Here is a 57,671-nt window from a genome sequence, read left to right as displayed (position 1 = left end):
CAGGTATTTGTCCTTAATTAATTGCTTTGCTTGAGCATCTATTCCAAATTCTTTTAACAACATATTATCTACCGAACCATATTTAGCTTCTACTTCATTCCAGGCAGCGTTTAAATACGAGGCTTTTACTCCCATCAACAATTTCATTTTATCAGTCGGAATTCCGTACCCTGCTAATTTTTGTTCATCGATATACTGAATCGCCTCATTTGATTTTAAATAATCATTAAAAATCTCCTCACGAGGCACATCTAAAATGTGTAAAAACATTGAAGCTGCAAATCCGGTGCGATCCTTTCCTGCCGAACAATGAAACAACACTACCGATTTATCTTCTTTCAAACTCTCAAAAAAAGGTTTGAAATCAGTGATATTTGCCACAAAAGTTTTATTAGCTTCAATCATCAAAGAATCGGCTTGTTTTTCACCAAAATCAGGTTTTGCCATCGCTTTCATAAATCCCTGCATCGATTTTACACCCACATTACCTATTGGCGCATTTTTTACCGTAATATGATTTTCTGCAGGCACATAATCCGGCTCTCTGGCTATTTCATAATCATTTCTAAAATCGACAATGGTATTAATGTGTAAATCTCTAAAGGCTTTTTTTTCTTCTTCATTCAGATTTGAAAAACTTCCTGAACGGTAAATAACCGGCTTGATTTTTTTGCCTTCCGCATTCACAACTCCCGAAAAAGTTCTAAAATTAGGACTGTCCTGAAATAACAACTTTTGTTGTGCATTCATTTGAAAACCTGAGACTAAAGCGAAAAGCGACATGCAAAATAAATTCTTTTTCATTTTTATTTTATTTAAAATTTGACAATGGTTTCCTGAACCGAAACCCAATTTTGATTTCGGCATTCAGGAATAATAATTAGTAGTTATTAGATTAGAAAATTTGATATTTAAGTCCCAATTGACCATTAATAGCCGACCATTCACTGCTGGTGTATCGGTTTTTGTTAGATCCTAAATACTGTTGGAAAGGCTCATTCGTTAAATTACGAACATTCATAAACACTTTTAGTTTATCACTTATCGAATAATCTGCAGAGAAATCTACCGTAAAATTGCTTCTGGCCGAAACATAATAATCAGGTCCTAAATTTTGATTAATAGTTTCAACCGATTTTCCTCGGTAGTTTCCGGCAATTTTGAACATAAAACCATATTTCTCGTAGAAAATAGCCGCATTAAACAACAATCCTGACTGGTTAGGCAAAGTCGTTTTGTCAACAGCAACTACATTTCCATTAGTATCAAATCGGTTTACTTCCAAATTCGATTTGATTAAAGTAGCATTTACATCCACTCCGAAACCTCCAAAGAAATTTTTCCACTCCGTAAAACGTTTGGTAATTCCAAATTCGGCACCATACAAAGTTGCATTTTTCACGTTTTTAGGCTGCGTAGTCAAATAATCAACACCATTCATGTTTTGAACCGATAAATCTTTGAAGATATAATTGGATAAATCTTTGTAAAAAACACCTGCGGTAATCAACCCGATATCATTCAGGAAATACTCTCCCATAAGATCAAAATTATTAGAAAAAGTAGGCAACAAATCCGGATTTCCTTTAGTAACTCTAACCAAACCTGCCGAAGTCGCATCGTAGGTTTCTCCCGGACTCAAATCGCCAAAATTAGGTCGGGTATAAGTTCGGGTATAAGCCGCTCTAATATTCATGTTGTCATTCGCCGCATATTTTACGTGGAACATTGGCAAAAAGGCATTGTAAGTATTTGTATTTTCAACCGGAGTTACCGTTTTTGTTCCTGCATCATACTTAGAACTCTTAACTTTCAAAATGGTATATTCGTTTCTTACGCCACCAATAAGAGTCGTTTTGTCTGTCAACTTATACGTTCCCATCAAATAGCTGCTAAAAACATCTTCGCTGGCATCAAATTGCGTAGTAGGATTTGATTTTGACGAATAATCTCCAAAACCATTATCGGCTAAGAAACTTGGAGAAAAAATGTCAAACAAAGCATTTTTAGTAAGCGGATTAACAATAAGCGGCGAAAGCGAACCTCCAATTTCTTTGAAAAAAGTAGAACGGTTAGGATAAGCTTCTGTTTGAAAATCACTTAAAGTTTTCAAAGCCGGCGAATTTGGAATTCCTAATGATGCTCCAGGCAAATAAGCCAACGGCGTCATCATACCGGAATAATCTTTAAACTTCGCTTTAGCTCCGGTTTTTATCGTAAAATTTGAATCGGAATTATACGTAAAATTAAATTGTCCCATGTTGTCTTTATCATAATTGTTCAACTGATAAATCACCAATTGTGTCAATTGCAAACGACTTGGATCCAAATAATCATTAGAATTAGTCAACTTTGGGTCAATATTAAACAAATCCAATCCGTTAGCATCCGGAGAATCGAATAAATTGTAAACCAAACCATCAGTCGCTCTGTTTCCAAAATCTCCAACTAACTTTTGTGTAAATTGTGCTATTGGCAAACCTCTTTTGTCCGAAGGCATGTTTGGCGGCGTATTTAAAACATACTCCATCTCATTGTGTGAAACCGACCAGTCAAATTTTAATTTGGAATCTATCAAATGACTTCCGCCTATTTCAAAAGCATTTAAACTGGTTTCATAATACGAATAACGGTAACTATACACGTATCTTTTTTTGGCAAAATCATAAAAAGATTCATTTACCGGACGAACATCATCAAATTTGTCGATCAGGAATTTTCCGAAAAATTTATTGCTGGCATTCAATTCGTAATCAATTGTTCCGCTGAAAGCCGTTGTTTTCCTTGAACCAAAATACCTTTTGGCATTCACGCTATTAATCGCATAACGTTGATCCACATTCGTGGCATTGATATTATAATCCACTACCATTTCATCGGTAGAAAAAGCTCTGTCCCAAATAGAAGCCGCCAATACAACGCCCAGTTTTTTATCAAAAAATCTTTTTCCAAAAACAACCGAACCATTATAAGTCGATTTCCCGGCACGTTCATTGTAACCGGCACCTAAACTAACATTCAGCATATCTTTACTTTGCGCTGTACGCGAAATAAAATCGATAGAACCTCCGATGGCATCTCCTTCAATATCCGGCGTAATAGCTTTTGACAATTGAATATATTGAATCATTTCGGTAGGAATAGCATCCAACAAGGTGTTTCGTGTTCCTCCGGCAGAGGCACTTGGCAAACGATTTCCGTTATACAAAACAGAATTCCAACCAAAAGGTGTTCCTCGAACACTCACTGAATTTGCCTCACCATGGTATCTGTTCACACTCGCACCCGGCATTCTTTGAACCGCTTCGGCAGCATTACGATCCGGTAATTTACCTACCGCATCAGCCGCCAAAACATCCATAATAGCAAAGGACTTCTTTTTAATACTTAAGGCTTTAATTTGCGAAGGCGCTGTAAATCCTTTAATAATAACTTCACTCAGCACACCTTCATCTTCGGTCATGGTAATTGTTCCCAAATTATTAATTCCGGGTTCTAATTTCAATTCCTTCGTAATTCCTTTATAACCTAAATAGCTAATAGCCAATTTTATTTTTTCGCTAACCAAATTCGTCAGCTGAAAAGAACCATCTAAATCTGTAGTCACTCCATTATTTCCCTCAAGAATTACCACATTTACTCCGGGCAAATATCCTTTGTCATCCGATATTTTACCTACTATGGAAGAACGACTTTGCGCATAAAAATTAAGCCCAAACAAAATCATCCCAAATAACAATAATTGCTTTTTCATTTTTAATTTTTTAATTTTTTCGGCAAATGTATTTGGGAAGTTCGAACAACTTGTCCTTTTAAATTTAGACGTACCGTATTTAAATTTAGAGACAATAATTTTAGTAAAAAATATTTTTAAACAGTTCAAAATAAACACTTTAACAAAAGTTAACTTTGTATTAACTAATTGTAAAAAAGAGATTTAGATTCTTTTTTAAATGTATTTGAAGGATTTTAAACAACTAAATCATCTCAATCAGAAGCCTTTTTTAAGCAAAATCCAATTGGATATTTTTCTGATATTCTTTTGGAGTGATTCCGTTGAGCAATTTGAAATTTTTATAAAAAGTAGATTTGTTTTTAAAACCACTTTCAAAACTAATATCGGTTAAATTTGATTTTTGGGATATTTCGATAAGTCGTTTGGATTCTTCAATTCGATAGTAATTTAGATAATTGTAAAAATTACTGTCTAATTTGATATTGATTGCCTGAGTGATTTTGATTTTAGGAACATTAATTTCCTTAGCAAGCATCTCCAAACTAAAATCGGGATTGAGAAACACTTTTTGCGATTGAAACAACTGATTAATCTTAGCCACAATGGTATCCATTTCGTCGGCATTCAAATCGTAATTTTTATATTTCTCTTTTGATTTTTCCAAAAGAGGAACTTCTTTTTCAACAACCTGAAATTTATACGCCAGTTTTATTCGATAATTTAAAGTCACAATCATGGTAAGCAACAAAACAGCATAGTACAAATACCTTAAATTCAACGGATTTTGAATATGAACCACTGTAAAAAACAACCCTAAAATGACCAAAGAGCTCGAAAAAAGCAGCAAATAACTCAACAACTGAATCATTTTCTTCCTTAAACAACTACTCGTTTCACGGTTAAAATGAATTAAAAAACCGGTCTTTTTTAAACAAAACAAAGAATAAAAAAGTAAAGACGGAACAAAAAGAACCATCGAAAAAATATCATAATAGCTTACCCATTGATCATTTTCTTCAAAAAACAACAAATGAATCATCATCAGCAAATTAATGATAGAAGAAAACACAAAAGGAATACTGTGAAAAATAATCTTTTTACTGTTTAATGAAATTCCGTTAACCGAAGCATAGAAAAAATACAATATTGGCCCATACAGTAATGAAAAACAGGCATGGACTTTATCAAAAATTAAATCATTAAAAAAGTAGGACAAGCTCATTTTGAAAACAATATGTAAAAAAATAATTCCAAAAAAACTCATTAAATAGTAATCTTCCTTCTTGTCTTTTTTATTCAAAAACAGTAAAGACATCAGGATAAAGGACTGAAAAGCAACTACAAAAAGAATATTAATCATATAAAAAAATTTCTACAAATATATTCCTGGACGATTATTAAATAGTTAAGTCATCATTAAGCTTTGCTGAATACATTATTAACTGTAAAATTTCAATAAAAAAAGCTTATAAGAATGAGTCAAAATCTCATTGCTTATAAGCTTTTTCAGAAATCTGAAGTGTTTATTAATTCAAAATCAATGTCGCTCCGTTACAAGGAATGCTAACTTCTATTTCTTGATTTTTTTTCAGTTTTATTTTGGTTACTTTTCCATTTAATTGTGCATCATCACTGTATTGATTTAATTCAGATCCGGCAGCAATCATCGGTAATTTTACTTTCAATTTTAAGGTTTCTTTTTGAGCATTGATTCCTGCAACATACCATTTATCTCCATGACGACGGGCTAAAACAGCGTATTTTCCCGGATAACCATCTATAAATTTAACTTCATCCCAAGTCGTAGGTACTTCTTTCATAAAATCAATAGCCCATTTTGGAGCATCGGTTAAATTATTTGGTGCCAAAGCAAAATGTTGCACGCCACTTTGAAACAACACAGCCGTTGCTAAAGCATACACATCCGAAGTCATTCGTTTCGAACCTTTGTTTGGCGTATTATTTTCATTATAAAATTTGTTCAAAGCGCTACCTCCAAAATCCATACTTCCCACTGTATTTCTGATAAAAGTGTGTAACGTAGCGTTAAAAGCTTCTGCATCACAATATTTTTGACCAAAATAAAGATTCTCACTCGCTAACACGGCTTCACTGGAAACATAATTAGGAAACATTCTTTCCCAACCACGAGGCAAAGTGGTTCCGTGAAAAATTACCATCAAACCGTAATCATTGGCATCATACAAGATTTCTTCATACAACTTCATGGTCTCCTGCTTGTCACCACCAAAGAAATCAACTTTGATTCCTTTGACACCAATACTTTTCATCCAGGCCATTTCTTTACGGCGGATAATCGTATTATTCATCATTCCTCTTGGCGTTTGTGGCGCATCATTCCAATGTCCATTAGAATTATACCATAAATAGAAACTAACTCCTTTGCCGGCGGCATACTTAGCTAATTCTTCAATTTTATCACGACCTACCTGAGTATCCCAAAGCGCATCAACTAAGAGGGTTTCATAACCTAAATCAGCACTAAAATCAACATATCTCTTTTGCTCATCATAGTTCATACTTTTTTCCATACCAATAATCCAACTCCAGGTTCCCTTAGTATATTCGTATTTTTGAGAAGCTTTATAAAGCGGTTTCACCAAATCAAATGGCACTGTCGTTTCTACAATTGGAGCCAAAGTTTCTCCTAATGTAATGGTTCGCCAAGGCGTTTCTCCCGGTAATTGAATTCCAGGAGCCGAACTTCCGTTTCCGTTATTCTCACCTTCCATTGGAAAACCAATACTGTATAAACCTTTTTCATGCCCTATCAATCTGCTGGCGCAATACTGACTGTCTACCCCGGTTTCTGAAATTAAAACCCAGCCATCATTTTTAACTTTGAAAAGACAAGGAAAAGTATAACCTTCTCCATCACCATTTTTACCTAAAGCAGCATCAACAACATAGGGAATTTCATAACTAGGCATCGTTCTTTTCCAACCTGCCATTGCTTTACTTTGAGCCGATAGAAAACTGGTGGTTCCTTCAGGAAATAAAAACCCGGAAGCTTCCTCTTTTACAACAGTGGTAAGCGCTTCTTTTTGCGGATATACTTTGTATTTAAAAGCAACATCATGGTTACTTACTCTAAAAATAATATCAATTGCTGCATTATTGTCTTTAGTCAATGAAAATACAGCTTCATTAGCCACATAATGCACCTTACTTTGTTTAATATTGGGTAATTCATAGGTTTCATCAATTTTATTTTGGACTACTTTATTGCCTAATACTAATCCTGAACTAAAATCACCCACATTAGTTTTTAATCCTAAAGGTGATGATTCTAAAAAAAGCTTCCCATTATAGCTCACATTATAGGTTGGTTTACCATTATTTTCAGCAATTTTTACCTGTAGTTTTCCATCCGGACTTGTTACAACAGATTGTGCCTTTATGGCAAATGAATAAAGAAAAAAACAGCACAAAGCCGCTTTAGTACTCAGAAAACGAAGTTGTTTTGGATTTTGAAAAATCATTTAATTTTTTATTTTTTTAGTTAGTAGCTCTCAAAAATACCGATTAAATACTAAAAACCTAATTATAAAGTGTTATTTTAACACTAAAAATTACCGCATAAAAAAAAGACAGCTTTCACTGTCTTTTTTTTATTTCGAAATTAATTTAAAACATTCGTATTTGGCGCATATTTTTTTTGCCAAGCCGGATATTTATCCAAGACTTTTTGCGGACTTCCGGTGTACCAGGCATAACCGCTGCGGCGTTCTAAACTCACCTCAGCCAAGGAGTATAAAAACTCACTGTTGCGGTCACAAAACAACGGTCGGTGGGTTCCTAACTCGTAATAACGGGTCCAGATAGGTGCCGCAGCCGAATCGACCACCACGCGAACATCGCGTTTGATTTTTTTATACTTGGACTCTGTTGGTTCAATTGCAAAAGATTCCACTCTGGTGTTGAGAATTTTGGAATCGGCAAACCATTTTACAGCACTTTGAATCGATTGAATAATGCGTTCGTCAGGATTTTTTATTTTCATCAAAAACAAAACAATATCCACACTTTCGCCATTGCAAATACTTGGCGGTTCAAATTTTCGTGCCCAGGCCGGCGCCAGAGTTTCTTCGTCATGTTGCTGACACCAGGCGATCAACTGTCCTTTGTCTTTAATTTGCATATTCAAAATACAATCCAAACCCTTATCATAAGCTGTTTTGACTTTGGCTTTCAAATTTTCATCCAAAAAAGAAAAATTAGTATTTCCGCTAATCATTTTATCCAGCAAATTCATAATTCCCATATAAGCGCCGTCATTAAAAGTAATGTGACGGCTATAACCTTTTTCTAAAGGAAAATACTGTGGCCAGCCGCCATTGGCGTATTGGGCATCCAAAACAAACTGAATTCCTTTGATGCAGGCCTCTTTATATTTCTCAATTTTGGTGGCGGTATAAACCTGAGCCAAATAATAGATATGCGTATAAGTGGTCTCGTTGTCAAAAGTGGTATGCAAAATACTTTTGGTCGAAGCTACTTTTTCCTGCTGCTCCGGAGTCAAAATTGCACGCATATCGTAATTTTTAGGCCAGCCGCCATTGGCACGCTGAAACAGCATCATATTGTCGGCAATTTTAGTATAATCGGATTCTTCATATCGCGGCTGATTAGGAACAGCATTCACCAAATTCGATTCGTCTTTAATACCGTACCAATGTCTTTCGCTGTCGCCAAAAGGCTTAGTTGTAATCATATCTTCTTTCTTATCTGATTGCGCGTTTACAAAAACGCCCGAACAAAGAAGTGCGGTCAGGAAAAGATATTTTTTTTTGTTTTTGAGGGTCATCATTTATAATTTTTCAGGGTTGGTTTTTGGTTTAGAATAGCAAAAAGGAATTTGGTTTAAAACTCGCTTTTGATTTTGAAAAAAAATCTCCGGAATCGCAACTGGAAACCGGAGATTGAACTTATTTAAAATTTCACAGCTTTTTTAGGAACTGTTTCCCCAATGAATGTTTTCTTAGATAAATTGGAAGAAGTTAAATCAATATTTTGGCAGGCTGCACCATTAATCGTTATTGCTTTAGGAGAAGTCGAGTTGATCTCAACATTTTTCAAAGCACTGTTTTTAACATTATAAATCGTAAATACATTACTTTCTTTAATATCAAATTTTGCATCGCTGATTTTGATTCCGTTTCCGTCAATGATTGTAACCCCTTTATCCGCTTTTACCAGTAAATTAGAAATAGAAATGTTTTCAAGATTCATTTCCGGTAATCCCTGTAAAAATACTGCCTGAGCAGCACCATCAATGGTGATGTTTTTCATCACGATATTTTTGAACTGCGGCGTTTCTTCGTTAACCGGCATCGCTTTGCTACTAATTGTATTTCCGCCTTCGGCCAAAGTTTCAGCAATAGATTTTCCTCCGTAATACAAATCGAAAGAAATAGCCTGCGAAGGAATATCGGTCATATTAATATCCGAAATGTAGATATTTTCTACCACACCGCCGCGACCACGCGTACTTTTAAAACGCAATCCCACATCGGTTCCCATAAACGTACAATTAGTAACATACAGGTTTTTCACTCCGCCGGACATTTCGCTACCTACTGTAACTCCTCCGTGACCGTGATAAACCACATTATTTCTCACAATAACATTTTCACAAGGAATACCACGATCGCGACCGTCTTTGTCCTTTCCTGATTTGATACAAATGGCATCATCACCCACGTCAAAACTGGAATTTTCTACCAATACATTTTTACAGGATTCCACGTCCAGTCCGTCGCCATTTTGAGAAAACCAAGGGTTGCGAACCGTAACATTGCGAACAATTAAATTCTCAATCATCAAAGGATGGATATTCCAGGCTGGCGAATTTTGAAACACCGGTCCGTCAAAAAGAACATTTTTAGAATTTTGAATACTTACCAAAACTGGGCGCAGGAAATCATGAATTTTTTCAAAATCTTCTTTCGTTTTCAAATCCGGACGCACATTTTGGTCGGCACCTTCAGAGGCTTTCATAAAAACTTCCGATGGATACCAGCTCGTTTTTGATTCGTTGACCACTCCACCAGAAGCAACAAATTTTTTCCACTGATTTTCGGTCAATTTACTTCTTTTTACCTGTCTCCAAACCTCTCCAGATCCATCCCAAACTCCACTTCCAGTAAAGGCAATATTTTCTAAATTTTTACCATAAATTGGCGAAATACAACGCCAGGTATTCAATCCTTCAAAACTGGTTTCTACCAAAGGATACAAACTTTTGTCTGGCGTAAATTTGATTAACGCCCCTTTTTCGGCATGTAATTCCAGATTACTTTTCAGGATAATAGGTCCCGTTAGCCAAATTCCCGCCGGAATAATTAACTTTCCTCCTCCTTTTTGAGTCAGCGCCTCAATCGCATCGGCAAAGGCTTTGGTATTCAAAACCTGACCGCCGCTCACGGCTCCAAAGTCAGTCAGTTTAACGGAATGATTAGGAATCACCGGTTCTTTAATCTGAAGGTTTTTCAACGTATTAATTTCCGACAAATCTTTCGTTGCCATCGCACTTTGGGCTTCTACAGTAGTTGTGTGACTTGTCATCAAAAAAGTCAGTGCCACAAACAAAGGATAAAATGGTTTCTTTTTCATTTTTATTGTATTGGTTTTTAGGTCATAATTACAAATGTAATCGATTGTCCTGTAAATTTATTTAAAATTTTATTAAAGTCCTTAATTAATTTAAACCATTTATTTCAAACCTCCGAAAGTAAGTATTGTCTTTCTTAATGAAATAATAGTATCTTAGTAGGAAATTAACTTTTTATTTAAAAAAATTCAACATGAATTCGAAATTCGAAATAAAAGGATTATGGTTTTTACCTGAAAAAAAAGAAAATCGTATTCCAGGTACTTTAACATTTGATCCAATTAACGGTGGTAATCTAGAGCTAATTGGTTGTTTGGAAGAAGAATATTTTTTCTTCGAACAGAATTCTTCAGATGAATCACAAATTATTTTAGGAATTTCTACAGAAAGTGATCTTATAACTTTATATGACTGCTTCTGTTTCTCACGGAACAGTAAAACTAAAATTAATCAAGAAAGTGGACCTCCAAGTGTAAAATATTATGCAAATTTCATTTTAAAAGGTCATCATTTTGAGAATGAGAATTCACTAAAATTTAACTCCATTAAAAGTTCATTACAGAATCTTGATGAATGGGTAAATATTACAGGATTTAATCATTCCGAAAAATATGATGGAATAATCCGCCTAGAATATCAAACTCCTCAAAATGTTGAATTTGACCTACATTCTGGATATAAAGGAAAGTTCACTTTTTCTACAACAAGACCAACTTTTAATTCAAATAAACATGAATATATAACACAAATTACTGAAATACAAATTGATTCTAAAAATGAAATAAGTTTAGAAGATATACTAAAAATTTTAAGTCGCTTTAAAAATTTTTTAGTTTTAGGAATATATCGTAGCAGTTCTCCTAATTCGATTATTTTATACAATAACAATATTCAAAATGACTATGGAAAACGAGGAAAGTTTAGAAAACCTATAGAACTGTATCATACAACACAAAATCGATTAAATTTAAAAGAGAAAAGACATTTTGAAATGCTTTTTAACTATACACAAATAAAAGATTTTTTCCCACAAGCTATAAAATTATGGTATCAAAAATACGACAATCTTGATGCTGCTTTTAATTTACTTTTTGATCAATTTTATAAAGGTTCAACATTTTCTGAAAACACCTTTCTAAACTTAGCTCAATCGGCTGAAACTTTACATTCCAGATTGTATAGTCATACAAAGATTCCAAAGGAAGAATATAGCAAAATGAAAAAAACAATTCTCGAAACAACACCCACAGAATATCATTGGTGGATAAAAGAGCAATTAAATTTTGGTAATAATTTAAATCTTCATCAACGCCTAAGTGAATTACTAGAAAAATATGATCATTCAATAATAAGACAATCAATAAAAGACAAGGATAAATTCATTAAACAAGTAAAAGATTTAAGAAATTATTATACACATTATTCAAAGAGTTTAGAAAAAAAGAAAATCACTGAAAGAGAATTAATGATATTATCAGAAAAGTTAAAAATGTTATTAGTTAGTGGTTTTCTATTTGAAATTGGATTTCCAAAGGAGCTGATTGAGTCTTTATTTAAAAAAGCGAAATTTCAATTATTTCAACTCATAACAAGTGAATAAAACCTAACAAAAATCCCCTCTTCCTAACAACCAGAAAGAGGGGATTTCGATTTATTTAAAGAAAAAATTAAGCCGCTTTTTTTACTTTGTGTCCAAACACTCCAAAATAAAGAATGATTAAGAAACATACTAAAGGAATGATATAACCCGACTGAATATCATCGTGATTCATATCAATCAAAGTTCCCATTCCGTAAGGTAAGATCGCTCCTCCAACGATAGACATGACCAGCCAGGAAGAACCGGTTTCGGTATTGTTTTTCAAGCCAACTAATCCCAAAGAGAAAATCGTTGGGAACATAATCGACATAAAAAATCCAATAGCTCCTAAAGCATAAATTACTACAATACCACTACCATAAATAGCCACTGCACAAAGGATCGCACTCAAAACAGCATAAATAGAAAGCAATACATAATCTTTTACATATCTTAAAAAGAAAGTTCCAATAAAACGACCGCCCATAAACAGTACTCCATAAAGTCCTAAATAATAAGCTGCTGTTTTTTCATCCATATTTGCACCCTGTTCTGCCATTCGGATAAAGAAACTGGTCACACAAACCTGCGCTCCTACGTAGAAAAACTGAGCAATAACTGCCCAACTCAAATGACGGTATTTTAAAACCGAAAAAAATCCGGGTTTCACTTCTACCTCTGCATGATCTGGTTTCATAGATGGCAAATGCATAAAATAAAACAACACTGCCACCAAAACTAAAATTGTTCCTAAAACAATATAAGGCATTTTTACAGCAGCAGCTTCACCCGCTAAATAGGATAATCTTTCCGCCTCAGGCATCACCGCCATTTGTTCCGGAGTAAAACTTTTACCGGAAAGAATAAACATTGACCCTATTATTGGAGCAACCATAGCCGCTAAACCGTTAAAAGAAGCCGCCAAATTCAATCGTTTGGAAGAAGATTCAGGAGGTCCTAAAATGGCTGCATAAGGATTGGCACTGGTTTCCAGAATTGTCAGTCCGCAACCAATAATAAATAAGGCTAACAGAAACAATTCATAAGCTCTTGTATTCGCTGCCGGAACAAACAAAAATGCCCCTGATGCAAATACCAAAAGACCAATGATAATACTGTTTTTATAACCTACTTTTTTAATAATCATTCCCGCAGGAATTGCCATTAAAAAATAAGCCAAAAACACTGAAGTATCAATTAATGTTGATTGTCGGTTATTCAGCTGACAGGCTTTTTTAAGATGTGGAATCAAAATTGAATCCAAATTATGAGCCATTCCCCAAAGGAAAAACAAACTCGTAATTAAAATAAAAGGCAACACATAATTAGGGCCTTTTCCTCCCTCAGTCGGCACATTGTGCTGGTCACCCATCTGATTTGTTATTTGCATAATTTAAAATTATAGGTTGGTTAATTTTTCTTTTTTACCAGTAACAAATGATCACATACCATTACCACTTCACCTCTTTGGTTAATGATTTCCACGTGTTCGGTTACCGTTCCCATTTCCGGTCTTTTGGCTTCTCCTTTTTCAGAAATCGTAATTTCCGAGTGGATTGTGTCCCCAATGTGAACCGGTTTTACAAATCGCATGCGGTCATAACCTTTAGAAAAAGCTTCCGGATTAATTTCCGAAGCCGTCAATCCGATTCCAATAGCAAAGACCATCGTTCCATGAGCAATACGCTGCCCAAAAGGCTGGGTTTTACACCACTCTTCGTCCATGTGATGGGGAAAAAAATCGCCTGTGTGTCCGGCGTGAACCACAAAATCCGTTTCGGTAATGGTTCTTCCCAGCGTCACACGCTTTTCATTTAATTGATAATCTTCGAAAAAAGTTGATTTGAAATACATATTTTTAGTTTTTTAGTCTTTAGTTGTTAGTCCTTAGCAATTAGTCTATCCTTAAAAACTAAGGACTAACAACTAAGGACTTTTTTCGTTTTTATAACTCCATTTGTGGAATTCCTCCATTTTTATTACTGATATAGCAGGCTTCCACCACTTTCATAGTTCCCAGTACATTTTCTACACTGGCATGCAATACCGGATCCGAACCTTCTTTAAAACGCATCAAATTGGCCATCGTACCCACAAAAGCTTCCGGAAACCAGGAACCTTCCAATTGCACTTTAGTCCATTCATAATTCCCATTTTCATTTTGCACCGCATATTCGAAAACATCTTCCAATCCCACAGGATAATTCATCAACAAGCCCATTTTGGCTTTGACAGCGCCTTTAGTTCCTTCCCATTTTATGTAACTTTCTTCATGCTGTGGCCCAAAATGATGATCGTGATTCGTATTGATTACGGCACGCATGGTATCGCCATAATCTAAAATAATAGTCGAACGCGATGATGACAAATCCTTCAACGGATGCTTCCAAGTTTTAGCCAAAACTGATTTTGGATCACCCACAAAAGAGCGAATACAATCAATATAATGCACACTATGGAACAAAATCTCCAATCGTGGATGCACTTTCACCACAGGAAACATTTCCCAAGGCGTATTTACCGTTACTTTGAATTCCAAATCATACAATTCACCAATGATTCCTTCGTTGATCAAATGACGTGCAGCGGCTACGAATGGCGCAAAACGCAATTGGAAATTAATCGCACCCACCAAATTTTTTCTTTCGCAAACGGCAAGAATTTCTTTGGCTTCGGCCAAATCATTTCCCATTGGTTTTTGGATTAAAACAGCCGCACCATCAGGCAATTGTTCTAAAATTTCAATGTATTGCTCCGGCATCACCGTAATATCATAAACAGCATTAGCGGGAGCATTTTTAACCGCATCTGCTACGGTTTCAAAAACATGCGGAATTCCAAATTCTTCTGCCATAGCCTGTGCTTTGGCAAAAGTTCGGTTAGTAATTCCAAAAACTTCAAATCCTGCCATTTTATAAGCAGGTAAATGGGCATCTTTTACAATTCCGCTGGCACCAATAATTACTATGGGTTGTTTGGTTTTGGGTAATTCAGGTTTATAGGGAATATGCATCATTATAGTATTTTTTCAATTTCAATTTGTGTATTTTTTAATAAATCCGCTGATGGGATCTCTGTTTTTAAAGCGGTCAAAACCATTTGGTCAATCAAAATGGCGATATCCGGCCAAACCGCTATTTGAGGTAAAGTATGTGCATTTTCATGCAAACTTTCCAATTTATGATAATAAGGAATTGTAGCGTTGATTTCCGGATCTTTCCAGGTCGATTTTCGACAACCAATTCCTCCTTCATTGGTTAATAATTTATCACTTTCGGCAGTGGTTGCAAAGCGTAAAAAATCATAAGCCAGTTGTTTGTACTTACTTCCGGTTCCAATGGTGTACAACCAATACACATTTAGCGAAGCTGTTTTTCCGCCTTCGGCAAAAGGTAAAGTTGTAACATCTACTTTTCCTTTCACCTTAGATTCGGCAATTACCTCCGACATCGAAGCAAATCCAAACCAGTTGATGGTCATCGCAGCTTCTGCATTGGCGAAAGCCATTCCGGCTTCAACAGAACCAAAATCAATAGAACCCGGATGTACCGCATCAGTTTTCTTAACGATGTAACGGTAATAATCCAATGTATCAATAGCAGCCTGAGTGTTAACGTTTACACGATTTTCATTGTTGATCAAAGAACCTCCGCGAGTCCATAAATGCAGGCAAAAATCAAAAACCATATTATGTCCGTCAGGATAATTGGCAAAAACGCAACCGTATAAATTTTCATCTGGGCGATTAAAAAAAGTAGCCATTTGTTCAAATTCCAGCCAGGTTTTAGGTGGCGCTAATTCATAACCATACTCCTTTTTGAAATTTTCTTTTTCAATTGGATTTTCAAATAAATCTTTTCTGTAAATCAAACATTCAGGACCATCATGAAAAGGCAATCCATGAATTCCACCGTCAATTTCCTGTAAATGCAACAACGAATTATGCCAGCCCTGAGGGAAATCCTGAGGCGCTTTTTGAGCTATATAAGGTCTCAAATCCTCAACCGCTTTTGCATGAGTGGCATCAAAAATCCAGTCGGTATTGATGTGGGCAATATCCCAGTCACCTTTTTTCAAACCTTCTTCACTAATGGTTTGCTCATACAAATCATGTAATTCCATAGGCACCATTTCTACCGCGATACTAATATCGTTTTTTAGACAAAAGGCATCCCATAGTTTTTGCATGGCCGTTTCAAAAGGCCCAAATTTTCGAACTGCAATTCTAAATGTTGAATTTTCCATTAGCAAAGATTAAATTCTTTAATAATTTTTTCGTTATCCTGACCTAATTTCGGAGAGGCTTTTCCAAATGTAAATAATTCTCCGTCAATACGAATAGGACATCGCGTAGTTTTATAGCGATACCCATCGGTCATTTCAACTTCCTGAACAAAGTCTAAAACCCGGAATCCTTCCTGGGCAAAAAGTTGTTCGTAGTTTAAGACATTGGCACACCAAATATCAGCCGGCTCTAAAATATTTAACCAATATTCGGAATCCTGCGTACGCAAATGTTCAGCCAAAATCGATTTGATTTCGTCTCTTAAAATGAATTTGTTTTCCGGAAATTGTTTCAATGCTTCACAAGACAAAAGTTCTGCCAGCACCGGAATCGATCCCATGGCTAAACTTATGTAACCATTTTTGGTTTGATAAATTCCGTAAGGCGCTCCTAAATACGCATTGGCATTATTGGTTTTGGTTCTTACCGGTAATTCGCCACCGTCATTAAAGAAGGTCGTAATGGTTTCAAACTGAAAATCAAATGCCGATTCCAGCATGCTTACTTCTACTTTTGCTCCGATATTTTGAATCACTTTTCGATACAAAGCCGCTAAAATTCCTTGCGCCAAATGTGCTCCGGCCAACATATCCACAATAGACAATCCCATAGGAACCGGACCATCACCTTCATTTCCGGTAAGCCAGGTCAATGCTGTTAAGGATTGCAATAACAAATCCTGTCCAGGCTTGTCTTTAAAAGCTCCTTTGGATCCATAACCACTTATCGAGGCATAAACCACATTCGGGTTTATCTTTTGTACTTCTTCATAACTCAGCCCGATGCGTTCCATAACACCCGGTCTGAAATTATGCATCACTACATCGGCTTTCGCCAATAGTTTCTTCAGTTTGGCTAATTCTTCTGGTTGTTTAAAATCGATGGCAAAAGATTCTTTGTTTCGATTGATCGTATGAAAAACAGAGGATTCTCCGTTCATAATCAAATCCGAAATATATAAAGTACGGCAAATATCACCTGTTCCGGGTTTTTCAATTTTAATCACGCGGGCTCCTAAATCCGCCAAGCGTAAACTGGCAGAAGGTCCCGAAAGAAACTGACTGAAATCAATAATTAAATAATCTTCTAAAGGTTTCATTTTTTTGTTTAACCGTTTTTATAGTTTATTCGTTGAATCGTTTATTTTTTCATCCCTAACTGTTGAAGCGTGATTATTTGTTAAACATTTTAATACATTAAACAATTCAACAAATAAACGATTTAACAATCTAGCGAATAAACTCTTTTTGTATATCCACATTATGCTCTCCTACTTTTGGAGCTGCTTTTCGACTGGTCAAAATTTGGCCATCCAACTGAATCGGACTGCGGGTAGTGGTAATGGTTTTATGCTCGGAATTTTCAATTACTTGTTTCATGGGCATCCCAAAATCAATCGCATCTAATTCCTGATAATTCAATACTTTTCCACACCAAATACCTTTTTCCTGTAAGATTTGCAACCAATGGTCTGTTGTTTTTTGTATCAATCTATCACACAAAAGCGTTCTGATTTCGTCGCGTTTTTCAAACCATAAATGCTTTTCAGAATAGGCTTTCAAATCAACACCAAGCAATTCGCCAATATACATCAAATCGCCCATTGCTAAAGAAAGATAACCATCCTGAGTTTTATAAACCCCATAAGGCGCACTCAGGAAAGCATGAGCGCTTCCGGCAACATCACCTCTTTTTTGTAATTTTCCACCATCATTTAAGTACGAAGTGATTGCTTCAAATTGCACATCCAAAATCGATTCTATCAGAGAAACCTCAACCAAGACACCTTTATTAGTTTTGGCTCTTTTTAACAAAGCGGCCAAAATTCCTTGCGTCAAATGATTGCCGCACATAATATCGGCAGTTGATAAACCAAAGGGAACCGGTCCCTGACTGTCTCTTCCGCTTAGCCAAGTCAAACCAGATAAAGATTGTACCAATAAATCCTGTCCCGGTTTTTTAGCCCATGGTCCTTCATCTCCATAACCCGAAACTACACCGTAAATGATTTTAGGATTGATCGCAATGGCATCGGCGAAAGCCAAACCAATTTTATCCATCACACCCGGTCGAAAATTATGTGTCATCACATCAGCCTTAGTGATCAAACGTTTGACCAACTCTAAATCGTCAGGATTTTTTAAGTCCGCTGCAAAAGAATCTTTATTTCGATTAATGGTATGAAACAACAAACTGCTTTCGTCCACAAATAAATCTTTAATACTCAGCTGACGACAGGCTTCTCCTTTTACGGGTCTTTCAATTTTAATGACGCGCGCACCTAAATCGGCGAGTTTTAATCCTGCCGAAGGTCCCGCCAAAAATTGGCAAAACTCCAATACCACTATGCCTTCTAAAGGTCTCATAGCTATTCGTTTTTTAATGATTTGATATACAAAGCGTCCATCGCTGCCAAAACAGCTTTTTCGTCTCCACCGTTCATTAAATAATCACGCACTACATCACCGGCATGATCCTGAAAATACATGTGCCCGGCATATCTTGGACGCAAGAAAGCTCTTTCTAAAGCAGGCAAAGTATTTTTGAAATAATCGTGGGTGATTCCGTTAATACGTTCACTTTTCCAGGCTTGCAAATGTCCCGGTTGACCACCATTATCAGAAAAAATATTTTGCTGTACCTGAGAAGAACCTGTAAATTCAGCATATTTCAAGGCTTCCGGAAGGTTTTCGCTGAAAGAAGAAACTGCTAATCCGGTTCCGCCTAAAGAACTAATCATCGGTTGATCATTTAATTTAACCAAATCATAAAAATGCAATAAATTTTTGCTGTAGCCAATTCTGGAATAATTTGAATAACCGTAAGCAAACGGGCAATACGCAATTTCGTCTGTATTTACCATAGCTTCATAAACCTGAATCGGATTTCGGTTAAAATTAGCCGGATCCATCAATTGCGCCAGTTCGCGGTGCATTTGCAAGGCTTTAATACCAATTTCTTCGGAAATTACTTTTTCCTGAGATTGAAATGGCGCTTCGCCTAAACTACAGCAATAGGAATAGAAAGTCATTAATGAATCTACCGGAATTCCGGCAAAAGCCACCAATCCTTTTTTGGCCAAAGCCAATAAATCTTCGTAGGTTTCCGGAACTTTCAATCCGTTTTTCTCTAAAATATCCAATCGGGCAGCTGCTACCGGAGTAGCCGCATCGATAGGCAAAGCCCAAAGTTTATTGTGAAAAACATAACTCTCGTATGATTTCCCAACCGTATTTACTTCCTGATCTTTAATATATTCTTCTGAAAAATGATCCGACAATGGCACAATCGTATTGGTAGCCGCACCAAAACCGGTCCACGGATGATCGATTACCAACAAATCAAATCTTTTGGCCAAATCTTCAATCGAAGCATCTGCAAATTCCTGCAAACTTCTTTTTTCCCAACTAATTTCTACATCCGGATACAGCTCCGTAAATCGTTGAGCAGTGGCAACCATCGGCAAAAGCCCTCTTGTATGGTTCCATGTAATCCCTTTCAATTTCTTCATTTTTCGAATTTTCAATTTTTCTATTTTAGAACATAAATTTCCAAGCTTTAAAATTAAGAAAACTAATTAATTCGTTTTTATCTATGTTCAATCTATTTTTTTCATTTACAAAACGATAAGAATTGTAAATTTAACACTATTTAATTTATTTTTCCCGAAACCTTCCTAAACAAAAACTTCCCGACACCCTTTACAATCAAGCAAATGGCATCGGGAAAATTTTATTTTTAGCGAATTTGATTTCTTAAACAGCTACATCCCCACAAAAATGCACCTGAATTCCTAATTCCTGCAAAGCAGCCGCTTTGATTCGGCACAATTTGTTAGCTTCGGCCTCATTTTCGGCATACACCACGTGAATGTGATTCGCTTTATGACGTCCCATCATTTGGTCGCGATTCACCCCTTTTAAAACCGCATTCATAATTGGCCATTGCGGTGTGGTCATGTTCCATCTGCGGTCCAATTCTTCTTTTGGCAAATCAACCGATTCTCCAATTCCCATATCACAATGCAAAGCATCATCCATCACATAAATACGACTCCAAACAATAGCACCCGGTTTGCTCACCCCTTTGACACTTCCACCACCTAATCTGAAATACATTTCAGGCTGTCTCTGGCTGGAAGTTCCCTCATAACCGCCTACAAAATGCTCTGGTGGAGCGGCTCCACTGATTAAGAATACCCAAACAAATCCATCAATAGTTTCATTTTTAAAATATTCCCCATAACGCAAATCATGCAGGGTATTTTCGCCTTTCAAGCCCATAGAACGCCATAAATTATACGTTACCAAAGCATCGATTCCGGCACATTCATCCACTTCATTAAAATGTGGCAACGCTTCTCCGGCAAACAATTCCTTTCCTTCTTCATCATAAACCGGAGGACGGTTTTGATTGTTCAACAAACCTTCCACCAAATCACTGGCAGGAACTAAATCCTTCAACCCTTGCTGGTACTGGATTCCAATCGTATCACAACCAAATTCAGCCGCAATGCGTACTGCAGCAATGTACATTTTGCATTGTAACAACGTTTGGTTTCTGGTTAATTCAGTTGCTTCATCCGTTCCCCAGTCAAATTGCATTCCTTTATCAAGCAACCATGCTAATACCGCTTCAGCTTCTTCATCTTTCACCGTCAGCATTTTAGCGTAGAGCGAAGACTGCGATAATCTTTCTTTGTAAATTCCGGTTGGATGCAACAAATGATCCGGCACAATGGCATTGAACATTCCCATACAACCTTCATCAAAAACCCCCATAATGGCTTTTTCTTTTCGGAATGCTTTCGCAAAATCGACTCCTTTAGCCAATTCTTCCGCAGGAATAAGCGCCTTATCAAAAGCTTTTACATGACTTAAATCCGGTTGAATTGTAGCCGTTTGCATCCAGTTTTTCAGATTCGTTTTGAAAAAATCATCACTAAAATCCACACTCCACAACGTGCTGTATACTACACCTGCCTTAGTTAATGAACCATTTAAATTTAACATTCCTACCAATCCCGGCCATTCGCCACTCCAGTTGGCTACCGTTAAAATTGGTCCCTGATGGGTAATCAAACCTGCCAAGACATGGTGCGAATATTGCCAGACACTTTCGGCAACAATTAGTGGGGCTGTTGGGTCAATATTTTTAAAAACCTGCATTCCCATTTTTTGGCTATCAATAAAACCGTGCTTTTTTTCGGCATCATAAGCGTGCGCTCTGATGATTTTTCCGCCTGCCTCGGCAACTGCTGCAGTTAATAATTGCTCCATTTGGGCTTGTGCTTCCCAACATACCTGATTGGCCGATAAACGCAAATCGCCACTTGCTACTAAGTAAATGTCCATTTTTTTAAAATTATTTATAAGCAATATAACACAAAGACCATTTGTTTTTCCAAATCGTTTTTGTGATTGCTATTGATGATTATTTTTAAAAGCCACCTAAGAAAACATAAATTCTTTACAGGCTTCGTCTCTTTTCAAATTTGCTAAAAAATAAGCTCAGCCCCTTATTATTTATTTGCATGTCTTTATAGGATATTATCATAAAAAATATTGTAATTGTAAAATTTACACTAATTTAGCAAAACAAAACCAAACTTATTGTTTATGAAGCCTTTATTTCACAAAGTACCTACCAGCATCCAAAGTTCGTTTGAAGTACGACACAACCGGGAACCTAATTTTGGGAAGATTTGGCATTACCATCCGGAACTGGAATTACATTATGTTATCAAAGGCGAAGGTGTGCGATTTATTGGCGACAACATCAGTAATTTCGGTTCAGGAGAGCTGATTTTATTGGGCGAAAATTTACCTCACACCTGGCGTTGTCACGAAGAATATTACCAAAACAATAAAGATTTGGATGTAGAAGCCATTGTGATTCAGTTTTTACCCGATTGCCTAGGAAAAGATTTTATACATTTACCGGAATCTTTCCTAATTCCGAAACTCTTTGAAAAGGCTAAAAAAGGCATGATTATCCATGGGGAAACCCGCGAAAAAGTCATGGAACAAATGTTGAAAGCCCCAAATGCCAATCATATTGACAAACTGATTATTTTATTAAATATCTTAAAACATTTATCGGAAACAGAAGAATATACCGAAATTACCGCTTCGCACGCTTTTTACCAATCTAACGAATCCGATTCCATCCGTTTGAACAAAATATGCAGTTATACGCTTTCGAATTATAAAAAGGAAATTACGCTAACCGAAATTGCCGCTTTTAGTAACCTGAGTGTAACCTCTTTTTGTCGCTATTTTAAACTGATGACCAAGAAAACCTATTATGATTTTTTAATCGAAATCCGCATCAGTCACGCCTGCAGATTACTGATTGAAAATAAGATTCCTACTGAGATGATTTGTTTTGAATGTGGTTTTAATAATGTTTCCAATTTTTACCGTCATTTTAAAAAAGTCGCGGGAATTACGCCTATGGAATATAAGAAAAGCTATCTTTCGAATTAGAAGAAAGAGAAAAGAAGCAAGAAAATAGATAATAGAAAATAGACGAAACCGGAATTGTTCTCGCAAAGATTCACAGAGAAAATCACAAAGACACGCTAAGTTATTTTTTAAAATTTCTTTTATTTCTCTAATCTGTGTTCCAAAAAAAATTGAATTCGTTGATACTTTAACCGCAAAGCAAAGAAGGCCTTCGCAAAGATTTATATAGAAACCTGTCAAATCTGTGGAAATCTATGGCTAAAAAATTTTTAACCATATAAGGCATATAAGTTTTTTGTCTTTATAAAGCAACAAAAAAGTTCAGATAAGTTTATTTTCATATATGAAAATCTATGAAATCTGTGAAAATTTGCGGTGAATTTTTACCGCAAAGGAAAGAAGACTTTCGCAAAGATTTATATAGAAATCTGTCAAATCTGTGGAAATCTGTGGCTAAAAAAATTTCAAACACATAAGTCATATAAGTTTTTTATCTTTATAAAGCAACAAAAAAGTTCAGATAAGTTTATTTTCATATATGAAAATCTATGAAATCTGTGGAAATCTGTGGCTAAAAAAATTTCAAACACATAAGTCATATAAGTTTTTTATCTTCCTAAAGCAACAAAGAAGTTCAGATAAGTTTATTTTCATATATGAAAATCTATAAATCTGTGAAAATTTGCGGTGAATTTTTACCGCAAAGGAAAGAAGGCTTTCGCAAAGATTTATATAGAAACCTGTCAAATCTGTGGAAATCTGTGGCTAAAAAATTTTAAACACATAAGTCATATAAGTTTTTTATCTTCCTAAAGCAACAAAGAAGTTCAGATAAGTTTATTTTCATATATGAAAATCTATGAAATCTGTGGAAAAGATTTAAAAATAATTTGTGAATTTGCGGTGAATTTTTACCGCAAAGGAAAGAAGGCTTTCGCAAAGATTTATATAGAAACCTGTCAAATCTGTGGAAATCTGTGGCTAAATATTTTTCAAACATATAAGACATATAAGTTTTTATATCCCCTAAAAGCTTTATAAAAGTTCAGATCAGTTTATTTTCATATATGAAAATTAAAATCTGTGTAATTCTTAAATACAAAGATTGCGAAAAAATAATCTGCGAATTTGCGGTAATTTTTTCAATCTGTGTTCCAAAATAATCTGCGCATCTGCGGTAATTTTCAACGCAAAGATTTTAAAAATAATTAGTGCATTTGTGGCAAAGGGGTAAAAAAAAATTATCAAGCCGTCTGTTTAAAAAACTTCCTGTGGAAATCGTACGGAGCACCAAAATTATGGTCAAAAAAGGCACTCTACATTTTTATACGACGACCAAAAATTGGGAGGAGGGTCATTCTATAAAAACAATCGAACAGACGACTTAATAATCACTAACACTAACCAAAAATATATAAACTAGAATGACAATTCATTCTGGAGAATATCATAATCCTGTTGCAGTTTATCCACTGCATTTTTTACAATTGGAGTAAAATCACCTACCGCTCTACGTGTGAAATTGGAAATTGGTAATCCTCTTTTTTGCAAAGTATATTTAGCCACAATAGGGTACACCTCGTGCATCACTCCCATATTCGACTCTAAAAATTGTTGTACCGCGGCTAATTCATCAGCCTTTGTCGGGTCATTGTAATTATCACAAATCCAAACAATCAGTTCCGGAAAGAAATTCCCCTGAATACAGGACAATCCTGCCGAACCGGCTTTCAAAGATTCGATCGCATGCACCATATAAGCATCATACAAACCAAAATCAGGATTTTTAATCACACTCAGTTTAGCTTTAATCTGATTGATATCCAAACAGGTATCTTTGTGATAAATCACTCTTCCGGTATTGACAAAATCTTCTAACTGGGCTGCCGAAAGCACTCTTTTGTAAGGTACAGGACATTCGTAAAAACCCGTTGGAATTCCCGGTGTTAAATCTAAAAACTGATGCACATTGCTTTCAAATACCGCATCCGAATCATTTTCTTTCGCTAACAATCCCGAAATTAAAATCACAGCATCAATTCCGGTTCCGTAGATTTTTTTACTAAAATCAGCCTGCTCTGCAATCGTTCCTTCAAAAGTTCCGGTGGCCACAATAGGCACCTGTCCGTCCACAATATCCACCACATGTTTCGTTAACTGAATGCGCTCGGCATCCGACAATTCGAACATTTCGCTGGACAAACAATTGGCAAATAATCCCGTAACACCCGATTTTAAATACATTTCCGTTAAAGCCGTCAATGTTTTATAATCAATACTTCCATCATTATGAAACGGAGTCAACATCACTGGAATAAATCCCTTTTTTAACTTATTCATCGTTCTTTCTTTAATCTTTAGAGATTAATGACTAATAAAATAATTAGTCAAACTACCTCTTTATTCTATATTCTTGCTTCTCAAATACTGCTTTCCAACTTTTCTCCTCTAATTCTAGTAATAATAACCCCTGTCAAAAAGATACTTAGCGTTCCTATTACAATAATCATATTGCTATCAAATGGACTTTTTAAATGCGGATAAGTCGCGGCAATTTTATCAGAAAGTGACATCCATAAAATAACCACAATCCCGATGGTGGTCGCAATCATCGCTTCCAGATTTCTAGACTGTCGGCTCAAAATACCCAACAGGAATAAGCCCAACATTCCTCCGGAGAAAATTCCGCTCAACTCCCACCAAATGTCTAACACACTCTTAGTCCCTATAAGCATAATTCCCACACCCATTCCGGCAATACCAAAAATGGCAGTGGCGATATAAAGCATTTTCAAAAATTGTTTTTCTCCTAAATTGGGTTTGAAATATCTTTTATAAATATCAATGCAAAAAACCGTTGCCGTAGCGTTCATTCCCGAACTGATGGTACTCATCGCCGCCGACATGATGGCCGAAATAATCAAACCTACTAATCCGGTTGGAATTTCTTTTACCATAAACATTGGCATCACTTTATCGCCATAATCCGATGGTTTTAAATTTTGAGCCGCCAGTTTTATTTGCGCTGCGGTGCTTCTTAGCGGAAGTCCTTCGGCTGCTGCTTTCAATTTCACACCCTCAATTAACTCCGGATGCAAATGATAATAGGCAAATAAGCAGGAACCAATTACAAAAAACAGCAAGGAAATTGGCACATACATCAACACGCAAATCCATAACGACTTAGCCGCCGCCTGAGGAGTGGCTGCCGCATGGTAACGTTGAACATAATTTTGATCAATACCAAAGTTGTTCAGATTGATAAAAAATCCGTATAACAAAATAACCCAAAAAGTAGCCGATGTAAAATCTAAGGAGAAAGATCCCAGACTAAATTTGCCGTTATCCTGACCTATCTGTACAATTTCGCTCACGCCGCCCGGCACTTTACCGATAATCGTAAACAAAATAAGCAAGGCGCCAAAAGTCAGCAAAATGGCCTGAATCACCTCGGTCCAGATTACCGCTTCGATTCCGCCTAAAACCGTATAAATCACAATACAAATACCGGTTACCAACATAATCGACTGCATGTCGTAACCTGTCAAAGCCTGCAAACTCAACGCAATTCCGAAGAAAATAGAACCCATTCTAGCCAACTGCGTGAAAATAAAACAAAGCACAGCATAAGTCCGGGCCCACAATCCGAAACGTTTTTCCAAATGCGAATAAGCCGAAACTTCCTGTACACTACGGTAAAACGGAATAAACAATTTGTAAGCCACAATGGCCGCAAACGGCATCGATAAACTAAACACAAAAGAATTCCAATTGCTTCCAAAAGCTTTTCCCGGAACTCCTATAAAAGTATTACTGCTTAAGAAAGTAGCGTACAACGACAAACCAATTGCCCAACCCGGAATAGCTCCCGAAGCTTTCGTATATTGTTCTGAACTCTTGTTTTTTCTGGAGAAATAAATCCCAACACCCACCATAGCAACCAAATAGATCACAATAATGGCAATATCTAATAAAGGTAAATTTTTCATTTATTAAAGATGAGATTTTTAATTGAATTTTTGCTCATCAAATAATCATATCGTACAACATATTGATGATTTTACAAAATTATCCGAAAACTACAACGATTTCATATAATATTTTCTCTAACTATTATAGGATATTACCATAGCTAAAGTTTGCAAACCCATTTTAAGCTAACAAACTCCAAAACCCCTTAATAATTAAATAGCAATAACTTAAGATTCCAATAATAGGCATTCCTGAAATCGGGACTACTTTAGTTTTTTTGAAAAGAAAGGTAAAAACAAAGATTTCTTTTTTAAAAAAGAAGTAAAAAACGTTGATTCATGAATTCCAAAAAACGAAACAAACGCTACCAACATTTTGCAATAGCCCTGCTTTTTCTGGCTCCTCTGACACTTTTACCCAAAGGATTTATCGAAACCAGATACAATCTTTTTGAATATCCGGAACTTTTCAGCCTATTCCGATACAGCACACTTTTAGGTGACGGCTGGATGTTGCTGGCGGTATTGGTATTTATTCTGGTGCGTTTGCATTTTTACACCAACCGAAAAAAACTCAAAGAACTCTATTCCTTTATTTTCGCCGCAGCATTAATGAGTTTGACAGTTTGCCTGTTGAAAAACATTATTTTTCATAACGAACTCCGCCCGATAGCCTGCCTTTCGCTTCAAAACGTCCATTGGGACACCACACAATTTAACATTCACTTTAACCGCTTGCATTCCTTTCCGTCCGGACACACCGCAACTTTTGCCTGCATCGGCTTTTTCCTGATGCGTTTTATCAAAAAAACCTTTCACATCCGGTTGCTTTTCATCGGAATCCTGTTTGTGGGTTTTTCCCGAATGTTTCTCTTCCAGCATTTTGTCTTAGACGTTTTCATCGGTTTGTACATCGGACTCTTTTCGGTTGTTACTGCCGATAAAATCACCGCTTTAATTTTAAACAAAAGAAAAAATCCAAAAACTGTTCTGGTTCTCAACAATTCATTATGAAACTGCTTTTTTCAAAAAAACACCACAGCCTTTGGCTGACTATTTTACTTTTTATTCCGTTTATCGCCTTTTTGAATGCCTCGCCTATTTATATTTTGGACGAAGCCAAATTTACCGAAGCCTCCCGCGAAATGTTTGTTTCCAAAAACTTCTGGGTGCCTTATTTCAATGGCGAATTGTTTGTCGATAAACCGCCTTTGCAAAACTATTTCAGCATTTTAGGATTTTATTTATTTGGAGTTAACGAATTTGGTGCCCGATTCTTCTCCGGAATTTTTGGTGTACTCACCGTAATGAGCAGCTACTTATTTGTAAAAGAATTTTCAGGCAGCCGCATCGCCGGAAAAACACTGTTCATCCTGATGAGTTCGTTTTTCTTTTTGCAACAATTCCAACTCGCCGTTCCTGATCCTTACCTTATTTATTTTTGCTCGGCAGCCCTGTTTGCTTTTTACCGTTTTTATGTAAAAAGAAATCCGCGACAACTCTTATATTGCTATTTTTTACTCGGCTTAGGCGTGTTAACCAAAGGTCCCGTTGCCATTGCCCTGCCGGGATTAAGCATCGGTTTGTTTTTAATTTTCAACAAAGAACTCAAAAATGTTTTCTCTTATTATCCCCTACTCGGTTTATTAGGAATTCTGATAGTTGCCGGGCCTTGGTATTGGTGCGTTCACGAACTCACCAATGGTGCCTGGACCGAAGGTTTTTTTGTAGTCAACAATCTGGAACGCTTTTCCGGAGCCATGCAGGGACACGGCGGGCCTTTTATCATCACCTGGGGCTATGTGCTTTTGGGACTTTTTCCGTTTTCCTTTTTTCTGCCGCAGGCGCTAAAAAACGCTTTTAACCAAAAAGAAAATCCGTTATTACTGTTTTCACTGATAATTGGAGCGGTTTTCATTTTGTTTTTCAGTCTTTCGGCAACCAAATTGCCCAATTACACCATGCCCTGCTATCCGTTTTTGGCTATTTTGCTGGCACATTATCTTGAAAACAATTGGTTTACATTGACCAAAGGTGTCAACAAAATCAGTGTTTTAGGCATCGTAATTCTGGCTGTTTTGCTTCCTTTTGGTGCTTATTTCGGATTGCCCCTAGACCCGAATCTCGCTTCCCAACGCAGTCTGGGACTCTGGTTAATTCCTAGCGCTATCGGCAGCCTGATTGGCGGAATTTTATTGTTCAAAGGAAAATTTGTCTATTGGTTTCGCTTCACCGGAGCGAGTTTTCTATTGCTGGCTTTGGTGTTGTTTGGCAAAATTTATCCTTCCTTAAACGAAATCAATCCGGTAAATACGGTAAGCAAGCAAATGGGTAAAAATGCCGAAATGGTAGTCTATAAACGCATGGATTCGGCTTTTCCTTTCAATTTCCAACGCATTTTTCCGGTGGTACAAAACCTTGCCGAACTGAACGCCTACCTCAAAAAACACCCCGATTCTTATGTGCTTTCTAACATCCGAAACCCCAAAGAACTCGACAGCGTAACCACACTCCAATTGGTCTTACAGAAAAAATCGCCTTTTGAATATCATATTACTAAGGTGTATAGAAAAAGAGAAGAAAAATAATTCTCAAAAAAACAGAAGTAGCATTTTTAATATTTTATTCAAAATAGAATTAAAATTAATCCTATTTTAGAAATTATTTTGAAACGAAATTAATTAAATCAATAATGGCTGCGAAAAACCTTTGGTCACGAGAAGAATTAATCCTTGCTTTCAATCTCTATCTAAAAATAGAGTTTGGAAAAACTCATGCTCGTAATCCAGAAATAATAAAACTTGCAAATCTAATAGAAAGAACACCTGCTTCGATAGTAATGCGTTTAGGAAACTTTGCAAGTATAGATCCTTTTCATCAATTACGAGGAGTTGTTGGCTTAAAAAATGGAATGAATCAAGTTCAGCCTATTTGGGATGAATTCTTTCATAATCAAGAAGAATTAATTTTCTTAAGTGAAAAAATCTTAGCAGAAAGAGAAAATTCTACCATAGAAAGCAAGTACCAAAACTTACTTTTTGATTTAAAAGACTTAAAAGGAGAATCCGTAACAAGAGAAGTAAAAACAAGAGTCAATCAATCCGTTTTTAGACAAATGGTTTTAGCCAATTACACCAATAAATGTGCAATTACAGGTATTGATATTCCCGAACTGTTATTAGCTAGTCATATAATTCCTTGGTCAAAAAATGAAGAGCATCGCTTAAATCCTGAAAATGGAATCTGCCTTTCTGCTTTATATGACAAAGCATTTGACAAAGGAATTATAGGAATCGATAAAAATCATACTGTGCTTTTATCAAGTTCTTTAAAAAAGAAAAAGGACACAACTTTCTTCAAAAACCATTTTGCTCCAATTGAAAACCTAAAAATAACAGAAGCTGTAAAATATTTGCCAAAATTGGAATTTTTAGAATTTCATCTTGATACTATCTTTGATAAATAGATTACACTAAAACAGAAATTCTTCCCTTCTCAATCTTTTTCCCTACCTTTAAAAAAGTTTAATTTTTTGATTATGAAAAGCTATTCGTTATTCTTATTCTCTTTTATTATCCTGAGTTGTCAAGCGCAATTGAAAACTAATGATGCGATTCCGCTTCAGGAGGATGCCAAAAACTATACCTTAGAAACCGTTGCAGGTGGCATTAACAATCCCTGGGGAATGGTTTTTTTGCCCGATGCTTCGATGTTGGTTACAGAGAAATCAGGGATTTTATATCATGTTAGCAATGGCGTAAAAACCGAAGTGCAAAATGTTCCGGCAGTTTATACCCGCGGTCAGGCTGGTTTGATGGATATTCAACTGCATCCGGATTATGCTAAAAACGGCTGGATTTATATTTCCTATGCTTCACTGGAAGGCGAAGGGGAAGCCGGTGGTGCCAACACCGAAATTATCCGAGCCAAACTGGAAAACGATAGTTTAACTAACATTGAAAAGATTTACAAAGCGACACCCAACTCTAAAAGATCCATCCATTTTGGTTCGCGAATTACCTTTGACGATAAAGGCTATTTATTCTTTTCCATTGGTAGCCGCGGTTTTGAAGATGAAAATCCGCAGGATCTTAGCCGTGACGGAGGGAAAATCTATCGTCTGAATGATGACGGAACGGTACCAAAAGACAATCCGTTTGTGGGTCAGGCCAATGCCAAAGAAGCCGCATTTACTTATGGACACCGCAATCCGCAGGGACTGATTAAAAATCCTTTTACGGGTGACATTTGGGAACACGAACACGGCCCTCAGGGTGGTGACGAAATCAATATCATCAAAAAAGGCGCTAATTACGGCTGGCCCATCATCACTTACGGCATCAATTATGACAACAATATCATTACCAATGAAACGCAGCGTCCGGGCATGGAACAACCTCTTTATTACTGGGCACCTTCTATCGCTCCCAGCGGAATGGCTTTTGTAAGCAGTGACAAATATCCGGATTGGAAAGGGGATTTATTAGTAGGTTCGCTCAAATTTCAGTATTTGGAATTGGTAAAACTGGACGGAAATAAGGTCATTGGAAGACAAAAATTAGCCTCCGGAATGGGGCGTTTACGCAATGTGGTTCAGGGGCCTGATGGCTATATTTACATTGGTGTGGAAGGCAAAGGAATTCTAAAAATTATACCCAACTAAATTACCGTAACTTAGCGTTTACCAGCTTTAAAAAACAACCGCAGATTCGCAGATATTTTATATTAATCTGGGGTAAAAACTGAAACAGTGCTTCAATAAATTAAACCTAATCAAATTAAAATGCTATTTACTAAAATAAATATTGGTCTAAGCCTAATCCTTTTGAGTAGTTTGTATTTTTCAAACCCAACAACTATCACTTCAAATACAAAAACAAATTACATTGCTATAACCGAACCGCAACAGCCAACGCCTTTACAAAAAAGCATCGCCAACGGAAAAGAACTGTATACCGAATTGTGTATCCAATGCCATATGGCCAACGGTAAAGGAAACGGAACGACTTTTCCGCCTTTGGACGGTTCCGACTGGCTAAAAAAGAAAAGAACCGAGAGTATTCATGCGGTTAAATACGGTCAAAAAGGAGAAATTGTGGTCAATGGTAAAAAATTCAACAACATGATGCCGGCACCGGGTTTAAGCAATGAAGAAATTGCTGATGTAATGAATTATGTGATGAATTCCTGGAGTAATAAAACTAAAAAAATAGTTACGGCGAAGGAAGTTGCTTTATTGAAACCTTAATTTTCTTTTTTGCTTGATCAAAAAAGAAACAAAAAAATCAAGTCTTACGCTTCCTCGTCGGTCAAATTAGTTTTCGAATGCTAAAAGAAAAGAACTCGCTGCGCTCAAACAGCTTTTCTTTTTACGCATTCTTCAAACATTTGACGCTCGACTGCGAAAGCTAAGGACAGTTTCCCCCCTTACACAATTAAATTAATTAAGTATTGCGTTTAAATCTCTTAACTTCTTAATGATTTATTCTTTTGAATTAGCTTCTAAAAAAGTTAATCCTGAAATAACAAGGCTTTTAATGGAGCATCTTTGCTGTACACATCATCGTAAAAATGCAGCACACCATAGTCATCTACCCAGGCGGTAAAATAACCAATGTGGATTGGGATTTCGTTAGCTAAGGGATAATAGATTTCGGTATCTCCCTGCATGGCTTCATCCACACAGGCAGCTGGCCAGTCGGGATTGTCTTTCAGGATTAGATGCGCCAATTCCTGTGATTTCTCCAAATTGATACATCCGTGGCTGTACGCCCGATATTCCAAGCCAAACAACATTTTGGAAGGTGTATCGTGCAAATAAATATCTTCCGGATTTGGAAAAACAAATTTCACTAAACCCATCGCGTTTTTAGGACCAGGTTTTTGACGGATATTGCCGTTATTCCATTCCATTTCATGCGCTTCGAGATAATTTTTATCCTTTTTCATAGCCGCCATAATTTCATTTTCGATAATACTTTTAGGCACATACCAATACGGACTAAACACAATCGCATTGACACAACGGCTGAAAATAACCGTTTGCATGATATCCTGTCCCACGACCACTTTAGATCTTAAAATTTCCTGAGCATTTTTAATATAATACAATTCAAAAGCAGGAATATTTACCATCAGATATTCACAGCTATTAGTCAATTCCGGATCAACCCATCGACAGCGTTCCATGTTCAACGCTATTTTTTGAATATAATCCTGAATGGGTAAATTCAATTGTTTAATTTGCTGAGGAGTTATAAAATAATTAGGATAATAACCCATTCGTTTTTTATAATGCAAAACCGCATTCATTAAATCGTGGTCATATAGTTCGCTTTTAGAATCTTCTTTCAAATAGCCGAAAATATACAGCCGATGCCGGATTTGGCTTATCGTTTTACAACTGTCATAGGGTTTATAATTTTGTATCGTCGAATCGTATTCAATCGTATTCCACTCCCCGTTTTTTTCTATTTCACGGTATTTTTTTAAGGCTGAACGCAATTTGTAATATTGGGCAAATTGGTATTTTTCGGTATAATCCAACAACTTGGGATTCTTCAATAACGCATCCAGAAATTCATTATAATTCAGTTCTTTTCCCTGTAAAAACCATCCCATTTTTTGCAACTGAATTCTATCAAAATCGTCAAAGACATTTTGCACATAATACACGTACAAAACAGAAAGCATGATTTCAGTTTCATCATAAGAAAGCAAAGGCGAAGCAGAATTGGAATCAAAAATGCCATCGATAATGTTCTGATAATCGATACAACTTTCAACTGCTTCCTCAGTTAAGGAATTAGTTTTAGCATACAACAGTGGAGCAAGTGGTACCAATTGGCAATCTGTATCAAACCAGATGGAATGAAACTTTCTGTTCGCATACAAACTGGAAACCTTAGCTTCATATGGCTGTAAATTGACATACTTTTTAAAAAAACCTTTTAGAAGTTGTTTATTAATAACAACTGTCGAATTAGACTCTTGCTGTTTTTGGAGAGATGAAGCAATACTAACAGCAATATTATTACTAGTCTTTTTCAAATTAACAGAAAAAGATTGGAATGAAAAACCTGTTAAAAGAATTATAATGAACAACGTAATTTTCCTCATAGTTTCATCCTTTTACATAAAGATAAAACAATTATTTTTGAAAAAAATCAACTAGTTAACACATTTCGTTTTAAAAACTCAAAAAATAAAGTCTTTTTAAAGAAAATACTTAACGTATTTTTTGTTTCATAAAAGAAATCAGGGTTATTAAAATATTCTTTTTTTTCTCCCACAGCATACGAATTAAATGAAGAAGTCGTTACTTAAAAACTTACATTTGTCGTAAATACTAACGCTTTCTTTTTTATGAAAAAATATACTCCGGCTATTCTGATTTTCCCTTGCCTGTTTTTCCTTTTTACCAATTGCAATCAAAAAAAATCCAATACGAAAGAAGACATTGTTCGGGATAGTATTATTGTAAAAAAAGACAGCGTTAAAAAAGAAACGGTTTTAAGTCTTGATACGATAGATTACAATAAACGAATGCAGGCCTTGGCTAACAAAGACACTACCGGAAGATGGCCGGTAAAAGCTCCGTATCCATTACCAGGAGCATTGTTGCCTTACAACCGAATCATTGCTTATTACGGCAATTTATATTCGAAACGAATGGGCGTTTTAGGCGAATATCCAAAAGAGGAAATGATTGAAAAATTACAAGCCGAAGTAGCCCGATGGAAAGCTGCCGATTCTACCGTAAATACGATTCCTGCTTTTCACTATATCGCGGTTTCGGCTCAGGGAGCTCCGGGCGCAGCCAATCGTTACAATATGCGCATGCCGTTTAAACAAATTGACACGCTTTTAAATTGGGCAAAACCAATTAATGCGCTGGTATTTTTAGACGTTCAAATAGGACACAGCACGGTGAAAGAAGAAGTAAGCCAACTGACAGATTATCTGGCTTTGCCGAATGTACATTTAGGAATTGACCCTGAATTTTCGATGAAAACGGGGCATACTCCGGGTAAAAAAATCGGCACCATGTCAGCCGATGATATCAATGATGCGATTGCTATTTTGGCAAAAATTGTTCGCGAAAAGAAATTAGCGCCAAAAGTTTTGGTCGTACACCGTTTTACACAAGGAATGGTTACTAACTACAAAGCCATTAAAACTGTTCCGGAAGTCCAAATTGTGATGGACATGGACGGTTTTGGCAGTCAGGTTCTCAAACGCTCTACTTATTTAAGATACATTTACAGAGAGCCGGTTCAGTTTACCGGATTTAAATTGTTTTACAAAAACGACAACTGGAACGACTGGAAAATATACACTCCGGAACAATTATTACAGTTTTCGCCAAAACCAATTTACATTCAATACCAATAATTTACAGTTAATTTCAAATGAAAATACAGGGATTCCTCGGAGCTATGGCTTTATTTCTAATGCTTGGCTGCCAACAAAAAACAACAACTCCTGATAGTATGAAAACAGCAATTCCGGAAGAAGAAAAGGATACTGTTGCTATTTTGAAAGAACCCCAAAAAGAAATTACAAATGATGCGGCAGCTATTTTAGCCCGTAAGGAAGTGCCCATTTTGTGCTATCATAACATCAAAGATTTTTCGGCTTCTGCCGGGGAAATGACCAAAACCTATACCGTAAAACCAGCCGCTTTTGCCGAACAGATGAAAGCCTTATCCGATGCGGGTTACCACAGTATTTTACCGGATCAATTGTACGATTATCTGCTGCACAACAAACCTTTACCGGAAAAACCGGTGATGATTACTTTTGACGACACCCGTGGCGAACAATACAGCATTGGCGCAGCCGAAATGAAAAAATACAACTTTAAAGGGGTTTTCTTTGTCATGACGGTTTCCATCAACCGCCCGAATTATTTAAGCGAAGCTGAGATTAAAGAACTATCCGATTCCGGAAATGCGATAGCTGCTCACACCTGGGACCATCACATGGTAACTAAATATTCGGGTGAAGACTGGAACACCCAATTAGTAAAACCTAAAGCCAAACTGGAAGCAATCATTGGCAAACCTATTAACTACTTTGCTTATCCTTTTGGATTATGGAACGCAGCAGCGATTCCTGAAATCAAAAAAAGCGGCTACAACATGGCTTTTATCCTTTCAACCAAAAGAGATTCTCTTAATCCGTTATTTACCGTACGACGCATGATTGTATCCGGCAACTGGACTACGGAACGCATGATGCAATCCATCGAAGGGACTTTTAAAAATGCTAAATAATTATTTCTGGATTTTAAAAAAACAAAGCACCAATTTCACGGATTACACCGATTTTCATAAAACAGGTGGGAATCAGTTCTATTCGTTGTTGAGAATTTTGAAAAAAATTTAGTTTTAAAAGACTAATTCTCAAAAAACATATCGCCAAAAAAAGAATACAACATTAATTACGTTATTCGTAACAAAATTAAAATTACATATCTTAAAAATTATTAAATTAGCCTAAATGCTGAATTATTTTTAATCAAATTAAGTTTTTGTTAATTTTTCAATAATTGAAGATGGTAAATTTAACACCAAAATTAGGCCCAAAAGGATGGGACGAAATGTTTTCCAAAGATGGCGTCAGGGATGCTTACTAACAGGTATTGCACACTTTAGAGAGTTTAAATCTTGATAAACTGAATGTAAAACAAAAACAGGCTTCTGATATTTTTATGAATCAAGGGATTACATTTACGGTTTATAGTGATAATAATCAGGGAATTGAACGCATATTTCCGTTTGACATCATTCCCCGAATCATTACCAAAAACGAATGGATTGAAGTCGAAACCGGAATTGCGCAACGATTAAAAGCCTTAAACTTATTTCTGGAAGACATTTACAACGAACAGCAAATTATAGAAGAAGGCATCATTCCGGCTTCGTTAATTGCTTCCTGTCCGCATTACATTCCGGAAGTGCACGGTATCAAAGTGCCACACGACATTCATGTACACATTGCCGGAATAGATTTAATACGAGGAGAAAAAGGCGAATTTTATGTACTGGAAGACAACCTCAGGTGTCCCAGCGGCGTAAGTTATATGCTGGAAAACAGGGAAATTACCAAACGAATATTTCCGGAAATGTTCCGTGCTAATAATGTAAGTCTGGTGGCCAACTATCCGATGCTTTTCCACAATATTTTAGTTTCGCTTTCGCCAAGAAGCATCTCTAATCCAAATGTGGTTTTACTAACACCGGGCGTCTATAATTCGGCTTATTACGAACATACTTTTTTAGCCCGACAAATGGGAATTCCGCTGGTAGAAGGACGGGATTTGGTCGTCAATAATCACAAAGTCTATATGAAAACTACCTCCGGATTGCAACAGGTAGATGTGATTTACCGCCGTTTAGACGATGAATATCTGGATCCTTTGGTTTTCAAACCCGACAGTGCTCTGGGCGTTCCCGGACTCATCAGCGCTTACAAGATGGGTAATGTAGCCTTAGTAAATGCCGTAGGAAACGGAGTAGCCGATGACAAAGCCATTTATGCTTATGTGCCGCAAATGATTAAATATTACCTGAACGAAGAACCTATTTTGAAAAATGTTCCCACTTATCAAATGGAAAATCCGGAAGAACGGGAATTGGTTTTTGCCGATATGGGAAATATGGTTATCAAAGAAACCAATCAGAGTGGCGGCTACGGAATGATTATGGGCAATAAAGCAACCGATGAAGAACTGGAAAAAGCCAAAATTGCCATTTTAAATAATCCGCGAAATTTTATTGCGCAGCCTATCATTCAGTTAAGCACCGTTCCCTGTTACATTGATGGCGAATTGAAACTCCGTCATGTGGATTTGCGTCCTTATGCTTTATGTGGCCCAAATGGCATACAAACGGTTCCCGGCGGACTCACCCGTGTGGCGCTTACCGAAGGTTCTCTGGTGGTGAATTCTTCTCAGGGTGGCGGCAGTAAGGACACCTGGATTATGAAATAAATAGTTGCCAACTTAAAAAAAGAAACAATGGAAGTAAATATGCTCAGTCGTGTAGCCGACGGGATGTTCTGGCTTAACCGATACATGGAAAGAACCGACGGAATGTTGCTTACGCTCAACACGCTTTACATCATGTCATTTGATCAGGAAACCAATGATTATCAGGGATACAAACCTTTACTGAAATATTATACCGATTTACCACCTGAATACATCGCCGAATTTCAGCATGACTCTAATTTTGTTCTGAAATATATCATTTGCGATCATAAAAACATCAATTCGATGCGCAATCTGATTACTAAAGCAAGGGAAAATGCAAGAGGTTCGCAGGATAAAATTACCAAAGAACTTTGGGAACACATCAATTCGATGTATCATTTTATCAATGATCCCGAATTGCCTCATAAACTGGAAACACCGGAAGCCGTGAGTATTTTGGCCAAACTCAAAAATGACTTTCTGCTTTACAACGGTATTTTCCACGTCACCATGCCCAGAGGACTTGGTTGGTGTTTTTCAAGTATTGGTAAACATATCGAAAGATGCTTACAAACCATCTCAATGACTCAATCCTATTATGCCCCGATTGAATATAACTTAGAAGGAAAAGAAGATTTAATTTACTGGCGAAAACTGTTGTTATCCCCTTCCGGATACGAATTATACCTTAAAAGCTACAGCAATATTCCGCACAACCGAAAGGTTATTCAGCACGTAATTTTCAATCCTGATTTTGCGCATTCGGTAATTTTTACGTTGGGATTAATCGACACTTATTTGGATTGCGTTTTTAAAAACAACAACCTGATCGAAGCCCGAACCATGCGCAATCAGTTTGGAAGATTAAAAAGTTATATCGAATACACCGATTACCATCATTTAACCAATTTACAATTAGAACATGTTTTGAAAAATACCAAAGAACAATTGAATCAGTTTTCAATGGACTTTTCTAAATTATTCTTTTCATATACCTGATAAATATGGCCGTTTTTAATATCATTCATATTACCAAATACAAATACAATTTCCCCATTAAAGAGAGCATCAACGAAATCCGCTTGTTTCCTCACAACTTTAAAAATCAGGATGTGTTGCAATACCAGCTCATGATTAGCCAAAATCCTAATGTGGCTTACACCAATGATTATCACGGCAATCGGGTGGGGAATTTCAATACGCTGGAAGCCCATACCGAGATGACTATCGAATCCCGAATGCTGGTACGGGTGAATCATTCGTTGAAAATTCCGGAAATTGACACCACCAAAGTAGAAAATTTAAACCTGCACAACGACATTTATTTATTGCGGCTGTGTTATCCGGAAACCATTGAGAAACAAAGCGAAATTGAGGCTATTTTAAAAGAGCTTGACTATGAAAATAAATCCATAATCGACCTCGCTTTTGATTGCAGCCAATACATTTACAATAACTTTACTTATACCAAAGGAATTACGAATATCGAAACTACGGTAGATGAAATTTTAGGGCATCGAAAAGGCGTTTGCCAGGATTTTGCCCATGTGCTTTTACAGCTTTTAAGAACAGCCGGTATTCCGTCAAGGTACGTAAGCGGCTATATTTGTCCAAATGAAAGCGGTTTGCGCGGAGAAGGTGCCACGCATGCCTGGGTTGAAATTTATACACCAAAACAAGGCTGGCTGGGCATTGATCCCACTAATAATATCTGGACAATGGACAATCATGTTAAATTGTCGGTAGGAATGAATTTTAACGATTGTACTCCTGTGAAAGGAACCTTCAAAGGATTTTCAAAACAAACGCTTTCTGTTTGTGTTTCCATTGGTTATGAAGACGGTCGCCATTTTGAAGGAATTAATGATGTGGAATTGGAAAAAAATTCTGTTGAATTCCAACAACAACTGGATTATGCCGAGCAACAGCAGCAGTAATCCAAACGCATAAAAAAAGCGAATCTGGAAAATCCCGATTCGCTTTTTACTTTTATTTTGTCTGTCTTAATTGGCCAACCAACCCTGAGGATTCATATAAGTTGTATTTTGCAGAATTAAAAACTTAATCACTGTTTTACCTGTATCCCCATTCGTTCTGATGCGACCTAAATTTTGTTTAATACTTACTTTATCTCCTTTACTCACCGAAACCGAACTCAGGTTTTGATAAATACTAAAATAATCCCCGTGCTGAATCATCACCGCTTTATTTACCGGAGATAAAACCATTACACTAGCGACTTCTCCGCCAAAAACCGCTCTTGCATTAGCACCATCAGTTGTTGTGATTTCCACTCCACTATTATGAACTACCAGAGTGTTATAAATTGGGTGCGGCTGATCTCCGTAACCTAAGGAAACAAATCCTCTTTCTACCGGCCATGGCAATTTCCCTCTGTTGGCTCTAAAATTATCTGCAATTAACTTGTCATCCGGAGTCAACTCAATTCTGGAAGAAGAAACCGAAGCTTTAGGAATGTTTACTTTGGCACTCTCTTTAGAAGATTTATCTCCCGAAGCGGCGGCAGCGGCAGCAGCTCTGGCACGTTCGGCAGCAGCTTTTCGGTTGGCCTCAGCAATGGCTTCGCGAATCAAACGATTAATCTGGGCATCGATGGTTTTAGATTCTCTTTGTTTTTTTCGAATTTCAGAAACAATACGGTTTTTGTCTTTTTTAATCGAATTCACCAATTTTTCCTGTTCTTCTTTCTCTTTTACAAGCGATTGCCTTTCCTTTTCGTTTTCGGCAATTAATTTTTGCTTGGCAGCCTTTTGTACTTTTAATTTCTCGTTATACGAAACCAACTCCTTCGATTTGGCATTGATTTCCTCTCCCTGTGATTTCCTGAAACTGGTATATTGCTTTAAATACTGCACGCGTTTGTAAGCCTGCAAAAAATTCTCCGAAGAAAGAATAAACATCGCCCTACTTTGCTCGGAACGGCTTTTGTATGAATTGACAATTTTCTTAGCGTAATCTTCTTTTAACACCTTCAATTCTCTATTTAGCTTATTAATTTTAAGCTGATTACGATACATATCGTCGGCTAAAAGTCGCTTTTGTTTTTCGGTAGTATTAATCAAATTTTCTTTAAGCTTGATTTTGTTTTTTTGAATCAAAAAAACATTCATAGCCGATTTTTCCTTTGACTTGACACTTCTCAGCATCTTTTCGTTGTCTCTGATCTCTCGTTGAATCTGAGCTTTGCGTTGTTCTAATTTTTCTTGTTGCGATTGACTCCACATCACTGAAGTCAGACATACAAATAACAGGCTAAGGAAATATTTTGGCATCTTAAAAAATATATTTTTGGCAAATTTACTTAATTATTATTCGTTTGTAACCATCCGGAACACTATAAGGGAAAGAAAGTTCTTCATTAAAAGAAACCGAATTGTAATTTAAATTAATTTCCGATTTCCCTTTAGGCTGTTGTGTTCTAATCTCAATATTCGATGGCAGGTTGGCTTCCTTGTAAGCTACCCTTTCCGGATAAGCAATTTGGATGGTTCTGCTTTCGGTTGTTTGGGTAACTTCCTGCTTATTTACCGTAAAATCATTCGGATTAAAATAAAAACTTTTTTGAGTATTTCCGCTTTTAGCATCATCCAAACGGTACAAATTATCGAGTAAAGTCTCAGTATATTTTCCCTTATTCAAATCGTCTAATGCTTCTCCAACCAACATATTTTGAATTTTACTGTAATCTAAATCGGTTCCCAGCCACTGACTCAAAGAACTAAAATCGCCTTCAAAATAAGTTCCTTTTATTTTTTCGTAATAACTTACCGAAGCCGGAGTAATAGAAGCTTTGGCCATTGTTATTCCCAGAAAACGCAAACTCACTAAGATTTGTTGGTCTTTTTTAATTCTAATCTCAGCCGATACATTTTGAGCCTGTTTCTCGTCGGCATAACGGGCACTGGCTTTGATATATAATGTAGAAAAATCATTTTTATTGCTGTAATGACTGTCAATTATTTTGGTTGCTTTCATATAATCGACTGGTTCTGTAATGGTTGCCGAAGTAACGATGGCTTTGGGTTTACAGGAAACCAAAAGAATGACAACCAAAAAGGCTAGGTATTTTTTCATTTTATTTTTGTTTTTTTAATAATTCGTCTGCTTTAGAAAAGTAGAATATCTTTTTATTGGTATCGCCTAAACCATTATAAGCTTCTCCCAACTGAATGTTATAATTTATTTCTAAGGTTAGATCTTCTACTACATAATCCATGCCTGTTTCAAGCATTTCCTTAGCTTTTTTAAATTGTTGCAACTGATTGTAAGCCAATCCGGCATAATAATAAAACTGAGGCTGCACCGGATACAATTCGACCATATCGTTGGCGATTTTGGCCATTTTGTCAAATTGAGCCATCTGCGTATAAACATCCAGCAAAAGCAAACTGGATTCTACATCCGGAGTCGTATTCTTTTGAAGTCCCAGCTGGTAATACTTTTCAGCCTTATCCCATTGTTTTTTGTTGTGATAATATTTCCCGACTTCTTTGGCAACATTCACTTGCGAATCATCAGCAAAATAAGCAATTGCTTTGTCTAAATCAGATGTGAATTGTGGATGTGTATTGACATAAATTAAAAATTCATTGAAAATGCGGTGTTTTATTTTGCTGTCAATTTTGGAACTGCCCAAAACAATATTCATGGCCTTGATGGCTTTATCGCTTTCATTAGCAACCAAATAATTTTTAAACAAACTTAGCTGCGCCCATTCGGAATCCGGAATGGCAGCCTCCAGCCTTTTCGCCGTTTCTAAAACTTTTTCGATATTGTCTTTTTTCGAATACAAATAAATCAGCGAAATGTAATTTTCCTCTGCCTTAGGATATTTCAGGATTTGCTCCTCCAAATTGGTTATTTCCGCATCCTGATATTTGCCCTGAGAGAGAATTTGAATTTTATAACTTTCCCTTCTGTCCGATTTCCCAACGGTTTCATTCAACTCATTGATAAGTGCCAAAGCTTTGTCGAATTCGCCCGTATTCATATACAAGGAAGTCAAATCTTCTTTGAATTTTGGGTCAAAAGGAATCAGTTTTTGAATCACTAAAACAGCATCAGTATAGTTTTTTGTAGCATAGTCCACATCATACATACCCACCAAAAACCATTTGTTAGTTGGCTCTAAATGATGAGCTTTTTCAAATGAAGTGTAGGCATTTTTATAATCCTTTTGCGCCAGATAATTTTTGCCTAATTCGTGGTAAATCGTAGCATTATTACTGTCTATTTTCAAACAGCGTTCCAAAGCCACAATCGCCTTGTCGTAGTTTTCAATAGCTTTTTGCTTTAAAGCTTCGTAAAAATAATCCTGAAATTTATCTGCTTCTTTTTTGGTTTCAGACTCTGTTTGTCCCCATGACAAAACCGGATTGCATTGCAAAACCACCATTATCATTAAAGGAACTAACTTTTTCATTTTTGCTCATTAAACTTTAAAAAGCTGTACAATTTACCATTAAGAAATCAAAGATTCATTAAACTTAACTTCTTAATGGTAATTTTTTATTGTATTCGAAATTATTCTAAAACCGAATAATCTCCAATGCTTATGCTTGTAAAATTACCGTCAAAACTAGCGTGATTTCCTATCATCGCATTGTCCAGATTAGCATTTTTAATATGTGCATGTGTTTGCACTAAACTGTTCTTAATACTACTGTCAATCACGTGACAACCATTTCCTAAAGAAACATTCGGTCCCACCGTAGCGTTAATTAACACCACATCGTCCCCAATAAAACAAGGTTCGATAATCGTAGAATTTTCGATTTTTACCTTTGGAGAAACCAAACTTTCTTTGTCTTCAGCCAAGAAAGCCAGCATTCTGGAATTGGTTTCTACGGTTACATTTTTGTTTCCGCAATCCATCCAGGCGCTAACTTCACCGGTTTTAAAAATTTTTCCGTTGGCCATCATGTTTTTGATTCCATCATTAATTTGGTATTCGCCACCATTTTGAATGTTGTTGTCTAAAACATTTTGCAATTCCTGTTTTAAAACCGCAATATCTTTGAAATAGTAAATTCCGATAACCGCTAAATCACTAACAAATTCTTTAGGTTTTTCAACCAATTCGATAATTTCGTTTTTCTCATTTAGTTTTACCACACCAAAAGCTTCCGGATTTTCAATTTGTTTTACCCAAATTACCGAATCGGCAGTTGGATCCAATTCAAAATCAGCACGAATCAAGGTGTCTGCATAAGCAATCACCGCCGGACCGGAAAGAGAATCTTTGGCACACATAATAGCATGCCCGGTTCCAAGAGCTTCATTTTGATAGTAAATAGTTCCTCTTGCTCCTAATTTCTCGGCAATAGCAATTAAATCCTGCTCTACTTTTTGCCCAAAACTTTCATGAATAATAAAAGCTACTTCTTCTATTTCCTGATTTAGAACTCCGGCAATGTCTTCTACTAATCGGTGAACGATCGGTTTTCCGGCAACCGGAATTAAAGGTTTAGGAATGGTTAAGGTATGTGGGCGAAGACGCGAACCACGTCCTGCCATTGGAACGATTATTTTCATATTTCATGCCCGCGAATGCGGGTATCTTTTAAATTAAACTTTATTCTCTTATTTTATTAAAATTGAAATTCCAATTTAAGCTTATATCCAACCACGTTGGATTCATATCTTCTATTAAATTTACCTTCCAATCTCTTTTCCATTTTTTTAATTGTTTTTCTCTTTTGGTAGCATCAAAACCATTTTCCCATTCTTCAAAATAAATTAACTTATCACAATTATATTTTGCCGTAAAAGAATTTGAATAAACTTTTAGTTTATGTTCTTTAACCCGTTCTATTAAATTATCTGTTACTCCAATGTAAATTACTCCTTTATGTTTATTTGACATCATATAAACAAACCATAATTTCATTTTAATAATTTATTTTAAAATTTCCTCCTCTCGAAGAAAGTTTTTTCAATTCCTAAATTGAACACAAGATTCCTGCTTTCACAGGAATTATTTTGCTTCCTAAATTGAACATAAGATTCCTGTTTTCTCAGGAATTATTTTACCCCTGTACTGCCAAAACCGCCTGCACCTCTTGAAGTTTCCGTTAGTTCTTCCACTTCAATCCATTCGGCACGTTCGTGTTTGGCAATGATTAATTGCGCAATGCGTTCCCCATTTTCAACCACAAATACTTCATTAGAAAGATTGACTAAAATCACGCCTATTTCTCCGCGATAATCGGCATCGACGGTTCCGGGCGAATTCAGTACGGTTATCCCTTTTTTAGCAGCCAATCCGCTTCGGGGACGCACCTGAGCTTCATAACCTATCGGTAATTCGATAAAAAGACCTGTTTTAACGATGGTTCTTTCCAAAGGCTGCAACACTATAGATTCGGTCAAATTAGCTCTTAAATCCATCCCAGCCGAAGCCAGCGTTTCGTAGTTAGGCAAGGCATGCTGCGATTTATTGATAATATTTATTTTCATTGTAATATTTTAAAAAATGAAGGAACAAGCGCAAAACTGCTCCGTACTTATTTTATTTTTTTCGTTTCACTAAGCCCAATATCGTTTCTTTTTCGAAATGGTAAATGACATAAAGAAACAAAAGCAGCAATGCTATCCCTACAAAATAATTTTCTCTGAAACCATAAAAGGAAATCACAGAAAATAAAATAGACAATCCCAAATAAGACCCTATTTTTTTAAAATCATAAGGAATTGGATAAAATTTATTTCCAAGATAGTAAGAAATCAACATCATACTACCATAAGCTGCCAAAGTTGCAATAGCCGAACCCACATAACTCATAGTAGGAATCAGCATAAAATTCAGCACCAAAGTAATAATAGCTCCCACAATAGAAATATAAGCGCCCACGTAGGTTTTATCAATCAGTTTGTACCAAACAGAAAGATTCGTATAAATTCCCAAACAGAAATTAGCCAAAATAATCAACGGAACCACTTTCATTGCTACCCAATAGGATTCGTCACGAATCATTAAAAATTTGAATACATCGGCAAAAACAATTACGCTCAACATAATAAACGAACCGAAGATGACAAAGTATTTGGTAACCATGGCGTACGTTTGCGGCGCATTTTCATTCTTAGCATGACTAAAAAAGAAAGGCTCAATCCCAAGCGTATAAGCCGTGCGGTACAAAACCATAAACAATCCCAACTTGTAACAGGCGGAATAAACCCCCACTTCATCGGCGGCTATATTGTGCGGTAATAATTTATCTAAAAGAATTTTATCAAATTGCTCGTTGATAGCAAAGGCAATTCCGGCCACTAAAATAGGTAATCCATAGACCATCATTTGTTTCCACAAACGAAAATCAAATTTCCATTTTAAGAAAACATAATCAGGAGATAAAACCACAAAAGTTAACAAACTCGCAATAATATTAGCCAGGAAAATATAACCTATTTGGAAATTTTCGATATAAAAAGAACTTACTATTCCGGTAGGATTCAGTTCTGATAATTTAGGCAAATACACTAAGAAAAGTACACTCAAAAGTAAGTTTACCAAAACGTTTCCAATCTTGATAATAGCATACATAATTGGTCTTTGCAAGGCTCTTAATTTGGAAAAAGGAATAATCACCAAGGCATCCAGAGCTAAAATCCAAATAGAATACGTAATGTATTGCGAATCGATTCCGGACCAATCGGCTAAAGTAGTTCGGAACAAAAGCGCTGCAACCAAAAAGAGAATTGTAGTCCAAAAAATGGAAACCATAGAAGTTTCAATCACTATTTTTTTGTCTTCTTCCTTATTGTAAAAACGAAAGAAAGCCGTCTCCATTCCATAAGCTAAAATCACATTGAAGAATATCATCCAGGAGAATATAATAGTCACTTTTCCATATTCCCCTTTAGGCAGTAAATTGGTATAAAGAGGTACTAACAGAAAACTAAACATCCTGGGCAAAACCGTTGCCAGACCGTAAATTGCTGTTTGTTTAAAAAGATTTTTATATAAACCCAAGGTGTAATGCTTATTAATTTTACAAAAACAAAAATAACTAAATCTTTGGTTAAATTCGTATTGCTATTATAATGATTCTTATTTCTTTTTGACTTCTATTATATAACTAAAATACAGCTTAAAAAGTATCCCATGAATGTATTTAAACAAAAAAAGCGGTTGAAAAATCAACCGCTTTGATATGGAATAAAGTAAATATTCTTAAGCGTTCAAAGCTTCAGCTCCACCAACGATTTCTAAGATTTCGTTAGTAATAGCAGCCTGACGTGCTTTATTATAAGTTAATTTCAACTGATTTCTCAATGCAGTAGCATTATCAGTTGCTTTGTGCATAGCCGTCATACGTGCACCGTGCTCAGAAGCAAAAGAATCACGGATTCCTTTGTACAATTGTGTTTTTAAAGATTTAGGAATCAAAGTCAACACAATTTCTTCTTTTGATGGTTCAAAAATATAATCAGAAGCCGCCACATTTAAATCCGATTTAACCGGAGCTAAAGGTAAAAATTGCTCTGTTTGAACAATTTGAGTTGCAGCATTTTTAAATTGATTGTAAACCAACTCAATTCTGTCATATTCACCGGCAACAAATTTTTGAGTTAATGTTTCAGCAATTGCTGCCACATTATCAAAAGTCAAAGTATCAAAAATAGCACTTTGGTTGTCGATTACATTATTTGTTTTGCTTAAAACATCATTTCCTTTTTTACCAATAGCAAAAACATCAACTTGTTTACCAGCATAAAATGTTGCACGATTTTTAATTTCCTTAATTACATTGGAGTTAAAAGCACCACACAAACCTCTGTTTGAAGTTATCGCTACCAATAAAACTTTCTTTACTTCGCGTTGTGTAGTATATTCTTCTCCGATTCCTCCGTCAAGAGTTGCAGAAAGACCTTGTAATAATTCCGTTAATTTTTCGGCATAAGGGCGCATGGCTGTAATTGCATCCTGAGCTTTTTTAAGCTTGGCTGCAGATACCATTTTCATCGCCGATGTGATTTGCATCGTAGATGAAACGGAAGTAATTCTATTACGGATTTCCTTTAAATTTGCCATTTATTTTAAGTATTAAGACTTAAGTATCAAGTATTAAGTACCAAAATCTTGATACTTAATACTTGATACTTAGTACTTTTTAGTTATATTTTGCAGAAACTTCTTTTGCTACAGTCTCGATTACATCTGTAATTTCGTCTGTTAATTTTCCAGCTTTCAAAGCATCAAGAGTTGGTCTGTGCTTAGCGTTCATGAATTCTAAGAAATCTTTCTCGAATTCTTTAACCTTAGCAACAGGAACATTTCTCAATAAGTTTTTAGATCCGGCATAGATAATCGCTACTTGGTCTTCTACAGTATAAGGAGAGTTCAAACCTTGTTTCAAGATTTCAACGTTTCTTTTTCCTTTTTCAATTACGTTCAAAGTAACAGCATCCAAATCAGAACCAAACTTAGCGAAAGCTTCTAATTCACGGAATTGAGCTTGATCTAATTTTAAAGTACCAGATACTTTTTTCATTGATTTAATTTGAGCATTACCTCCTACACGAGATACAGAGATACCTACGTTGATTGCAGGACGAACCCCAGAGTTGAACAAATCACCATCCAAGAAAATTTGTCCGTCTGTAATAGAGATTACGTTTGTTGGGATATATGCAGAAACGTCACCAGCCTGAGTTTCGATAATTGGTAAAGCGGTCAATGAACCTCCACCTTTTACGATTCCTTTGATAGACTCTGGTAAGTCGTTCATGTTTTTAGCAATTCCGTCATCCGCGATTACTTTACAAGCACGCTCTAATAAACGAGAGTGTAAGTAGAAAACGTCTCCAGGATATGCCTCACGTCCTGGTGGTCTTCTTAATAAAAGAGATACCTCACGGTAAGCAACAGCTTGTTTAGACAAATCATCATATACGATCAAAGCAGGACGACCTGAATCTCTGAAATATTCTCCGATAGCAGCACCAGCGAATGGAGCATATACTTGCATTGGAGCAGGATCAGAAGCATTAGCAGCAACGATAACTGTATAAGCCATTGCTCCTTTTTCTTCTAACATTTTTGCGATTCCAGCTACAGTTGAAGCTTTTTGTCCAATTGCAACATAGATACAGAATACTGGTTTACCAGCATCATAAAATTCTTTTTGATTTAAGATTGTATCGATACAAACAGTTGATTTACCTGTTTGACGGTCACCAATAACTAACTCACGTTGTCCACGTCCAACCGGGATCATAGCGTCTACCGCTTTCACACCTGTTTGTAATGGCTCAGTTACTGGTTGACGGAAAACTACTCCAGGAGCTTTTCTTTCCAAAGGCATTTCGTATAATTCTCCACCGATTGGTCCTTTACCATCAATTGGTTGCCCCAAAGTGTTTACTACACGTCCTACCATTTGTTCTCCTACTTTAAGAGAAGCAATACGTTGAGTTCTTTTGGCAGTAGAACCTTCTTTGATACCAGTTGATGGTCCTAAAAGTACCACCCCTACATTATCTTCTTCCAAGTTCAATACAATAGCCTCAAGACCATTTTCAAATTCTACTAATTCTCCATATTGTACATTTGAAAGCCCGTAAATACGAGCAATACCATCTCCAACTTGAAGTACAGTTCCCACTTCCTCTAGCGTAGCGCCAGATTCAAAACCTTCTACTTGCTTTCTTAATATTGCTGAAATTTCAGCTGGTTTGATTTCCGCCATCTTAATTTATAATTTAGACACTTAATGTGCAATAAAACTAGTTACTTAATTCTTTTCTTAATACTTGTAATCTATTAGCAACAGAAGCATTGTATTGCTTATCGCCAATGGTTAAAATAAATCCTCCAATGATAGCAGGATCTACAATATTTTTGATTGTTACTTTTTTATCTGACAAAGATGCAATTTTAGCCAAAACTTTAGCTTCTAAATCGGCATCCATTGGGATAGCAGTAGTTACTTTGGCTACTTCTAAACCGTTAGCGCTGTCATATAAATCAGCATAAGCTACTGCAACTGCTTCAAGGATTTCAAATCTTTTGTTTTCGAATAATAAATGAAACAATCCCTTTGTTACTCCATTAACAGAAGCAAAAACTTCTAATAATGCTTTTTCTTTTACATCAACACTGGTTGTAGGAGACTGAATAAAGGTATTCAATTCAGCATTTCCTTTGATGGTGGATGCAATTAAAATCATATCGTTATTTACCTCAGCGGCTACTCCGATAGAGTCGGCCATAGAAAGGATTGCTTTTGCATAACGAATTGCTGCTCTTGTACCTGCCATAATATTAGTTTAGCTTTACGTCACCTAACATTTTCTCAACTAATTTAGTTTGAGCTTCTGTGTTAGATAATTCGTCTTTCAATAATTTCTCTGCGATACTCAATGACAATGAAGAAACCTGAGTTTTCAATTCAGCCATTGCTGCATTTTTCTCACTTTCAATTGCAGCTTTAGCCTGCTCAATCATTTTTGCACCTTGAGCCTGAGCTTCCGTTTTAGCATCAGCAACCATTTTCTCTTTCATTTCACGAGCTTCTTTCAACATAGCATCACGCTCCGCTCTCGCTTCGTTTAAGATTCTTTGGTTATCAGCCTGAAGATCCTGCATTTCTTTTCTTGCATTTTCAGCAGATTCTAATGCATTTTTGATTCCCTCTTCTCTTTCATTAACGGCATCAAGAATAGGTTTCCAAGCGAATTTTTTCAATAAAAATATTAATCCAACAAATATTAATACTTGCCAAAAAAACAAACCAAATTCAAACTGATTAATTAACTTTTCCATTATCTATAATTCTAAGTTTTATTTTTTACTTTTTAAGTTATTGCATTGCTGCAATGTAATGTTTTAATTTTAAAAACAATAGTTACAACCAACCGTTGCAACTATCGTTTTTTTGAGTTTTAATTAAGCTGCGAATAAAGCTGCGAAACCAATACCTTCAATAAGTGCAGCAGCGATAAGCATAGCTGTTTGGATTTTTCCTGAAGCTTCTGGTTGACGAGCAATAGCATCCATAGCAGAGCTACCAATTTTACCAATACCTAAACCTGCTCCGATAACGATTAATCCAGCTCCAATAATTTGTGGAATTTCCATGATATATATATTAAAAATTAAACATTCAATTTGATGTTGAATCGTTATTTGTTTTTCCGTTTAACCGATTAAACAAATAACAATTAAACGATTTTAGTGGTGCCCTTCTTCGTGGTGGTGTTCTTCAACAGCCGCACCAAAATAAAGAGCTGATAACATTGTAAAAATATAGGCTTGTAAAAAGGCTACTAAGATTTCCAAAATAGAAAGTACAAATGCCAATCCAAATGATAATGAGCTTCCAATCCAGCTTTTGAAAATAAACATCAACCCTAAAATACTCATCAATACAATGTGACCTGCAAAAATATTCGCGTACAAACGAATCATTAATGAGAATGGCTTGATGAATACTCCTAATAATTCGATAGGAGCCAAAATGATACGCATTGGTTTTGGCACTCCCGGCATCCAGAAGATGTGTCCCCAATAATTTTTATTTGCTGTTAAATTTGTAATCAGGAAAGTTAAGATTGCCAAAGAGAATGTTACAGTAAAGTTACCTGTAGCATTAATTCCCAGTGGCGTTAATCCGAAGATATTTAAAAACAATACAAAGAAGAAGATGGTTAATAAATAACTCATGTATCTTTTATAGTGTTTCTCACCAATGTTTGGAATTGCAATTTCGTCACGAACATATACAATTAATGGCTCAAAGAAACGTCCCACACCTGAAGCAATTCCTCCGTTTTTAGCATAAGATTTTGCCAAACGGGTAAAAATGAAAAACATTAAAATAGCAGCAACGATGATAGACAATACTGTTTTAGTGATAGAAAAATCAATAGGACGTACATTTTCAGGATGTCCGGTTTCTTCATTTTCATGAATAGTTCCTGTAGCATCTGTTCTGTAAATTTTTCCGTCGTGGTGGTTAATTACATAATAGCTACCGTTAGATTCCGCTACTTCTTTTCCGTGGTGGAATTTAGCCGAAGAAAAAACATGTAATCCGTTATCCCATAAGATAACCGGTAATGGAAATCCCCAATTTTCTCCTGTTTCATCATCCTGAGTTAAGGAGAAATCGTGAGAATCTAAAACGTGGTGATTAATAAATGCTTTGATTTTAGATTTTACATCGGTAGGTTCAGCATGAGCACCTTCATGGTGCCCTTCAGCTACTGCTTCATGAGTTGCTTCTCCTTGTACTTGTAACGAATCAACTTCTTGATTTGCAAAACTAATCATTGGAAGACACGCTAAAAATGCTACTAATATCAATCTAAGTGGTCTCTTTAAAATCACCATAATTACAGAATATGTTATATTTACGTTTCTAAAATTTGGCGCAAAGGTACATTTTTTATTTATATCCAAAAGGATATGAAAACATATTTTTTTTTACACCCTGTTAAAGCCCGTTTTTTAGGGCTTTTTGCTTAATATTCTTATAGTTACAATTGTTTCAATCGTCAGAAAAAGGATAAACATTCCAAAGAAATTCATTTTCTCCATTGTGATGTCATAATGCCTAATCTTCAAAATAGGTTTCAAAAGCAAATAATAAAAAAATATTTTAAAAGTGGTCAGTAACAAAAATGACATTCCCACCTGATCAAAATTGCGTTCGCTTATTTTCAATACAATTAAAATGATGATAAAGGACAGCAGGAAAAAGATAGCATACAGTTTTTCCAGACTATAATAAAACTGCTCCGGATTTACTTTAAACAGATAAAATCCTAATTTGTGCAACACATAAGCGATTAGAACCGAAATTACTAAAAAGAGATAGGTTTTGTAATTTTTAAAAATCATTATTGTTCCTGCTTTTGTACTTATTCCTTGTCTTTGTTTATTTCATTTACCTGCCTGATTACATTGTACAAAGCAATAAACACCCCCACCAAAACCAATACTTTGTTGTAATAAAATTTCGGATGCGGATGATTTTCATCAAGCCAGTCGCCCAAATAAGAAAACAAAAAAATAATCACTCCCATTTGAATAGGAATATTAATCAGTGCCAGCCACTTCGTCGATTTCTTATTATTGGGTTTCTTTTCCATTTATGACGCCGGTTTTTCGTTTTCTTTCATCGTACAACCTGCCGTAAAATCGGCTCCGGGTTCTACCGACAATTTCCCTACGATTACTTCACCTTTAATACTTGCTTTAGATTTGATATTTAATAATTCGGCAACCTGAATTTTTCCATTAAAAGCACCTTCAATATCAGCATTATTACAGCTAATATCTCCTGTAACACTGCCGGTAGGGCCAATTACTAATTTTCCCTCAGATTGAAAATTTCCAATTAACTCCCCGTCCAGTCTGAAATCAGCTTTTGAAATAATATCACCTTTGATGACAGTTCCTTCAACAATTCTATTGGTTTTTCCTAAAAGGTCGGTATAAGGTTTTTCTTTTTTCTTAGTAAACATTTTTATTGTTTTTTCGATTCTAAATACACCTTTAGATTCTTCTTAATTTGAACTATTTTATAATTTTCGTTTGAAATAATAATCGGTGCTGTTTGAATTTTGTAGGCTGGATTTTCTTTTAAAACATTAGCTACGCTATTAGCATAATCCTCAGAGGTGATTCCCTGAATAATTACAAATCCATTGGCCGCGTCATAAGAATTAAAAACTAAATCCAATTTTTGAGCATTCTCTGAATTGATAAATTTGGTGATTTTTTCCTCGATAGTTTTTTTATCGTTAACCGCGTTTAAAGCCAGCGGATACAAAATTTTCCAATGTTTAGAATCTTTCGAATCAAAGTTCCTGTTTTCCAATAACGGAATTTGTTTTTCTAAAATCTCATGTGCACTTTTCCCTTCCTCGGTATTCGGATAATTACCGGCAACCGTTTCTAAAGCAGCTTTGTAAGCAGCCAGTCCGTTTACTTTTCCTAAAGTATTGGCTTTTAAAAGTTCTAATTTTGACACTACTTCCTCACCCGAAAACTGATTGATTAATCCATCTATTTTAGCCAAAACGGCATCAAATTCTTCATTTTGATACTGTTGGTATATTTTTTTGTACACCACATCCGGACTTCCCTCCTCGACAATTACATTTCCATTATTTAAAATTTGGGCATAACGCGAATTTGGATATTGAGACAGAATCTTATTTTTAACCGCTTCTGCTTTATCCGGATTGGTATTTTGATAAATTTTATACAAATTGTACAAACTTGGCAACACTAATTTCTCTTCGGGATTATTTTGCAATAAATCTTCTAATTTTTTAGCGGCCAAATCATTTTCTTTGAATTTCTCCTTATAAATAACTCCCAACTGATAATACGCCTCATTGCGCTCTTTAGCAATGCTGTCAATAGCTGTTGTTGCTGTTGGTAATTGGTTCAAATAAAAAGCCGGATCGTATTTTGGGTTCAGCTCTTTTTCTTTCGCAACCGAATCAGTCGCTACTTCCTGCTGAGCAACTACGGTGGAATCTTTTGACTCATTTGCAGCCAGCGCATCTGCAACAGAAACTCTCCAATAACCTTGTTTAGTACGTTTTCCCCAATTTTTCTTAAAGGCTACTTTTCCAAAAGATACTGTGGTTGGGTTATAAAAATAAAATGTATTCTCGGCGTTGGCAGTCGAAATGGACGGAGGACCAAATGGCGCTTTAGGCAGCACTTTTCCGTTAGCTCCTACCGCAGCATCAGCAGTAACGGCTTTGCTGTTTCTTTCAATATTTTTTTGTTTTTCGGCTTCTTTTTCTTCCAGAATTCTTTTAGCCTCATCCGACTTTTTCAATTTTTCGATATAGGAATCAAAATAAGTCAGCTTTTCGGCTTCCGGCAATGCCACCACTTTTAGAATACTGTCGTTGCGGCTGGCAATGGCTTCATAGAAAATAACTTCGTCCAGATTTTTACGAACTTTTTCAATATGAATGAACTCTCTGGTTTTTGGATTTAGTTTTACTAAAGTACTGTCGTAATATTTGGCAGCTTCTAAATAACGGGCATTTCTAAAATGAATATTTCCAATATTTCTGTAATCAGAAGCCATTAAATAATTGTCCGATTGCGTTTTTTTCAAAGACGCATTGTAATATGCTACAGCCTTATCTTCCTTTCCTATTTTATCATAAAAAACCGCCATTTGGTAATTTAAAATATCCAAAAACGGACGATTTTCTCTGTTCTCCAATAATTTATGATACTTTTCATCAAAGGCAAATCGGTCACCATTTTGATAATCAAACAGTTCGGCTAATCTTGCCTGAGCATGCATCATGTATTTCCTGTCGGCTTTTCGGTTCATTTGTACCACCGCTTCATAATAATTTCTTGCCAACTCATTTTCTCCTTTTTCCTGATACAATTGTCCTAAAATAAAACGGTATCGGGCTTTGTCATTATTATGTGTACTAAAATTTACGGCTTTTTTCAGTTTGACAATCGCACTGTCTTTTTGTTCCATGTTCAAAAACGAAGCGGCCAAAAGCGCATTGGCATCAGCCAAAACCTGTTTTTTAGGCTGGTTTTCCTCAAGCATCTTAGTAATATTTTTAATTACTAAGGCATCGTTGTCCAAACGCATATTGGTTTTTTCGCGCCAAATTTTAGCTTCGTCAATTCGGCTGCTGTTCGGATATTTGTATAAAATATAATTGAAAGCATCCAAAGCAGGAATGAATCTTTTGTCATAATAACGGGATTTTCCTAATAACAAATAGGCTTCGTCAATTTGAGTATTACGTTCTCTTCCGCCAATATTCATCGAATGTTTCTGAATGGCTTTTGTGGCTTTCTCTTCTGCTTTGGCAAAATCGGCATTCTTAGTCGTATCGGCAACCACTAAATCTTCATCGACATTCATGGCTTCGACAGGCAAAATTTCCCAAAAATTATCCTGATTACTGGCATCAATGGCTTTAATTCCTTTGTCCAGTGCAATTTGTCCGTTATATAAAATGTTGTATTTTGTACTTAAGGCATGGGAGTTTCGAGCCAAAAAAGTATCTTTTTTAGTCGAACAGGCTACTAAAATGCACAAACATCCTATGGGAAATGAATATTTAAATCTGTTGGTTTTCAATGATTCGCCGTTTTTTTATCATTAAACTTTTAAAACAATTTTTTAGTATAATGACTGGTAAAAATACGTTTCTTTTTGAAATATAGAAATTTAAAGTCCCAAAAAGAAAGATACTTTTCTATTGAATCATTTTCTGATTATAACTTCTGATTGGATATTATTGGTATAAATATCAAATCAATTTGTATTTTTTGACTACTCTAAAATGTTCTACTGCTACAATAACTAAATAGATAGCCATAAAAAAGTAGAAACCATCGAAAAACCATTCAAAAAAGTTTCTAAAAATACTTTTATAACTATAATGACGAGACAAATCACTTAGTCTGTTTAAACCTGAATAAATCTTATAAAGACTAAAGGCCGTATAACCTACATATACTTGAAAAAATCGTCCATAAATTGTTTTTATTTTTAATTTCCAGATAAAATACATACTTATTATGTTAATTAAACAGACTAAAGAAAATACCGAATAAAAAAATAAATGTAAATTATAATAAACGTATTCTTCAGGTTTTAACGTTGTAATGGTTGTTATTAAAACACTAAAAATAACAACCGCTAGTAAAGAAAATTTGAAGAGATTTTTAGTAATCTTAGAAAATTTTTCTTTTACTATTCTTGGAGTCACAATTTTCTCCAAAGGATTAATTTCTTCCAATTCTTTTTCCCATTTAAGCATAGCTTTAGAAAAAGCAATTTCAAAATTAGATTCTTCGGTTTCTAATTCAATATCCGTTACAATGTGATCCAGTAATTCCAATTTAATTTCTTCATAAACCACACCTTTATCAATTAAAGTTTGGTCAATTATTGCGATTTGTTTGTTAGTTAATTTCATAATCAAACCAATTTATATTTTTTGATAATCTTAAAATGCTCCTTTGCAATCATGATATGATAAATAATCATAAAAAAGAATAAAGCAGGCATAAACCATTCTAAAAACATATTAAAAAAGGCACTTTTATCATAATGACGATGCAAATGAGTATGCCCATTAATAAACGTATAAATTATATAAAGATGTATAGCTAAATAAGAACAGTTTTTTTGAAAAAAACGTCCATGGATTGTTTTTGTCTTTAATTTCCAAATAAAAAATAAACTAATTATTATAATTAAGTACAAAACTATATATACTGAAGAAAAAACCATTTTCAAAACATTATAAATATATTCCTCTGGATTTAATTTTGTAATTATTATCATCAAAATACTAAAAGCGACAGCGAACAATAATGAAAGTAAATATTTCCTTTTTGAAAGTGAAGAATATTTTTCGATAATAATTCTTGGACCAACCAAATTACCCCAAAAACTAGAAGTTTCTTCCAATGCTTTTTCCCATTTAAGCATAACTTTAGAAAAGACAACATCAAAATCAGATTCTTCGGTTTCTAATTCAATATCCGTTACAATGTGATCCAGTAATTCCAGTTTAATTTCTTCATAAACCACACCTTTATCTATTAAGTTTTGGTCAATGATTGCAATTTGTTCGTTGGTTAATTTCATAGCCCGAAAAATTAAAATTCTAATTTTGGATTCACTAAACTCTGCATGTTTCTTATAAAATCTTCTAATTCCGAGAGTCGATTTACGGTTTCTTTTTCTCCAGATTCAGTGAGTTTATAATACTTTCGCATTCTATTATCTACTTTTTCAATTTCTACATCAAGAAAACCATCGGCTTCCAGTTTATGTAAAGCAGGATAAAGTGCCCCTTCGGTAATATTCAATTCCCCTTGTGTAATTGCTTTTACTTTTTGGGTAATTTCATAACCGTACATTTTACCATTTTCTTCTAATAGTTTCATGATAATAGTATTCAAACTTCCTTTATATAACTGTGAATTTTTCATAATCGCTTTCATCTTGAATCACAAACATACATAA

The 57,671-nt window shown here is 35.7% G+C and carries 49 protein-coding genes (1 of these 49 only partly in view); 12 read left to right on the top strand and 37 right to left on the bottom strand.

What is annotated here, in order from left to right:
- From B6A10_RS00755 to B6A10_RS00730, 6 genes are all read right to left on the bottom strand, one after another.
- A protein-coding gene (locus B6A10_RS00755; RefSeq protein ID WP_188219324.1) for a tyrosine-protein phosphatase crosses the window boundary here: on the bottom strand, window positions 1-804 show its 5' portion. Its footprint begins 6 nt before the window's first position; 804 of the gene's 810 nt are visible here — the first part of the coding sequence; it begins with the start codon at window positions 802-804; the stop codon falls past the left edge of the window.
- A gap of 91 nt (window positions 805-895) precedes the next feature.
- Window positions 896-3,754: a TonB-dependent receptor gene (locus B6A10_RS00750; protein WP_188219323.1), complete on the bottom strand. Its 2,859-nt coding sequence runs from the start codon at window positions 3,752-3,754 to the stop codon at window positions 896-898.
- 250 nt (window positions 3,755-4,004) lie between these two features.
- Window positions 4,005-5,096 (bottom strand): helix-turn-helix domain-containing protein, encoded by a 1,092-nt coding sequence (locus B6A10_RS00745; protein WP_188219322.1) that lies wholly within the window; start codon window positions 5,094-5,096, stop codon window positions 4,005-4,007.
- Between the two features lie 166 nt (window positions 5,097-5,262).
- Entirely contained in the window at window positions 5,263-7,239 is a 1,977-nt protein-coding gene (locus B6A10_RS00740; protein ID WP_188219321.1) for a glycoside hydrolase family 97 protein, read from the bottom strand.
- Between the two features lie 140 nt (window positions 7,240-7,379).
- On the bottom strand, window positions 7,380-8,567 hold the full coding sequence (gene pelA / locus B6A10_RS00735; protein WP_238929345.1) for a pectate lyase: 1,188 nt from the start codon (window positions 8,565-8,567) through the stop codon (window positions 7,380-7,382).
- 122 nt (window positions 8,568-8,689) lie between these two features.
- A complete protein-coding gene (locus tag B6A10_RS00730; protein ID WP_188219320.1) occupies window positions 8,690-10,372 on the bottom strand; it encodes a glycoside hydrolase family 28 protein in 1,683 nt (560 codons plus the stop codon).
- Between the two features lie 191 nt (window positions 10,373-10,563).
- On the opposite strand from B6A10_RS00730, the gene B6A10_RS00725 reads away from it, so the two are divergent.
- Entirely contained in the window at window positions 10,564-11,970 is a 1,407-nt protein-coding gene (locus B6A10_RS00725) for an ApeA N-terminal domain 1-containing protein (RefSeq protein WP_188219319.1), read from the top strand.
- Between the two features lie 67 nt (window positions 11,971-12,037).
- Here B6A10_RS00725 and fucP read toward each other — a convergent pair whose 3' ends face one another.
- The 8 genes from fucP to B6A10_RS00685 form a co-directional block, all read right to left on the bottom strand.
- On the bottom strand, window positions 12,038-13,339 hold the full coding sequence (gene fucP, locus B6A10_RS00720; protein ID WP_188219318.1) for an L-fucose:H+ symporter permease: 1,302 nt from the start codon (window positions 13,337-13,339) through the stop codon (window positions 12,038-12,040).
- A 20-nt stretch (window positions 13,340-13,359) separates the two neighbouring features.
- A complete protein-coding gene (locus tag B6A10_RS00715) occupies window positions 13,360-13,803 on the bottom strand; it encodes a MaoC/PaaZ C-terminal domain-containing protein (protein ID WP_055091646.1) in 444 nt (147 codons plus the stop codon).
- A 91-nt stretch (window positions 13,804-13,894) separates the two neighbouring features.
- Window positions 13,895-14,965: a Gfo/Idh/MocA family protein gene (locus B6A10_RS00710; RefSeq protein ID WP_238929344.1), complete on the bottom strand. Its 1,071-nt coding sequence runs from the start codon at window positions 14,963-14,965 to the stop codon at window positions 13,895-13,897.
- A complete protein-coding gene (locus tag B6A10_RS00705) occupies window positions 14,965-16,194 on the bottom strand; it encodes an extracellular solute-binding protein (protein WP_188219317.1) in 1,230 nt (409 codons plus the stop codon). The genes B6A10_RS00710 and B6A10_RS00705 overlap by 1 nt, the downstream gene beginning before the upstream one ends.
- A complete protein-coding gene (locus tag B6A10_RS00700; RefSeq protein ID WP_188219316.1) occupies window positions 16,194-17,333 on the bottom strand; it encodes a CaiB/BaiF CoA transferase family protein in 1,140 nt (379 codons plus the stop codon). Before B6A10_RS00700 ends, B6A10_RS00705 begins: the two co-directional genes overlap by 1 nt.
- A gap of 130 nt (window positions 17,334-17,463) precedes the next feature.
- On the bottom strand, window positions 17,464-18,600 hold the full coding sequence (locus tag B6A10_RS00695; RefSeq protein WP_188219315.1) for a CaiB/BaiF CoA transferase family protein: 1,137 nt from the start codon (window positions 18,598-18,600) through the stop codon (window positions 17,464-17,466).
- A gap of 2 nt (window positions 18,601-18,602) precedes the next feature.
- Window positions 18,603-19,745, bottom strand: coding sequence for an ABC transporter substrate-binding protein (locus tag B6A10_RS00690; RefSeq protein WP_188219314.1), 1,143 nt, complete (start codon window positions 19,743-19,745; stop codon window positions 18,603-18,605).
- A gap of 244 nt (window positions 19,746-19,989) precedes the next feature.
- On the bottom strand, window positions 19,990-21,588 hold the full coding sequence (locus B6A10_RS00685; protein WP_188219313.1) for a fucose isomerase: 1,599 nt from the start codon (window positions 21,586-21,588) through the stop codon (window positions 19,990-19,992).
- 264 nt (window positions 21,589-21,852) lie between these two features.
- Between B6A10_RS00685 and B6A10_RS00680 the strand changes: the two genes are divergently transcribed.
- On the top strand, window positions 21,853-22,722 hold the full coding sequence (locus tag B6A10_RS00680; protein ID WP_055091655.1) for an AraC family transcriptional regulator: 870 nt from the start codon (window positions 21,853-21,855) through the stop codon (window positions 22,720-22,722).
- Between the two features lie 1,398 nt (window positions 22,723-24,120).
- Here the strand turns inward: B6A10_RS00680 and B6A10_RS00675 are convergent.
- Window positions 24,121-25,041, bottom strand: coding sequence for a dihydrodipicolinate synthase family protein (locus B6A10_RS00675; RefSeq protein ID WP_188219312.1), 921 nt, complete (start codon window positions 25,039-25,041; stop codon window positions 24,121-24,123).
- A gap of 80 nt (window positions 25,042-25,121) precedes the next feature.
- Window positions 25,122-26,690, bottom strand: a complete 1,569-nt coding sequence (locus B6A10_RS00670; protein WP_188219311.1) for a sodium:solute symporter — start codon at window positions 26,688-26,690, stop codon at window positions 25,122-25,124.
- A gap of 321 nt (window positions 26,691-27,011) precedes the next feature.
- On the opposite strand from B6A10_RS00670, the gene B6A10_RS00665 reads away from it, so the two are divergent.
- The 5 genes from B6A10_RS00665 (at window position 27,012) to B6A10_RS00645 (ending at window position 31,920) form a co-directional block, all read left to right on the top strand.
- Window positions 27,012-27,686: a phosphatase PAP2 family protein gene (locus B6A10_RS00665; RefSeq protein ID WP_188219310.1), complete on the top strand. Its 675-nt coding sequence runs from the start codon at window positions 27,012-27,014 to the stop codon at window positions 27,684-27,686.
- Window positions 27,683-29,260, top strand: a complete 1,578-nt coding sequence (locus B6A10_RS00660; RefSeq protein WP_188219309.1) for an ArnT family glycosyltransferase — start codon at window positions 27,683-27,685, stop codon at window positions 29,258-29,260. The genes B6A10_RS00665 and B6A10_RS00660 overlap by 4 nt, the downstream gene beginning before the upstream one ends.
- A gap of 104 nt (window positions 29,261-29,364) precedes the next feature.
- A complete protein-coding gene (locus B6A10_RS00655; protein ID WP_188219308.1) occupies window positions 29,365-30,138 on the top strand; it encodes an HNH endonuclease in 774 nt (257 codons plus the stop codon).
- A 72-nt stretch (window positions 30,139-30,210) separates the two neighbouring features.
- Window positions 30,211-31,335, top strand: a complete 1,125-nt coding sequence (locus B6A10_RS00650) for a PQQ-dependent sugar dehydrogenase (protein ID WP_188219307.1) — start codon at window positions 30,211-30,213, stop codon at window positions 31,333-31,335.
- A gap of 120 nt (window positions 31,336-31,455) precedes the next feature.
- A complete protein-coding gene (locus B6A10_RS00645; RefSeq protein WP_188219306.1) occupies window positions 31,456-31,920 on the top strand; it encodes a c-type cytochrome in 465 nt (154 codons plus the stop codon).
- 263 nt (window positions 31,921-32,183) lie between these two features.
- Here the strand turns inward: B6A10_RS00645 and B6A10_RS00640 are convergent, their stop codons facing one another.
- Window positions 32,184-33,791, bottom strand: a complete 1,608-nt coding sequence (locus tag B6A10_RS00640) for a L,D-transpeptidase family protein (RefSeq protein ID WP_188219305.1) — start codon at window positions 33,789-33,791, stop codon at window positions 32,184-32,186.
- A 246-nt stretch (window positions 33,792-34,037) separates the two neighbouring features.
- On the opposite strand from B6A10_RS00640, the gene B6A10_RS00635 reads away from it, so the two are divergent.
- The 5 genes from B6A10_RS00635 (at window position 34,038) to B6A10_RS00615 (ending at window position 39,587) form a co-directional block, all read left to right on the top strand.
- The gene (locus B6A10_RS00635; protein WP_188219304.1) at window positions 34,038-35,066 is read left to right on the top strand and encodes a hypothetical protein; all 1,029 of its coding nucleotides are present in this window, start codon (window positions 34,038-34,040) and stop codon (window positions 35,064-35,066) included.
- 17 nt (window positions 35,067-35,083) lie between these two features.
- Window positions 35,084-35,950: a polysaccharide deacetylase family protein gene (locus tag B6A10_RS00630; RefSeq protein ID WP_238929343.1), complete on the top strand. Its 867-nt coding sequence runs from the start codon at window positions 35,084-35,086 to the stop codon at window positions 35,948-35,950.
- A 368-nt stretch (window positions 35,951-36,318) separates the two neighbouring features.
- On the top strand, window positions 36,319-37,668 hold the full coding sequence (locus B6A10_RS00625) for a circularly permuted type 2 ATP-grasp protein (RefSeq protein WP_317171987.1): 1,350 nt from the start codon (window positions 36,319-36,321) through the stop codon (window positions 37,666-37,668).
- Window positions 37,669-37,695: 27 nt separating this feature from the next.
- Window positions 37,696-38,649, top strand: coding sequence for an alpha-E domain-containing protein (locus tag B6A10_RS00620; RefSeq protein ID WP_188219303.1), 954 nt, complete (start codon window positions 37,696-37,698; stop codon window positions 38,647-38,649).
- A 5-nt stretch (window positions 38,650-38,654) separates the two neighbouring features.
- Window positions 38,655-39,587 carry a transglutaminase family protein gene (locus B6A10_RS00615; protein ID WP_188219302.1) on the top strand — a complete coding sequence of 311 codons (933 nt, stop codon included), beginning with the start codon at window positions 38,655-38,657 and terminating at the stop codon, window positions 39,585-39,587.
- Window positions 39,588-39,653: 66 nt separating this feature from the next.
- Here B6A10_RS00615 and B6A10_RS00610 read toward each other — a convergent pair whose 3' ends face one another.
- The 20 genes from B6A10_RS00610 to B6A10_RS00515 all read right to left on the bottom strand — a co-directional run bounded on the left by B6A10_RS00610 (window position 39,654) and on the right by B6A10_RS00515 (window position 57,637).
- Entirely contained in the window at window positions 39,654-40,943 is a 1,290-nt protein-coding gene (locus tag B6A10_RS00610) for a murein hydrolase activator EnvC family protein (RefSeq protein WP_188219301.1), read from the bottom strand.
- Window positions 40,944-40,968: 25 nt separating this feature from the next.
- Window positions 40,969-41,745 carry a DUF4292 domain-containing protein gene (locus B6A10_RS00605; RefSeq protein WP_188219300.1) on the bottom strand — a complete coding sequence of 259 codons (777 nt, stop codon included), beginning with the start codon at window positions 41,743-41,745 and terminating at the stop codon, window positions 40,969-40,971.
- A 1-nt stretch (window position 41,746) separates the two neighbouring features.
- Entirely contained in the window at window positions 41,747-43,093 is a 1,347-nt protein-coding gene (locus B6A10_RS00600; RefSeq protein WP_188219299.1) for a tetratricopeptide repeat protein, read from the bottom strand.
- Between the two features lie 101 nt (window positions 43,094-43,194).
- Complete coding sequence (locus B6A10_RS00595) at window positions 43,195-44,205, bottom strand: sugar phosphate nucleotidyltransferase (protein WP_188219298.1); 1,011 nt, start codon at window positions 44,203-44,205, stop codon at window positions 43,195-43,197.
- 40 nt (window positions 44,206-44,245) lie between these two features.
- Window positions 44,246-44,560 (bottom strand): GIY-YIG nuclease family protein, encoded by a 315-nt coding sequence (locus B6A10_RS00590; protein WP_188219297.1) that lies wholly within the window; start codon window positions 44,558-44,560, stop codon window positions 44,246-44,248.
- A 134-nt stretch (window positions 44,561-44,694) separates the two neighbouring features.
- Window positions 44,695-45,129: a dUTP diphosphatase gene (gene dut, locus B6A10_RS00585; RefSeq protein WP_055091691.1), complete on the bottom strand. Its 435-nt coding sequence runs from the start codon at window positions 45,127-45,129 to the stop codon at window positions 44,695-44,697.
- Window positions 45,130-45,181: 52 nt separating this feature from the next.
- A complete protein-coding gene (locus B6A10_RS00580) occupies window positions 45,182-46,645 on the bottom strand; it encodes a lipopolysaccharide biosynthesis protein (RefSeq protein ID WP_188219296.1) in 1,464 nt (487 codons plus the stop codon).
- A gap of 201 nt (window positions 46,646-46,846) precedes the next feature.
- Entirely contained in the window at window positions 46,847-47,707 is an 861-nt protein-coding gene (gene atpG, locus B6A10_RS00575; protein WP_055091694.1) for an ATP synthase F1 subunit gamma, read from the bottom strand.
- 79 nt (window positions 47,708-47,786) lie between these two features.
- The gene (gene atpA, locus B6A10_RS00570; protein ID WP_055091696.1) at window positions 47,787-49,364 is read right to left on the bottom strand and encodes a F0F1 ATP synthase subunit alpha; all 1,578 of its coding nucleotides are present in this window, start codon (window positions 49,362-49,364) and stop codon (window positions 47,787-47,789) included.
- Between the two features lie 37 nt (window positions 49,365-49,401).
- The gene (atpH, locus tag B6A10_RS00565; protein WP_188219295.1) at window positions 49,402-49,935 is read right to left on the bottom strand and encodes an ATP synthase F1 subunit delta; all 534 of its coding nucleotides are present in this window, start codon (window positions 49,933-49,935) and stop codon (window positions 49,402-49,404) included.
- 4 nt (window positions 49,936-49,939) lie between these two features.
- Window positions 49,940-50,440, bottom strand: coding sequence for a F0F1 ATP synthase subunit B (locus tag B6A10_RS00560; RefSeq protein WP_055091700.1), 501 nt, complete (start codon window positions 50,438-50,440; stop codon window positions 49,940-49,942).
- A 123-nt stretch (window positions 50,441-50,563) separates the two neighbouring features.
- A complete protein-coding gene (atpE, locus tag B6A10_RS00555; protein ID WP_026712861.1) occupies window positions 50,564-50,755 on the bottom strand; it encodes an ATP synthase F0 subunit C in 192 nt (63 codons plus the stop codon).
- A 93-nt stretch (window positions 50,756-50,848) separates the two neighbouring features.
- Complete coding sequence (gene atpB, locus B6A10_RS00550) at window positions 50,849-52,009, bottom strand: F0F1 ATP synthase subunit A (protein WP_055091702.1); 1,161 nt, start codon at window positions 52,007-52,009, stop codon at window positions 50,849-50,851.
- Between the two features lie 117 nt (window positions 52,010-52,126).
- A complete protein-coding gene (locus B6A10_RS00545) occupies window positions 52,127-52,519 on the bottom strand; it encodes a hypothetical protein (protein ID WP_188219294.1) in 393 nt (130 codons plus the stop codon).
- Window positions 52,520-52,539: 20 nt separating this feature from the next.
- Window positions 52,540-52,770 carry an AtpZ/AtpI family protein gene (locus B6A10_RS00540; RefSeq protein ID WP_026712858.1) on the bottom strand — a complete coding sequence of 77 codons (231 nt, stop codon included), beginning with the start codon at window positions 52,768-52,770 and terminating at the stop codon, window positions 52,540-52,542.
- Window positions 52,771-53,145: a bactofilin family protein gene (locus B6A10_RS00535; RefSeq protein ID WP_188219293.1), complete on the bottom strand. Its 375-nt coding sequence runs from the start codon at window positions 53,143-53,145 to the stop codon at window positions 52,771-52,773. It lies immediately after the preceding gene.
- A 2-nt stretch (window positions 53,146-53,147) separates the two neighbouring features.
- Window positions 53,148-55,769 (bottom strand): type IX secretion system periplasmic lipoprotein PorW/SprE, encoded by a 2,622-nt coding sequence (gene porW / locus B6A10_RS00530; protein ID WP_188219292.1) that lies wholly within the window; start codon window positions 55,767-55,769, stop codon window positions 53,148-53,150.
- Window positions 55,770-55,941: 172 nt separating this feature from the next.
- Window positions 55,942-56,613 carry a hypothetical protein gene (locus B6A10_RS00525; protein WP_188219291.1) on the bottom strand — a complete coding sequence of 224 codons (672 nt, stop codon included), beginning with the start codon at window positions 56,611-56,613 and terminating at the stop codon, window positions 55,942-55,944.
- Between the two features lie 2 nt (window positions 56,614-56,615).
- Window positions 56,616-57,290: a hypothetical protein gene (locus tag B6A10_RS00520; RefSeq protein WP_188219290.1), complete on the bottom strand. Its 675-nt coding sequence runs from the start codon at window positions 57,288-57,290 to the stop codon at window positions 56,616-56,618.
- Window positions 57,291-57,301: 11 nt separating this feature from the next.
- The gene (locus B6A10_RS00515) at window positions 57,302-57,637 is read right to left on the bottom strand and encodes a PadR family transcriptional regulator (protein ID WP_026712854.1); all 336 of its coding nucleotides are present in this window, start codon (window positions 57,635-57,637) and stop codon (window positions 57,302-57,304) included.
- Window positions 57,638-57,671: the final 34 nt, after the last annotated feature.

The sequence above is a fragment of the Flavobacterium pokkalii genome, assembly GCF_014596575.1.
GTDB classification, from domain to species: Bacteria; Bacteroidota; Bacteroidia; order Flavobacteriales; family Flavobacteriaceae; genus Flavobacterium; species Flavobacterium pokkalii.
This window is presented reverse-complemented; position numbering and strand designations above follow the sequence as displayed.

Coding starts and splice junctions, on each gene's coding strand:
- B6A10_RS00670 (WP_188219311.1), bottom strand. CDS start 26,690: ATGAAAAATTTACCTTTATTAGATATTGCCATTATTGTGATCTATTTG.
- B6A10_RS00535 (WP_188219293.1), bottom strand. CDS start 53,145: ATGTTTACTAAGAAAAAAGAAAAACCTTATACCGACCTTTTAGGAAAA.
- B6A10_RS00650 (WP_188219307.1), top strand. CDS start 30,211: ATGAAAAGCTATTCGTTATTCTTATTCTCTTTTATTATCCTGAGTTGT.
- B6A10_RS00515 (WP_026712854.1), bottom strand. CDS start 57,637: ATGAAAAATTCACAGTTATATAAAGGAAGTTTGAATACTATTATCATG.
- pelA (WP_238929345.1), bottom strand. CDS start 8,567: ATGATGACCCTCAAAAACAAAAAAAAATATCTTTTCCTGACCGCACTT.
- B6A10_RS00660 (WP_188219309.1), top strand. CDS start 27,683: ATGAAACTGCTTTTTTCAAAAAAACACCACAGCCTTTGGCTGACTATT.
- B6A10_RS00520 (WP_188219290.1), bottom strand. CDS start 57,290: ATGAAATTAACCAACGAACAAATTGCAATCATTGACCAAAACTTAATA.
- atpB (WP_055091702.1), bottom strand. CDS start 52,009: ATGGTGATTTTAAAGAGACCACTTAGATTGATATTAGTAGCATTTTTA.
- B6A10_RS00700 (WP_188219316.1), bottom strand. CDS start 17,333: ATGAAACCTTTAGAAGATTATTTAATTATTGATTTCAGTCAGTTTCTT.
- B6A10_RS00600 (WP_188219299.1), bottom strand. CDS start 43,093: ATGAAAAAGTTAGTTCCTTTAATGATAATGGTGGTTTTGCAATGCAAT.
- B6A10_RS00745 (WP_188219322.1), bottom strand. CDS start 5,096: ATGATTAATATTCTTTTTGTAGTTGCTTTTCAGTCCTTTATCCTGATG.
- B6A10_RS00695 (WP_188219315.1), bottom strand. CDS start 18,600: ATGAGACCTTTAGAAGGCATAGTGGTATTGGAGTTTTGCCAATTTTTG.
- atpA (WP_055091696.1), bottom strand. CDS start 49,364: ATGGCGGAAATCAAACCAGCTGAAATTTCAGCAATATTAAGAAAGCAA.
- B6A10_RS00525 (WP_188219291.1), bottom strand. CDS start 56,613: ATGAAATTAACTAACAAACAAATCGCAATAATTGACCAAACTTTAATT.
- B6A10_RS00680 (WP_055091655.1), top strand. CDS start 21,853: ATGAAGCCTTTATTTCACAAAGTACCTACCAGCATCCAAAGTTCGTTT.
- B6A10_RS00605 (WP_188219300.1), bottom strand. CDS start 41,745: ATGAAAAAATACCTAGCCTTTTTGGTTGTCATTCTTTTGGTTTCCTGT.
- B6A10_RS00635 (WP_188219304.1), top strand. CDS start 34,038: ATGAAAAAATATACTCCGGCTATTCTGATTTTCCCTTGCCTGTTTTTC.
- B6A10_RS00665 (WP_188219310.1), top strand. CDS start 27,012: ATGAATTCCAAAAAACGAAACAAACGCTACCAACATTTTGCAATAGCC.
- B6A10_RS00740 (WP_188219321.1), bottom strand. CDS start 7,239: ATGATTTTTCAAAATCCAAAACAACTTCGTTTTCTGAGTACTAAAGCG.
- B6A10_RS00540 (WP_026712858.1), bottom strand. CDS start 52,770: ATGGAAAAGAAACCCAATAATAAGAAATCGACGAAGTGGCTGGCACTG.
- B6A10_RS00710 (WP_238929344.1), bottom strand. CDS start 14,965: ATGATGCATATTCCCTATAAACCTGAATTACCCAAAACCAAACAACCC.
- B6A10_RS00675 (WP_188219312.1), bottom strand. CDS start 25,041: ATGAATAAGTTAAAAAAGGGATTTATTCCAGTGATGTTGACTCCGTTT.
- atpH (WP_188219295.1), bottom strand. CDS start 49,935: ATGGCAGGTACAAGAGCAGCAATTCGTTATGCAAAAGCAATCCTTTCT.
- B6A10_RS00545 (WP_188219294.1), bottom strand. CDS start 52,519: ATGATTTTTAAAAATTACAAAACCTATCTCTTTTTAGTAATTTCGGTT.
- B6A10_RS00560 (WP_055091700.1), bottom strand. CDS start 50,440: ATGGAAAAGTTAATTAATCAGTTTGAATTTGGTTTGTTTTTTTGGCAA.
- B6A10_RS00655 (WP_188219308.1), top strand. CDS start 29,365: ATGGCTGCGAAAAACCTTTGGTCACGAGAAGAATTAATCCTTGCTTTC.
- atpE (WP_026712861.1), bottom strand. CDS start 50,755: ATGGAAATTCCACAAATTATTGGAGCTGGATTAATCGTTATCGGAGCA.
- B6A10_RS00725 (WP_188219319.1), top strand. CDS start 10,564: ATGAATTCGAAATTCGAAATAAAAGGATTATGGTTTTTACCTGAAAAA.
- B6A10_RS00705 (WP_188219317.1), bottom strand. CDS start 16,194: ATGGAAAATTCAACATTTAGAATTGCAGTTCGAAAATTTGGGCCTTTT.
- B6A10_RS00730 (WP_188219320.1), bottom strand. CDS start 10,372: ATGAAAAAGAAACCATTTTATCCTTTGTTTGTGGCACTGACTTTTTTG.
- B6A10_RS00595 (WP_188219298.1), bottom strand. CDS start 44,205: ATGAAAATAATCGTTCCAATGGCAGGACGTGGTTCGCGTCTTCGCCCA.
- B6A10_RS00715 (WP_055091646.1), bottom strand. CDS start 13,803: ATGTATTTCAAATCAACTTTTTTCGAAGATTATCAATTAAATGAAAAG.
- B6A10_RS00690 (WP_188219314.1), bottom strand. CDS start 19,745: ATGAAGAAATTGAAAGGGATTACATGGAACCATACAAGAGGGCTTTTG.
- atpG (WP_055091694.1), bottom strand. CDS start 47,707: ATGGCAAATTTAAAGGAAATCCGTAATAGAATTACTTCCGTTTCATCT.
- B6A10_RS00610 (WP_188219301.1), bottom strand. CDS start 40,943: ATGCCAAAATATTTCCTTAGCCTGTTATTTGTATGTCTGACTTCAGTG.
- B6A10_RS00590 (WP_188219297.1), bottom strand. CDS start 44,560: ATGAAATTATGGTTTGTTTATATGATGTCAAATAAACATAAAGGAGTA.
- B6A10_RS00750 (WP_188219323.1), bottom strand. CDS start 3,754: ATGAAAAAGCAATTATTGTTATTTGGGATGATTTTGTTTGGGCTTAAT.
- fucP (WP_188219318.1), bottom strand. CDS start 13,339: ATGCAAATAACAAATCAGATGGGTGACCAGCACAATGTGCCGACTGAG.
- B6A10_RS00640 (WP_188219305.1), bottom strand. CDS start 33,791: ATGAGGAAAATTACGTTGTTCATTATAATTCTTTTAACAGGTTTTTCA.
- B6A10_RS00630 (WP_238929343.1), top strand. CDS start 35,084: ATGAAAATACAGGGATTCCTCGGAGCTATGGCTTTATTTCTAATGCTT.
- B6A10_RS00615 (WP_188219302.1), top strand. CDS start 38,655: ATGGCCGTTTTTAATATCATTCATATTACCAAATACAAATACAATTTC.
- B6A10_RS00685 (WP_188219313.1), bottom strand. CDS start 21,588: ATGGACATTTACTTAGTAGCAAGTGGCGATTTGCGTTTATCGGCCAAT.
- dut (WP_055091691.1), bottom strand. CDS start 45,129: ATGAAAATAAATATTATCAATAAATCGCAGCATGCCTTGCCTAACTAC.
- B6A10_RS00645 (WP_188219306.1), top strand. CDS start 31,456: ATGCTATTTACTAAAATAAATATTGGTCTAAGCCTAATCCTTTTGAGT.
- B6A10_RS00620 (WP_188219303.1), top strand. CDS start 37,696: ATGGAAGTAAATATGCTCAGTCGTGTAGCCGACGGGATGTTCTGGCTT.